The organism is Thioalkalivibrio sp. AKL8, assembly GCF_000380525.1.
In the GTDB taxonomy this organism is placed as follows: Bacteria; Pseudomonadota; Gammaproteobacteria; order Ectothiorhodospirales; family Ectothiorhodospiraceae; genus Thioalkalivibrio; species Thioalkalivibrio versutus.
In genome coordinates this window covers 1-56,445 of sequence record NZ_AQYF01000006.1, presented here as the reverse complement: position 1 = coordinate 56,445, position 56,445 = coordinate 1, and the positions used below count along the sequence as shown (strand labels likewise).

The window sequence follows — 56,445 nt, the reverse complement described above, 5'->3', positions numbered from 1 at the left end:
CGACATGGACACCAGCGAATTCATCGACGGCGTGGAATACGCCGGGGCCGCCGCGTTCTTCGAGTTCGCCGGCGAGTCCGATATCTGCCTGTTCATCTGAGCCGGCAGCGCGCCTGGCGCGCCCCTCAAGGCCCCGCGGCATTGCGCTGCGGGGCCTTTTTCGTTTTTGGGTGCCTTCGTGCGCTTCGTGGCGACCGACAGAAAAAGATCAGTCGTGGCCGGCGTACATGGCCTCGATGGCTTTGGCGTAGTGCTTGGTAATGACCGGGCGCTTGAGCTTCATGGTCGGGGTCAGCATGCCGTTGTCCACTGACCAGGGTTCGTGCACCACGTGGACGTGGCGGATCCTGGCGTAGCCGGGAAAGTCGCGTAGCTGGTACTGCATGCGCTGGAGCAGGGCGCGCTCGGTAGCACGCGACAGGCGTCCGGCGGCAATGGGGTCGAGGTCGTGGTCCTCGGCGAAGGTCGCCCAGGCCTCGGGTTCGGGGACCACCAGGGCGCTCAGGAAGGAGTGGCCGTCGCCGACCACCATGACCTGATCGAACAGGGCATCCAGGGCGATGGCCATCTCCATGTCCGCCGGTGGGACCTTCTCGCCATTGGTCAGTACGAGGATGTCCTTCAGGCGTCCGGTGATGAAGATGCGGCCATCGTCGTCGATTCGTGCCTGATCCCCGCTGTGCAGCCAGTGATCCTGGTCGATCGTGGAGGCGGTGGCCTCTTCGTTCTTCCAGTAGCCAAGCATGACGCTGCTGGAACGGGTAAGCAGCTCGTCCATTTCGCCGATCTTTACTTCGACCCCCGGAAGGGGCTTGCCGATGGAGGCGGGCAGGTTGTCGTCCGGGGTGTTGACGCTGACCACCGGGCTGGATTCGGTCATGCCGTAGCCATGCAGTACCGGGAGGCCGAGGCCGATGAAGAAGCGGGCAATCGGTGGCGGCAGCGGCGCGCCGCCGCATACGGCGAAGCGCAGCTTGCCGCCCAGGCGATTCAGCACCTTTTGTGCCACGATTCGCTCCAGCAGGGGCCACAGCAACAAGCCCGGGGACCAGGATGCACGGCCCTGCCGGTATTCGAAGCGGCGCCAGCCAATGGCCACCGTGGCCTTGAACAGGCCACGGCCGATCGCGGATTTCTCCTTCAGGCCGGCCTGGATGCGGCCATGCACACGTTCGTAGATGCGCGGGACCGAGATCAGCACAGTGGGCTGCACGGACATCAGATCCTCGCCCAGACCCTGGATAGAGCGCGCGAAGGCGACCTCGGCGCCGATCAGCATGGGCATGTAATAGCCGCCGGTGCGTTCCAGCATGTGGGACAAGGGCAGGAAGGAGAGGAAGCGGTCGGTATCCGACAGCGGTCCGGCGGTGGAAGAGGCCTGGGCGTTGTCGAGAATATTGCGATGCGACAGCATCACGCCTTTGGGTCGCCCCGTGGTGCCGGAGGTGAACACGATGGTCGCCAGGCCCAGGGGGTCCAGGTCCGGGCGATGCACGTGGTCGGGGTCGCCGCGCTCCAGCCAGCGGTCGAGGTCCATCACCCGCGAGTCATCGGGCTCGCCTTCGGTGTGGCCCAGGCAGACGATGCGCTTGAGCGAGGGCATGTTTTCGAAGTGTTCGGACAGGCGGCGGTTGTGCATGCTCTCGCCCAGCAAGAGCAGGCGGGCCTGAGTCTGGCCAATGATGTAGGCGACGTTGTCGGGGCGGTCGTCGGTGTACAGCGGCACGGTAATCAGCCCCAGTTCGCTGGCGGCCTGGTCGAGGGCGACCCACTCGCGCGAGTTGCCGAGCATCAGCGCAACGCGTTCCCCGGGCTTGAAACCTTCGCGCGCCAGCGCAGCCTGCCAGCGATCCACCATCGCGGCCATTTCGCCCCAGGTGGTCTGCTTCCAGGTCTGGTCGTCGGCGCTGAAGTGGCGATAGGCCGGGGCATCCCGACTCATGGAGACCCGAGTGCGGAATAGCGCCGGCAGGGTGGGGGCCTGTTCCGGGGTGATGGTGGTCGACGACATGAGGGCCTCGCGCGCTAGGGTCCGATGACCCGGACGTTAGAGGAGGTGTCCATCCGGGGCAAGCGGGGCCCCGTGGACAACCTGTCGAGGGATTAAACCTAGCGAATCCCCAGCGGGTGGGCAACGGGCTGGTAGGCGATGGCGCCGAGGACCAGGCTGAGACCGATCAGGGCGATTACGCCGCCTCCGGCCAGGCCCAGGGACGGCCCAATGTAGGTGAGCCGGCCCATGCGCGTCGGGCCCAGCCAGCGACGGGTCCAGTCACGCGCGGAGACGGCGAGGGTCGCCAGCACCGAGACCGTCGCCGCCGTGCCCAGTGACATCGCCAGCACGGCGGCCACGCCAGCCCAGGCCAGGCCCAGGGCGGTGGAGACCGCCATGATCAGCACCGCGCCGGAACAGGGTCGAATGCCGACGGCCAGCACCGTGCCCCACCAGGTACCACGCTGGTTGGGATCCACGTGGTGCGGGGTGCCGCAGCCGCAGTGCGCGTCGTGTTCGTGCGCATGATCGTGATCGTGGGCTTGAGCGCGGTGGGCGCGATGCAGCCGCCAGGCATGGCGCAGGGCACGAACCATCAGCCACAGCCCGAGCAGCGCGACCAGGGCGAAGCTGGCGATCTCCAGGGTGCGTACCTGACCCAGGGTGTCGCGCGCCAGCCAGCCGAACAGGCCGATCAACACACCGACCAGGGCGATGGCGGTGACGCCCTGCGCCAGCGCGGAGGCGGTGGATAGCAGGATCCCGCGCCGCAGGTTCTGCGGCTGGGTCAGCAGGTAGGCGCTGATCACCGCCTTGCCGTGGCCGGGGCCGGCGGCGTGGAAGATCCCGTAGAGCAGGCTGACCAGGATGAGCGCCCCGGCGGTTTGTGCGGTAGGACCGTCGCGCAGGGCGTGCAGGCCCTCGGTCAGGCTGCGGTGCAACTGCCGCTGGGTCTGCAGCATCCAGCCGGTCAGGCGTTCCAGGTGGCCCGGGGGCTCAACCAGTGGGGTTGGCGCCTGATTGCCGCTGGCGGGCGCCCCGGTGGGGGCGCCCAGCGGGTGGCCGGTCTCGGCCTGCACGAGTCCGGAGCCGCCAAACAGCAGGGCCAGCAACAGAAGTAGCAGGTTGAGGGAAGGGCGGCGGAACAGGTCTTGGTCGGTGCGCATGGCGTTACTGTATAACACTCAGTCTGCGGTGTGGTGTGCGTGGCGTCCGATCGCGCGGCAGCACCGGGCTCAGTCGCATTCCAGCGTGGCGGTTTCCGCGAAGTGACGGCCCAGGTCGTTGACCGGGCTGCGGTCCGAACGTTCCAGGGTGGCGGCGTAGCGGATCAGCTGCGGGTCCGGTCGGGGCTCGGTGACGGCGACCTCGCAACCGGGCCGATTCTCCACGAAGACGATGTCGTCCGGGTCGTGCCGGATCTCGATCCAGTATTCCGGATCGAAGACGCGGTAGGTGAAGGCGTCACCGGCGGTGATGTCGTGTTCGTCCAGCGGCAGCTCGAAACGCAGGTGCAGGCGCCGGTCCTCCAGGGTCAGACGCGCGTTGCGAGCCTGCGGCACGTCCAGGCGCTCGTCGCCCAGGTTCAGTTCGGTGAAGTAGTCATAGGCAGCCAGGTTTCCGAGCATGCGTTCGGCGGCGTGTTCCAGCGCCGCATCGATGCCGGTGGCACCGTCGAGGTCCCGGGTCAGGTCTTCCAGCAGCATGTGGCTGTAGGTCGGGTCGATGCGCCAGGATTGCTCCATGCTCGCCAGGTTGCCGGCATCGTCGAAGACCAGCCCCATGCGCAGGTCGATCCACGCATGCGGGTGGGCGAGCGCGCCGGCCGGCAGGAGCAGGCCCAGAACCAGCGTCAATCGCATGAGCCAGGGGCGCAGATGCATCGGCTTCAGGTGGCTCGCTGCCAGCGCGTGCCATCCGGCGTGTCTTCCAGCTCGATGCCGCGCGCCACGAGTTCGTCGCGGATGGCATCCGCCTTGGCGAAGTCGCGGTCCTGGCGCGCGGCCTTGCGTGCGGCGATGCGCTCCTCCACCCAGGCGGCCAGGTCATCGTCCCCGGCGTCGCCCTGAAACCACGCGGCTGGGTCCTGTTGCAGCAGACCCAGCAGGGCGGCGCCCGCCAGCAGTTCACCCTTGCGGCGGGCCCGTTCGGCATCGTCGGATGCTGTTGCCAGGGCGTCGGTCATGCGGTGCAGCGCGGTGATCGCGGCGGGGGTGTTCAGGTCGTCCAGCAACGCCGTGAACACTGCCGTGTCGGAGGCAGCAATGTCGTCGGCCTTGATATCGGCCACGTCGCGCAGTACGCGGTACAGGCCATTCAGGCTGTTGCGCGACTGGGTCAGGGTCTCTTCCGAGAAGTTCAGCGGGGCGCGGTAGTGGCGTGACAGCAGCGCCAGGCGCAGGACCTCGCCGGGGTAGTGCTGCAGCAGGTCGTGCAGCAGCTGAAAATTGCCCAGCGACTTGGACATCTTCTCGCCGTCGATGGTCAGGTGCCCGTTGTGTACCCAGTAACGGGCGTAGTGGGTACCGTGCTCGTGGCAGCCTTCGGCCGCGCAGCCCTGGGCGATCTCGTTTTCGTGGTGCGGGAAGACCAGGTCGTGGCCGCCGCCGTGGATGTCGATCATCGGGCCCAGGTGGCTGCGGATCATCGCTGTGCACTCCAGGTGCCAGCCGGGGCGGCCCGTGCCCCAGGGGCTCTCCCAGCCGGGCTCGCCCGCCGCGGCCGGCTTCCACAGCACGAAGTCGCCGGGGTGGCGCTTGTAGTCGGCGACCTCGACCCGGGCGCCGGCCTGCATGTCCGCCAGCGAGCGCCCGGACAGGGCGCCGTAGTCCGGGTAGGAGGTCACGTCGAACAGCACGTGGTCGTCGGCCACGTAGGCATGGCCGCGTTCGATCAGGCGTTCGATCAGCTCGATCATCGGCTGGATGTGTTCGGTCGCGCGCGGCTCGAGGGTCGGCTTGAGCGTGCCGAGTTCGGCGATGTCCTCGTGGAAGGCCCGGGTGAAGCGTTCGGTCAGCGCGGCGATGGGCTCGCCGTTGTCGGCGGCGGCCTTGTTGATCTTGTCGTCGACGTCGGTGATGTTGCGGGCGTAGACCACGTGATCCGGGCCGTAGAGCTCGCGCAACACGCGGAACAGCACGTCGAACACGACCACCGGCCGGCCGTTGCCGATGTGCACGCGGTTGTACACGGTGGGGCCGCAGACGTAGAGCGTCACCCGCTCCGGGTCCTGGGGCACGAACGGCTCGTCGCGCCCGCCCAGGGTGTTGTGCAGTCTGAGGGTCCGGGCCGCGCTCATTGCCCGGTGTCCTTGCCGTACAGCGTCTCGGGGGCGATCTCGGGATCGCTGGTCACCACGACGGTGTCCTGTCCGACCTGCAGGTAGAAGCAGCTGCGCCGCCCCGTGTGGCAGGCGGGGCCGGTCTGGTCGACCTTCAGCAGCAGGGTGTCGCCGTCGCAGTCCAGGTGCAGCGAATGCAGCTGCTGCACCTGCCCGGACTGCTCGCCCTTGCGCCACAACGCCTGGCGCGAGCGCGAGTAGTAGCAGACGCGTCCCGTCGCCAGGGTCTCGTCCAGGGCCTCGCGGTTCATCCACGCCAGCATCAGGACCTCGCCGGTGTCGTGCTGCTGGGCAATGGCGGGGATCAGCCCGCCGGCATTGAGCTTCAGGCGATCCAGGACCGCTGGGGTCGGGTGGCGCTCGCCACGGGGCTCGCCTTCGAGTTGCTTGAACATCGCTGCGTCCGCTTGCGGGAGCGGCGAAGAATACCATTTTCGAACCGCGCTCCGAAGCCCGCAATCCGGCCCCGCCAGACCTGGGTTGCGCTTGGGCCACGGGTGGTCGATGCTCGAGACAGGACAGCTGGCGGGCAGGGAATGCCGGCCGCGTCTCCATGGCGGTCGGAGGAATGGCATGGCGGGAGACAACAAGGGAAGCTGGAGACCCAGCGCGGGGCGCACCGCGTTACTCGTCGCCGTGCTGTATCTGGTTGTCGGGCTGCTCTGGATCGCCCTGTCCGACCGGGCCCTGCTGCTGATGGTCGACGATCTGGAGCTGCTGGGGCAGTTGCAGACCCTCAAGGGCTGGGGCTACGTGGTGGTTACGGCCATCCTCCTGTTCCTGCTGGTGTATTTTCCCCTCAAGGCCCGTGACCGCGCCTCGCGCGAGGCGCGCCGGCTTACCGGGATTGTTGAACGTTCCCCGGTGGTTGCCATCGAGTGGGCTACCACCCCCGGCTGGCCGGTCACCTTTGTCTCCCCGAATATCGAGCGCTGGGGCATCGCCCGCGATGCCCTGCTGCGCGGCGAGGTGCACTATGCCGACCTGATCCACCCCGATGATATCGACCGCATCGTGACCGAGGTCGCCGCGCACATCGAGCGCGGCCCGGACCGTTACACCCAGTTGTATCGCCTGCGGGACGGACCGGGCGGCTGGGTCTGGCTGGAAGACCGGACCTGGCTGACCCGTGACGAGTCCGGACAGGTGATCCGTATCAATGGCCTGCTGGTGGACGTGACCGAACGCCGGCGCGCCGAGCAGGACCTGCGTGATTCCGAGACCCGCTTCCGTGCGATCTTCGACAACGTGCAGGAGGCGATCCTGCTGCAAGACCTGGATACCGAGGCCCTGATCGGGATCAACGCTGCGGCCGAGAAGATGTACGGCTACAGCCGTGCCGAGTTGCTGGCCTGCAACGTGGCCGATCTTAGCGCGGACGAGACCGGATTCGACGTTCAGCGCCAGAAGGCCCTGATGGAGCGCGCCCGGCGTGGCGAACAGCTGGTGTTCGAATGGCGCGCCCGGCACCGTGACGGCCACGGGTTCTGGGTGGAGGCCAACCTGCAGGTCACCGAGATCGCCGGAGAGAAGCTGCTGCTGGTGACGCTGCGCAATATCGAGGCGCGCAAGCAGGCGGAGGCCGCCCTGGCACGCCAGGTGGATCGCCTGAGCCAGGCCGAGCGCCACGCCGGCCTGGGCAGCTGGGAGTACCTGCTGGATAACCGCGAGTTGTGGTGGTCCGATCGGTTGTATGCGCTGCTGGGCTGTGATTCCCACTACGGCAAGCCGACGCTGGAGTCGTTTGCCCGCAATTTCTTCGACCTCGAGTCCGCGGACGGGGCGAGCTTCTCCGCGGCGATGGAGACCCTGATCGCCGGCGGCCGGCCCGGGCCCCAGCGGTTGCTCCTGAAGGCCCGGCCCGAGGCGCGCGAGGAGGCCTGGTTCAGTCTCACCATGGAGGCGCCGATCGAGCGCGCCGACGGCCTGCATTACGTACAGGGCACGGTGCTGGAGGTGACCGAGCTCAAGCGCAACGAACTGGAACTGCGCAATCTGAATGCCACGCTCGAACAGCGGGTGGCGGAACGCACGGCGGCCCTGCAGGCGCTTAACCAGGAACTGGAATCGTTTTCCTATGCCGTCTCCCACGACCTGAAGGCACCCCTGCGCGGAATCGAGGGCTACAGCCAGTTGCTGGAGGCGGACTACGGCGAGCAGCTGGAGGGTGAGGGTCGCGTCTTCCTCAGCAATATCCGCAATGGCGTGGCGCAGATGAACGAACTGATTTCGGATCTTCTGGCCTACTCGCGCATGGAGCGTCGGCCGCTGGAGGAGCGCACCGTCCGCGTGCGCGCGCTGGTGGAGGAGGTGCTGGAGTCGGTGGATCCGGGACTGCGTGAGCGCGCCGAGGTGAGTATCGAGATCGACCCCGATCTCTGCTTTGTCAGCGACCCGGATGGCGTCGCCCTGATCCTGCGCAACCTGCTGGAGAACGCGTTCAAGTTCAGTGCCGAGCGCGAGGCCCCGCAGGTAACGGTGCAGGCCGAATCCCGCAGCGCTACACTCGGGATCACGGTGCGGGATAACGGGATCGGTTTTGACATGGCGTTTCGGGATCGTATCTTCGATATCTTCCAGCGCCTGAACCGTGCCGAGGCCTATCCGGGGACCGGCGTCGGCCTGGCCCTGGTGCGCCGTGCAGTCCACCGGCTGCGCGGCGAGATCCGCGCCGACGGCACGCCGGGCGAGGGGGCCGCCTTCCACGTGGAGTTCCCGCGATGAGCCACGCCGGACGTCAGCCCTCCATCCTGGTGGTGGAGGACAACCCGGTGGATATCGATCTGATGCAGCGCGCCTTCAAGCGGAGAAACCTCTCCAACCCGCTGGAGACCGCGCGCGATGGGGTGGAGGCGCTGGAGTTTCTCGATCGCTGGGAGCGCGGCGAACTCGCGCCGCCGGCGGTGATCCTGCTGGATATCAAGCTGCCCAAGGTGGACGGACTGGAGGTGCTTCGGCGTATCCGTGCGCACGAACGCTTCCGGCGCATTCCGGTGGTGATGCTGACCTCCTCCAGCGAGGACCGTGACATCGCCACTGCCTATGACTGCGGCGCCAACTCCTACATTGTCAAACCGGTGGATTTCGCCCAGTTCGTGCAGGTCGCCGAGCAGGTCGAGCTCTACTGGTGCCTGCTTAACCACCCGCCGGTCTGAAGCCGCGGCCCCCTTGCAACCCGAGACCCCATGCGAATCCTGCTCGTAGAAGATCACTCGGCAGATGCCGATCTGCAGCGCCGCGTCCTGGAACGCCAGGTTCCGGGCGCGGCCGTGTCCCCGGCGGGGTCTCTGGCCGAGGCGCGCGCGGCGCTGACCGGGGCGGATGGCTTCGACTGTGTGGTAGTGGATCTGCGCCTGCCGGATGGCAGCGGTCTCGACTTGATCAGCGAGCTGCACGCCGCGGGACGCGGCGAGGCCGTGCTGGTGCTCACCGGGCACGGCGAACAGGAAACCGTGGTGGCGGCGTTTCGCGCGGGTGCCGATGACTATCTGACCAAGGCCGATGGCTACCTGGAGCGCCTTCCGGGGCGGGTGGTGGATGCTTGCGCCCGGCGCGAGCTGCGGGTGATCGAGGCGCGTGAGCCGCTGCGGGTGCTGTATGTCGAGCACAGCGAATTCGATGTCGGCCTGACCTGTCGCGAACTGGCGCGCACGGCCCCACATGTGCAGCTGGCGACGGTGCACACCGCCGAGGGGGCCCTGGCGGCGCTACCGGAAAGTGCCGCCGGGGAGCTGGACTTTGACTTGTTGTTGGTGGACTACCGGTTGCCCGGAATCGACGGCCTCGAACTGGCGCGCCTGGTGCGCGAGGACCGCGGACTGGACCTGCCGACCATCCTGGTGACCGGGCAAGGCACCGAGGACCTCGCCGCGCGTGCCCTGCGTATGGGCGTGGAGGATTACACGGTCAAGCACGAGGGCTATCTGAAGACCCTGCCGATGCTGCTGGACCAGGTGTATGCCCGCGTGCGGCTGCGCCGGGAACGTGCGGCGCTGGCGGCGTCCGAAAGGCGCTACCGCGAGGTGATCGAACGCGCCGGCGATATCGTCTTCGAGACCGATGCCGCCGGTTGCTGGCGTTTCCTCAATCCGGCCTGGACGGCCATCACCGGCCATTCGGTGGAATTGTCGATCGGCGAGGAGATGCTGTCGTTCATGCCGCTGGAGGATCGCGGTGTGGCGGCGCGACTGCTGACGCGCGCCGCGGAGGCCGACGACGGCCGGCTGGGGGCCGAGATTCGTCTGCGCGCGGCCGATGGCTCGCTGTGCTGGCTGGAGCTGCGCGGCCAGGTCAATCTGGATGCCGCGGGCCGGGCCACGGGCCTGTCCGGCAGTCTGGTGGACGTGACCCGGCGGGTGCTGGACCAGCGCGTTCAGGAGGTGCGCGGGAACGTACTGGCACGCCTGGCCACGGGGGAGCGCGATCCACGCCTGCTGGAGGATGTGGTCAAGGGCCTGGAATCGCTGGCGCCTGACCTGCACGGCTGCATCATGCTGCTGGATGCCGACAGTCAGGAACTCTACGGCGTGGCGGCTCCGCGGCTGCCGGACCCGCTGCGCAGTGCCACCCGCCGGATCCGCGCTGCCCAGGGGATGGCCTCCTGCGGCGAGGCCGCCTGGAGTGGCGAGCCGATGATCATCGAGGACTGCGGGACGCACCCGAACTGGGCCGGGTTCTGCGATCTCGTGCGTGGGGCGGGCTTTGGCGCCTGCTGGTCGTTCCCCTTCCGGGATGCCGACGGTGGCGTGCTGGGCACCCTGGGTATTTATCTCGGCGCGTCACGCGGACCCTACCCTGGCGAACGGGTGCTGATCGACGAGTTCACCCAGATCGCGGGGCTGGCGGCGCAGAAGCTGCGCGTCTCGCAGGCACTCGGCGAGCGCGAGCGCGCGCTGCGGACCGCCGCCGAGCTGACCGTGGAACTGTTGCGCGAGGACAACCCCGCCAGCGTGATCCACCGGCTGCTGGCCGAACTGGGGCAGGAGGCTGGCGCCGACCGTGCTTATGTGCTGGTGGCCGAGCTGGACCACGCGGTGCGCGAGGCCCTGGATATCCACCGCTACTACTGGGTGCGTTCGGATACCGAGGAGATGATTCGCCCGCCGCCGCTGCGCAACCTGAGCCTGGAATCGGTCCTGCCGCGCTGGCACGAGATCCTGCAGGGCGGCGGTGCGGTCGATGTGCTGACCCGCGAGCTGCCGGATGAGGAACGCGCGATCCTGGAGGCCTCGCAAAGCCAGGCTGTGCTGCTGGTACCCCTGTACGTGGAGGGCGAGTACCGCGGGTTCCTCGCGCTCGACCGGGTGCGGCGCGCGCAGCGCTGGACCGAGGCGGACCAGAGCCTGGCGCGCATCGTCGCCTCCAGTCTGGGGGCGGCGCTGGAACGGCGCCAGGCCTTGCTGGGCCTGCGGCGCATGGCGGCGGTATTCGAGAGTACCCGGGACGGCATCATCATCACCGACCTGACCCCGCGGATCGTCGCGGTGAATCCGGCCTTCGTCGACATCACCGGTTTTTCCGAGGCCGAGGCGATGGGTCGCAACCCGAGTTTCCTGCAGTCCGGGCGACACGATGCCGATTTCTTCAAGCGCATGTGGGGCGGGCTCCAGCGAGAGGGACACTGGCAGGGCGAGATCTGGAACCGGCGGCGCAATGGCGAGGTGGCCCCGCAGTGGCTCAGCCTCAATACCGTCTATGACGAGCAGGGCCAGGCCCTGCATTACGCCGGCGTACTGACCGACATGTCGGAGCTGCGCCGGTCGGAGGATGAACTGCAGTACCTGGCGCAACACGATGCCCTGACCGATCTGCCCAATCGCAGTCAGCTGCAGGTGATGCTGGGGCAGGCGCTGGAGCGTGCCCGCATGCATGGGTACCGGATTGCGGTGCTGAATCTCGATCTGGACCGGTTCAAGAACGTGAACGATTCCATGGGGCACCCGGCGGGCGATCAGGTGCTGGTGGAGGTCGCGCGGCGTCTGCGCGGGGTGCTGGGGCCAACCCATGTGCTGGGTCGGCTGGGCGGCGATGAATTCCTGATTGTGGCGGAGAACCCGGACAGCGACGACGAGATCGCGCGCTGCGCCCGCAGTTTGCTGGCAAGCTTCGAGCGCCCCTTTACGCTGGAGGACGGGCGTTCGGTCTATCTGAATGGCAGCATCGGCATCAGTCTCTACCCGGATCATGGCGACACCGTGACCGCGCTGATCCAGCACGCGGATGCGGCGATGTACCAGGCCAAGGCATCCGGGCGCCAGACCTGGAGTGTCTATACCCAGGCCCTGACACGCGCGGCCGACGAGCGCCTGGAGCTGGAGAACCGACTGCGCCAGGCCCTGCAGGACGACAACGGCGAGTTGCGGCTGCATTTCCAGCCACAGGTGCGGCTGGAGGACGGGCAACCCTTCGGCATGGAGGCGCTGCTGCGCTGGCAGCCGGCACAGGGGGAGATGATCCCGCCGGATCGCTTTATCCCGATCGCCGAGGACACCGGGTTGATCGTTGCGCTGGGCGAGTGGGTATTGCGCGAGGCCTGCGACGCCGGGCGCCGATTGCTGGACCGCGGCGCCGGAGATTTCGGTCTGGCGGTCAATCTGTCCCCGGTGCAGCTGCAGCGCAGCGACTTCGTCAATCGCGTGGCGGAGATCCTGGCGCTGACCGGCTTCCCGGCCGCCCAGCTGGAGCTGGAGATCACCGAGACCGCGATCATGCAGCAGGGCGATCAGGCGATTGCACGGTTGGTGGCGCTGAAGGCGCTGGGGGTGAAGCTGGCCATCGACGACTTCGGGACCGGGTATTCCTCGCTGGCGGCCTTGAGGACCTATCCGCTGGATGTCCTGAAGATCGACCGCAGTTTCGTGGATGGTGTTGCCAGCGAGAGCGCCGACCGCGAGATCGCCGCCACCATCATCGCGATGGGCCGCAACCTGAATATGCAGGTGATCGCCGAAGGCGTGGAGACGGCGGAGCAGGCGGCCTTCCTGCAGGAGCGCGGCTGTGCCCTGGGTCAGGGGTATCTCTACAGCCGGCCGCTGGAGATCGAGGCGCTGGATGCCTGGATGACGAAGCATGCCGGCCTGCCGACACCCTGAGGGGCCCCGCTGGGTCAGTGTCGTCAGGCATGCCCACATGGCATCCCCTGGGCCGCTCCGGTAGCCTTTAGGCCCGTCTCTTGCCCGGAGCTGCCCCGATGTCCGATCCGTCCCGTCCCACTGCCTTGCGTTCGATCACCTTTCACGGCCTGGAGCCGGGGCCGCGTCTGATCGTGCTGGGGGCGGTGCACGGCAACGAGACCTGTGGCACCCAGGCCACCGAACGCCTGCACGCGGAGCTGGAGTCGGGGCAGCGGCGTTTGCTGCGCGGACAACTGACGCTGGTGCCGCGCACCAACCCGCTGGCCTATCAGCTGGAAAGCCGCATGGGCGAGCGCAACCTGAACCGCAATCTGCGCGTGACCGACGAGCCGCAGGACTTCGAGGACCGCATCGCCAACGTGCTGTGCCCGCTGCTGGCGGCGCATGATGTGCTGCTGGATCTGCACTCGTTCCACACCGGTGGGCAGCCGTTCATCATGCTCGGCCCGCGCGACAACGACGGCGAGCTGGAAGGCTTCACGCACGCGGCCGAGGAACAGGCGCTGGCGGCCTGCCTGGGGCCGCAGCGCATGGTCGAGGGCTGGCTGGATACCTACGCCCGCGGGGTCGCGCGCCGGATGAAGAACCCGAACGCCAGCCAGCGCGCGCAGATGCTCAGTACCGACCCGAGCTACGGCATCGGCACCACCGAGTACATGCGCTCGCAGGGCGGCTACGGCGTGACCCTGGAATGCGGCCAGCATGACGACCCGCAGGCGCCGGAGGTGGCGTACAACGCGATCCGCAACACCCTCGCGCATCTGGACATGCTGGAGGCCCCGGCCACCGCGGGCCAGGCCAGTCCGGAGGTGCTGCGTCTGGTCGAGGTGATCGACCGCGACCACCCGGATGACCGCTTTGCGCGGGAGTGGAAGAGCTTCGATCCGCTGGCGGCCGGCGAGCTGATCGGTACGCGTGCCGACGGCACCGAGGTGCGTGCCCCGGAGCCGGGCTTCATCGTGTTTCCCAACCCCAATTCCTTGCCGGGCAACGAGTGGTTCTATCGCGCCGAGTTCAGTGACCGCAAGGTCGTCTGAGCCGGGATACCGCGCGGCATGGACTTTGCGCCCTCCGGCGTTGCGTTGCTGCTCCTCGCCGCCGGGTTCTTCGCCGGCCTGCTGAATGCGGTGGCCGGTGGCGGCAGTTTCCTGACCCTGCCGGCGCTGATGAGCGTTGGCGTGCCGCCGGTGGCCGCGAATGCCACGGGGACCGCGGCCCTGCTGCCCGGTTATCTGGCCAGCGTGCTGGCGGATCGGCGGCAGTTACGCGGGGCGTGGCAGGAGCTGGGCCGAGGGCTGGTCTGGGGCCTGCTGCTGGCGGGGGTGCTGGGCGGGGCCCTGGGGGCCTCCGTGCTGCTGCTGACCGGGGATGCCCGGTTCCGCGCGCTGATCCCCTGGCTGTTGCTGCTGGCCACGGTGCTGTTTGCCCTCGGCCCTTGGTTACAGCATCAGGCCGCGCGGACGCATTCGGGGCCGCTGCGGGTATTGGGGGCCGGGCTGGGCTGCGCTTACGGCGGCTATTTCAACGGTGGCGTCGGCATCCTGCTGCTGGCCATCCTGCGTGGCCAGGGGATCACGGATCTCGCGCGGGCCAATGCGGTGAAGAACCTGCTCTCCTCGGTGCTGACCCTGATGGCGGTGGGGGTCTACATCGCGGGCGGGCAGGTGGTGGCGACCGGGCTGCTGGCTGTCGGGGCCGGTGCGATCCTGGGCGCGCGGCTCGGTATCGCCCTGGTGCGCCGCGTGCCGGAGGCCGGCTATCGGCATGCCGTCACCCTGATCGGGGCGGTGATTACCCTCTTGTTTTTCCTCGATCCCGCCTGGCTCGCGTCGCCTGACATCTAGGCTGCGTCGAGCGAAGCGAAGCGAAACACATCGGTCGGCGTGGCGTCTTTCCCTGTAGCGTGCGTCCTGATGCGTTTCGCGGGGCTCAACGCATCCTACGAGGCGTCGATTGGCGCCGGGTGCTGGGTCAGGTGTTCGGGGTGTGTGCGGCTTCGAATGCCTTGGCGAGGGCGTCCAGGGCGGTGGTATCGGATTGCGACAGGATGGCCTCGATGCGGGGGCGCCGTGGCGTGTCAGGGGCGTCCATCGGCTCGAGCCCGTCGTGGCCGCCCACGGTTGATGCGGCGTCAGCCCTGGTCGGTCTTGTAGGATGTGTTGAGCGAAGCGAAACGCATCGTTCGGGGTGGCGTCTTTTGCTGTAGCGTGCGTTCTGATGCGTTTCGCTTCGCTCAACGCATCCTACGAGGCGTCGATTGGCACCGGGTGGTGGGTTAGGTGTTCGGGGTGTGTGCGGCTTCGAATGCCTTGGCGAGGGCGTCCAGGGCGGCGGTATCGGATTCCGGCAGGATGGCCTCGATGCGGGGGCGCAGCGGCGTGTTGGGGGCGGCCATTGGCTCCAGCCCACCGTGGCCGTCCACGCGGTTGATGCGGTGCCAGCCTTGGTCAGTTGCCACCAGTCCTTTCAAGCGGTCGCCGGTAAAGCCGTCGACCAGGCCTGCGAGCGTTGCGTGGTCGACGACCTGCCCCTCGGGCATCAGCCAGCTGCGACCGATGTAGCCGTCGCCGCGGGTGTCGATGGTGACCCATTCGTCCGTCGCGGGAGCAGGGTGATCGTGGTCATGTCCATGAGCGTGGGCGTGGGCATGATCATGCCCGGGGTCCGCGGATTCAGTCGCGGCGTCGAGGAAGGCGCGGGCCTCGGGGAACAGGGCACCGCCGCGCTCCAGCCGGGGCCGGTCCAGCCATTCGCGCTCGATGCGGGCCTGAGTCGTCTCGACAACCAGGGGGCGCGGCGAGGGCATCGCGGCGACGTAGGCATGCAGCGTCTCGCGGTCATCCTCGCTGTAGAGGTCGGCCTTGTTGGCCAGGAGTACATCGGCCAGGGCGATCTGGTCCTGCCAGGTCGGGTGCTCGCGATGGCGGGGCGAGGCCAGGTGGCGTGCGTCCATCAGCGTCACGGTGGCGCGCAGATCGAGGACGCCGGCATAGGGCGGTTCGGTCAGGGTGCGGATGATCTGCGCCGGGTGCCCGAGACCGGTCGGCTCGATCAGGATGCGGTCGGGTTTCTGGCTGCGGATCAGCCGGTTCAGGCCGACGGTGAACATCTGCGCCGAGACGCAGCACAGGCAGCCGCCGGGGATCTCCTCCAGGGCCACGCCGGTATCCGCCAGCAGCCCGCCATCCACGCCGATCTCGCCGAACTCGTTGACCAGCACAGCCCAGTGCTCGCCTTCCGGGCGCTGCGCGAGCAGGTGACGGATGGCGGTGGTCTTGCCGACGCCAAGAAAACCGGTGATCAGGTTCAGCGGGATGTCACGGTGCTGGGTCATTTCCGTTGGGCTCGTTCGGTTGTGTGGCGGGCGTGTCGGTGTCGTCGTCTGCCGGCCCCAGGCTGTCGGCCGGGACGCCCTCGCTTTCGAGGCTTTCGCGCATCGCTTCCTCAGCCTCCTTGTTAAGGACGATGATCGAGATGCGACGGTTGATCGCGTCCTCCGGATTTTCGCGGTTGAACGGTACGCTGGCGGCCAGCCCGACGACCCGTGCGATCTGGTCGGGATAGGTGCCGCCGGCGACCAGCGCCCGGCGGGCCGCGTTCGCGCGATCAGCCGAGAGTTCCCAGTTGGTGTAATCCGGGCGCAGCAGCGGGCGCGCGTCAGTGTGTCCGGTGATCGAGACGCGGTTGGGGACCTTGTTAATCAGGCTGGCCAGTTCACGCAGGATCGCGTCGGCGTGCTCGAGGGGCCGTGCGCTGGCGCTGTCGAACATCGGGCGGTTCTCGCGATCGATGATCTGGATACGCAGACCGTCGGGGGTGATGTCCAGCAGCAACTGGTCCTTGAAGGGCTCCAGCGCCTGGCTTTGTTCGACCGCTTCCTCCAGGGCCCTTTGCAGTGTCTCGAGGGCCTCACGGTCGCGCGCCTCGGCCAGGTCGTCCAGGGTTTCATCGTCGATGCCACTGGGGGGAGCGACGGATTCCGGGTCTTCCATCAGTTCTGGCAGGCCCTCGAAATCGATAATCGACGGGTCCACTCCTGTGCCGTCCCCGGGCGCCTGTCCGGGGACGGGTGCAAGGCCTTCGAAGGCTGACGGGTTCTGAAAGTACTCGGATAAACCGGCAAGATCTTCGGCCTCCATCGCGGCGAGCAGCCACAGGAGCAGGAAGAAGGCCATCATCGCGGTGGCGAAATCGGCAAAGGCCACCTTCCACGAACCGCCGTGGTGAGCGGCCTTGACCACCTTCTTCTTGACGATGATCGGCTGGGTCTTGTCCTCGACGCCCATGGATGCGGTCCGGACGGCCTCAGGCCGCCTTCACGTGCTCCTCGAGTTCGGAGAAGCCGGGCCGCAGCTCGCTTTCCATGGTCTTGCGGCCGAATTCAACCGCCACTTGCGGGCTGTACCCCTGAACATTGGCGAGGATGCAGGCCTTGATGCACTGCAGAAACTTCGCCTCTTCCTGGGATCGCGCCTCCAGTGCGGCCGCGGTCGGACCGACGAAGCCGTAGGCCAGCAGGATGCCGAGGAAGGACCCGACCAGGGCCGCCGCTACGTTCATGCCTATCTGTTCGATCGAGCCGCCGAGCGCACCCATGGTGTTCACGATCCCCAGCACCGCCGCCACAATGCCGAAGCCGGGCAGGGCATCCGCCACGCGGTTGACTGCGTGGCTGGGGCGCTCGGATTCCTCGTGATGGGTCTCCAGGTCCACGTCCATCAGGGCGTCCAGCTCGTGCGGGTTCATCGAGCCGGAGATGATCAGGCGCATGTAGTCGGTGATGAACTCGACCGCGTGATGGTCCTTGAGTACCCGGGGATGCGCCTGGAACAGGGCGCTTTCCTCGGGCTCCTCGACGTCGCCTTCGATGCCCATCAGGCCTTCCTTGCGGGCCTTGGTGAACAACTTGTACATCAGCGCGAGCAGGTCGAGGTAGTCTTCGCGCGAGTACTTGGCGCCGCCTTTCAGCAGCTGGGGAAGGGACTTGAGGACCGTGATCACGACCCGGAAGGGGTTGGCGATCAGGAAGGCCCCCAGGGCCGCGCCGCCGATGATCATGTATTCGTATGGCTGCCAGATCACCAGCATGTTGCCGCCGTGCAGCACGAAGCCGCCGAACACGCCGCCGAGCACGATGATGAAACCGAGAATGAGCTTCACTGATGGGATCCCGTGATGTGGGCTCGAATAGGGGTTCTGCGGACCGGTTCACAGTGCCGCAGTTGCTATAGTGACGGGCATAACCATAACGACTCCCCTGCGCGAGGTACAGCATGTCCCTGGACAAGGACGCGCCCTACATGGACGAAGCCGCCCGCCTGGCGGCCGTGGAATGGCCGATCCTCGAGGCGAGCGATGCGGTGTTTGCCGACCCCGACGCCCTGGTTGAGCGCTCGCTGCGCGAACTGGCGCGTTACGCCGAACGCGACCCCGGTCTGAGCCTGCGTTTGGTCCTGCGTGCAAACCGTTCGCGCCGCGGCCTGCGCCAGGAAGTGCACGCGGTGGGGGACGCCATCGCCATGCTGGGGTTGCAGAACGTCCATCAGGAGGCGGCTGCGGCGCCGCGCGTCGAGGACGTGGTTACCCAGCCGCAGGCTTATCGCGAGATGGCGGCGCAATCGCGGCTGGCGGCAATGATTGCGACCGAAATCGCAGGCGAGCGCCACGATACTGAGCCGGGCGAGCTGGCCCTGGCCGCCCTGCTGAATCAGCTCGGCCTGCTCGCCCTGCTGGTGGAGGGCGAGCCGCGCCTGGCCCGGCTGATGGAGATCCTCGAGCTGAATGCGCTTCCGGACGAGGCCAGTTACACCGCACTGGGGTACGCAACGGACGATCTCTCGCGTGCGATGGCGGAACAAATGGAGCTGCCGGAACTGGTGCAGGGGACGCTGCGGGCCGTAAATGCGGCACATCACCGGGCCTTTGAGGTGATGGTCGCGAGTGCCGTGGCCTGGCAGGTCTTTCGCGGTATGGATACCGCGCGTGGTGACCGCGACCTCGCGCTGCTGGCCGGGTTGATGGGTTTGACTGACAAGGAGGCCGCGGACCGGATCAGTGCGGTGATCGAGCGTTTCAACGCGGATGTCGCGGTCTACCATCGTGAACCGCTGGATCCGCAGATACCCGGGCGGGTCTGGCTGCGCGAGCCCCATCGGCCGCGCCTGGCCCTGATGCCGCGGGGCGACCTGCTGGAAGAGGGGATTGGCGCGCTCGAGAAAGAGCCGAACCGCGAGCTGCGCGTACGGCGGATGCTGCGGGTGATGCAGTTCGGTGTAGGCCTGAACCGGGTGGTTTTTGCCCGTCTGTCCCGGGATGGCGAGACGCTGCGTGCCGAGCACCTGGTCGGCACGCTGCACGAGCCGGAGTTTAGTCACTTTGTGATCAACCGTGCGGCGCTCGGCCCGTTGGCGCTGGTCCTGGATAAGGACACGCCGCAGTGGTGGGACCGCAAGCGCATCCATGAGCAGATGCCCTCGGCGGTGCGCAAGCTGACCGGCGGGGTCGACTGTCTCGTCGCGCGCCTGTGCGATGGCGAGCGCGTGCTGGGCCTGGTCTACGCCGACCGGCGTTCGCGTGACCTGGAGCTGACCCCGTTTGCCTTCGAGGGCTTTCGGCGTGTGCTGGCCGCGGCAGCGCGGCCCGTCGAGCCCCGGTAGGCCGCCGCCGGGCTGCGATTCAAGTTCGGGGCATCCGGGTCGATACATCCGTAAGAGCGAATATATTCGCCGGGGATCATCCTCGAGGGCGTGGGTCGCAGCGAACGGCCCGCGCGAATTTTGATTGCCGGACACGTCCTGTTCGGCACACAAGAATAAGGAAGTACGGCATGCGCAAGAATCTTCCCGTCACCCAGACGGACTATTCGCTCGATCGGCATGGGGATCTGATCTCGGCCACGGACGAAAAAGGCCGCATTCGCTATGCGAACGACGACTTCGTCGAGGTCAGCGGCTTCGACTGCGCGGAGTTGGAGGGGGTTGCACACAATATCGTGCGCCACCCGGACATGCCGGAGGCCGCCTACGCGAACATGTGGGCGACCCTGAAGGCCGATGGGGCCTGGATGGGCATCGTCAAGAATCGGCGCAAGAACGGCGATCATTACTGGGTGGACGCGTTTGTCACCCCCGCCTACGAGCACGGCCGCAAGACCGGCTACGAGTCGGTGCGGGCGATCCCGGAGCGCGAACATGTGGCACGCGCCGAGAAGGTGTATGCCGCGATCAACCGGGGGCGGAGCTTCGCACGGCGCTGGTATCACGGCCTGACCTGTCGTCTGGCGGGCACCTGGATCGTGGGCGTCCTGCTGGCACTCGCCGTCGTGTTCTCGGCGTCTTCGCCTGTGGTGCAGGCGGCCCTGCTGGTGCTGATCTTCGCCGTCGGCGGCGTGGCGTCGCTGGTGTTTACCTCCGGGGTGCGCCAGGCGGTCAAGCGCGCCCAGGCCCAGTTCGACAACCCGGTCATGGAGGCCATCTACACCGGACGGCGCGATGACAGCGCCTCGCTGGAACTGGTACAGCGCTTCGGCGAGGCCAAACTGCGCACCGTGCTGGGCCGCATCGAGGACAAGGCCGAGGCGGTGAGTGACGATGCCCACTCGATGGCCAGCAGCGTGGACCAGACGGCCGCCGGCGTGGAGCGCCAGCAAAACGAGATCGACCAGGTCGCCACGGCGATGAACGAGATGACCTCGACCATCCAGGAGATGGCGAGCAACTCCGCGCGCGCCGCCGAGGCCGCCAACAACGCCGAGAAGGAAACCGGGGCCGGTCAGGATGTCGTGAACGATACGGTTTCCGTGATCAACCGCATGGCAGCGGAGGTCGAGTCCACGGCCGAGAAGCTCGGCAAGCTGGAGGCGAGCACCGTGGAGATCGACAAGATCCTGAGCGTCATTCGCGAGATCGCCGAGCAGACCAACCTGCTGGCGCTGAATGCCGCGATCGAGGCCGCCCGCGCCGGGGAACACGGCCGCGGGTTCGCCGTGGTGGCCGACGAGGTGCGCAGCCTGTCGCAGCGCACCGACGAATCCACGGTGACCATTCGCAATATGATCGAGAGCCTGCAGTCCGGGGCGCGCGAGGCCATGTCCGCGATGCGTGCCAGTCAGGAGCGGGCCGCCGACGGGGTGGAGAAGGCCCAGGCGGCGGGCGATTCACTGACCAGCATCCGCGAGGCCGTTGGCCAGATCACCGAGATGAACACCCAGATCGCCACCGCGGTCGAAGAGCAAAGTGCGGTCTCCGAGGAGATCAACCGCAACGTGACGTCCATTCGCGATGTGGCCACCGAGACCGGCTCCGTCTCTGCCCATGCCCGCGATGCCAGTGCGCGGATGCAGGCCGAGGCCGCCGAACTGAAGGCGCTGATCCACCGCTTCGAACAGAAGTAAGCCGAGCCTCGATCGGGCCGTTATCGACTCGGTAGGGGTTGGAGCGGTGGTGTCGAGCCTGCGTGGCGATGGCGGGCGGAACCGCGTTGGCACGCAGTGGGCAGGATGCGTTGAGCGCAGCGAAACGCATCCTGCAAGTTCATGTGTCGCCAGAGGCCCTGATGTTCTCTGTGCCTCGTGGTTAACAGGAACGTCAGGCGGTCTGGCGGTAGCGGCGTTCGATGTAGGCCTCGACGCGCGCCTGGAATTCTTCGGCGATGTGGTCGCCCTTGAGGGTAACGGTCTTCTCGCCGTCCTCGTAGACCGGGGCGACCGGTTGTTCGCCGGTGCCGGGCAGGGAGATGCCGATGTTGGCGTGCTTGCTCTCGCCGGGGCCGTTGACCACGCAGCCCATCACCGCGACGGTCATCTCCTCCACGCCCGGATAGCGTTCCTTCCAGGTGGGCATCTGGTGGCGGATGTAGGTCTGGATGTCCTGCGCCAGGTGCTGGAAGTATTCGCTGGACGTGCGTCCGCAGCCGGGGCAGGCAACCACCGACGGCAGGAAGCTACGCAGCCCCATACTCTGCAGGATCTCCTGGGCGACCAGGACCTCGCGGGTGCGGTCGCCGCCGGGCTCCGGTGTCAGCGAGATACGGATGGTGTCGCCGATGCCCTGTTGCAGCAACACCGACAGCGCGGCGGTCGAGGCGACGATGCCCTTGGCCCCCATGCCGGCCTCGGTAAGCCCCAGATGCAGCGGGTAGTCGCAGCGTGCGGCCAGGTCCTGGTAGACCGAGATCAGCGGCTGCACGCCGCTGACCTTGGCCGACAGGATGATGCGGTCATGCGGCAGGCCGATACGTTCGGCCTCGGCCGCGCTCTCCAGCGCCGAGGTGATCAGGGCCTCCTGCATCACCGCTTCCGGTGACAGGGGTTCGGCGCGCTCGTTGTTCGCGTCCATCATCCGCGCGAGCAGGGCCTGGTCGAGGCTGCCCCAGTTCACGCCGATGCGCACCGGCTTGTCGTACTCGCAGGCGGTCTCGATCATGGCCGCGTACTGGCTGTCGCGCTTCGAGCCGCGCCCGACGTTGCCCGGGTTGATGCGCAGCTTGGCCAGCGCCTGCGCGCACTCCGGGTATTGAGTCAGCAGCTTGTGGCCGTTGAAGTGGAAGTCCCCGACCAGCGGCACGTCCAGTCCCATCGCATCCAGGCGTTCGCGGATCTCCGGTACGGCCTTCGCCGCAGCCTCGGAGTTCACCGTGATGCGCACGACCTCGGAGCCGGCGCGCGCGAGTTCCGCCACCTGCACGGCGGTGCGCAGGGCGTCCGCGGTGTCGGTATTGGTCATCGATTGCACCAACACTGGGTGGTCGCCGCCGACGGTGACGTTGCCGACGCGGACGGGGACGGTCTTGTGGCGCTTGGGAATCGTATTCATCAGTAGGCGCGGGCGCGAGGTAACGGTGTGCGGAGTGTAACGCAGCACTGCTCGACTGCCGAGAAACTGCAGGCCCCAAGTCGTAATGTCCCTGTCATGGCGAGGCCCCGCAGGGACCGTGGCCATCTCCTGACGCAGCCCCGACGCTTCGCCTCGGCCCGACGCCGGGGTCACCCCCGGAGATCGCCACGTCGCTGCGCTCCTCGCGATGACGGTGCTCGTTTTCCCGTCATGGCGAGGCCCCCGAGGGGCCGTGGCCATCTCCGGACGCAGCCCCCGACGTTGGTCCTGGTCGGCGCCAGGGCTGGAAGGTGTTCTCGACCGCGGCGCGACTGGCCGTGTGCCGGGCCTCGACGCGCGCGTCGATGGCCTGCTGCCAGGCCAGGCGGGTCTCGGCGTGCAGGGCGTCCAGGGCCTCGTGCAGGGCCTGCTCCAGGTCTTCGCGGTGGCGGGTCTCGTCGAGCCGCAGAAGCAGCCAATCCACGCCGATGATCGTGGCCCCGGCAGCGGTGATGCCACAGCCCAGCGAGAACGGACCGCTCCAGGCGCAGACCCCGGCACCAAGGGCGCCCGCGCGGCCGGCGCGACCGAGGCTGCGCGCCAGCCCCGCCTGCGTGGCGCGGGCGGCCAGCCGGGCCTGCACGGCGCGCGCGATCAACGGGGTCGCGAGCCCGGTGCCGGCGGCGGCCGTGGCCGCCAGGCCGGTGCGCTGGTCGAAGCGCTCCAGGTCGATATCCAGCGCCGCGTGCAGGGCGTGGCCGCGTTCGATCTCGGCCGCTGAGCCCCCGCCGGCGCGCGGCGGTGGGCTCGGGATGCGCGCGTCCGCGAGGCGGTCGGCCAGCTCCAGACGCCAGGCGTCGCGGACCTGGCGTTGTTGCTCGTCCAGACCCCATTCGACGCGGGTGGCCAGGTCCTGCAGGGCGCGCTCCCACAGCGCCTCGGGCAGCAGGCGTTCGCGCAGCATCCGCGCGGGGGCATTCGGTTCGGCGTCACCCAGCCACTGGGTCCCGCGCACCCACAGGCGCATGTATTCGGCGCCCAGCGAGTAGTACCAGTCCGCGACCTCGGGGACGCGGTCGTGCAGTTCCGCGAAACGGGCATCGAGTTTGGTATCCACGCGGCCTTGCCAGTGGTCCCGGGCCTCGGCGTCCCCCGCCTCCAGCCATTCGAGCGTGAAGCGTTCGAGGCGGGTGAGGCGTTCTTGATCGACCTGGTAGCGCTGCTCGCCGAGTTGCAGGGTCAGCGGCGCGGCCTCTTCCCAGCTGCGGGGTTCGTGCTGGCTGGCCAGCCACAAAAGGCTGGTGCTGGCCAGCAGGGTCAGGACCAGCCAGGTCCAGGCCGTATGCCACCCCGCCGTCATCGCCATGGCCGGGTGCCGGTTGGGGCTTGCGGGATGCACGACGGCATGGCGGGGTCCGCGCTACTCGATGACGGGGGCGTTGCGCGGGTCGCCCAGGGTGTCGTTCGTCGGGCGCAGCGGCAGCAGGCCGTTGGCCAGGAGCAGGAAGCCGAGGGCCAGGAAGGCCTGTTCCGCGAGCACCAGCAGCCAGCCGAGCAGGGCCGGCAGGGATTCCACACCCTGCGGGAACCATTGCTGGCCCAGCCACAGGCGCAGGGCGTCCTGGGCGGCGGCGAGTTGCAACCCGGCCTCCAGCAGATGGCTGCGCGCGGCCTCCTGGTGGACCAGGAACCAGACCGCCTGTTTCAGCGAGGCGCCGGTCAGGTCGGGGTACCGGGCCAGCAGGGCCAGCGCCAGCAGGGCGACGATCAGCAGCAGGCCCGTGAGCCGCAGGGCCCCGCGGCGGACCAGTTCCGGTGCGAACTGCGGATGGGCATGGCCGCGCAGCAGGCGGGCGAACAGGGCCTCGCTGATCACCAGCACGAAGCCGGCGACCAGCAGGGCGGCCCAGACCTCCTGGGTCGGGATGCGCGCGAGGGTGATCAGCAGCAGTCCGCCCAGCAGCGCGCCGATGATCAGGTGCCGCAGGGCCATCAGCGGCCCGCCCCGCAGGCGCCGAGGCCATTGGCTGGTCGGCTCCAGGTAGCCGCGCAGGAAGGCCGCGCGCCGTACCCGGTGGCGCCGGAAGCCGCCATGGGCGATCAGCAGGGTGACACCGATCCACAGCGCCATCACCCCGGCCTCGGGCAGGACCCGCAGGTTCATGTGCATCAGCCACAGCCCGATTACCAGCAATGTCACGGTAAAGGCATGGCGCAGGGCGATATGCCGGGTCGGGGGTGGGCTGGACGCGGTGGACGAGGATGAACGGGACACGGGGACTCCAGGAGGATATGCACGCCCTGATGGTAGCAGGCGCGGGGGTTGTCGCCTGGCGTTCCGGTTTCGTTCAGCCGGAGGGGCTATAACAGCGGCATGACTTGGACTCGTCTCGCTCGATACTGTTCGCCGGCCGTGTTCGGTCTGGCGGTGTGGCTAATGCTGTGGTGGCCGGCCTCTGTGGCCGCGGAGGAACTGCGCTTGCATGCGGTGTTCGGGGATCGCGCGGTGCTGTCCGTGGGGGACGAGCGCGCCGTGGTCTCCACCGGCGAGTCCGGCCCGGGCGGGGTGCGGGTCCTGCGCACGCGCCCGGGCGCGGCCCTGGTGGAGTACGGCGGCCGACAGCATGAGCTGCGGGTGCAGCAACGGGCGGCCCCGGCGCGGCCGGTCGGGCCGGCGGAGGGAGGTGTCGAGGTGCGGGTGCATCGGGATTCGCGCGGCGAGCATGCGCTGACCGCCGGGGTGAACGGTACGGCCGTTACCGTCGTCGTCGATGCGCAGGCTGACTCGGTGTTGCTGCGTGAGACCGATGCCGAGCAGGCCGGGATTGACGCCGATCAGGGGCGCTCGGTGCGCATCCGCGACGTCCGGGGCACGCAGCATGGGCAGCGCGTCCGGATCGAGCAGTTGCAGGTGGGCGCGCTACGCCGTTCGGGGGTCAGTGCGATCGTGTTGCCCGACGATGCACTGCCGCGCTCGCGTCTGGGCCGCAGTTTCCTCGAGCACTTCGCGGTCGAAACGGACGGCGATGCCGTCGTGATCCGCGAGCGCTGAGGAGGTGGGTTAGCATGTGGCCCGTCATGACCCCCGAGATTCCTGCATGCCGCTGATTCGGCGCCACCCCGAGAACGCGCCCGCCCCCCGGCGCGAGATCTTCGGCTGGGCGATGTTCGACTTCGCCAATCAGGCCTACACCTTGTTGATCATCACGGTGATCTTCGGCGACCTGTTTACGCGGGTGATTGTCGGCGATGCCCCGGATTATCGTCTCGGTAACCTGTTGTGGAGCGTGGCCCTGGCGGTCAGCTACGCGATGGTGATCGTGGCCGCACCGTTTGCCGGGGCGATCATGGATGCCACCGCCTCGCGCAAGCGTTTCCTCGCCGCCTCGTGGGTGCTGACGATCATCACCACCGCGTTGTTGTACTTCGTCGAACCGGGGCTGGTGTTCTTCGGCATGGCGCTGATCATCGCCTCGAACTTCGGCTATGCCATCGGCGAGTCCTTCATCGCCAGCTTCCTGCCCGACCTGGGGCCACCGGAGAAGCTCGGCTGGATCTCGGGGCTGGGCTGGGGTCTCGGGTATATCGGCGGGTTGGTGGCGACCGCCTTTGCCCTGGGGCTTCTGGGCGAGGTGAGCGCGGAGAACTTCGAGCGCATTCGCTGGGTCGGGCCGTTCGCGGCCGCGTTCTTCCTGGTCTCGGCGCTGCCGACCTTCCTGTTCCTGAAGGAGCGCGGTACCCGTCGGCGCATGGCGCGCAACGTCCAGCTGGGGCTCGGCTGGAAGCGGGTGAAGGCCTCGCTGGTCACGCTGGGCGAGCGCCGCGACCTGCGCGCGCTGTTCGTGTCCATCTTTTTCGTGATGGCCGGGATCTACATCATCATCGCCTTCACCTTCATCTATGGCGCGCAGGTGATCCAGTGGGACGAGCCGACGCGCGTGATGATGTTCGTGGTGACCCAGATCACCGCGGTGATCGGTGCCGTGGGCTTCGGGTTCCTGCAGGACCGCGCGGGGCCGGTGCGCATCTATCGCATCACGCTGGTGCTTTGGGCATTGGCGGTGCTGGCGATCTTCGCCACGCCGACCATCGCCCAGTGGCTGAGCGTGCTGCTGGGACGACCGGTGGAGGCGCAGATGGTGTTCCTCGGCGTCGGCATCCTGGCCGGGCTTTGCCTCGGTTCGGCGCAGTCCGCCGGGCGTGCGCTGGTGGCGCTGATGGTTCCGGCGCGCGAGGCCGGGCGCTGGTTCGGGTTCTGGGGGCTGGCGTCCAAGGCCGCGGCGATCTTCGGCCTGCTCGGCATCGGGCTGCTCCAGGTCTGGCTGGGCCTCGAGAACGCCATCCTGTTCTGCCTGTTCCTGTTCCTCGCCGGGCTGCTGGCGTCCATTCCCATCCGCCTCGCCGACCGCCGCCAGGCCGCGGCGGTTTGATTCGCCACGAAACACACGAAGGCCCTTCTTCGTATCTTCGTGCGCTTCGTGGTGGAAATTCGAGCTACTCGTCTGGATCGCTCAGGCGTGTGGCGAGATGACCCGGGGCCTGGCGGCAATCGAGGATGGCGTAGACGCGGATGATTTCGTCATCGACCCGATAGTAGATCGCGAAGGGGAAGCGGCGGGAAAGCAGACGATGGAAACCATGATGCTGCTCGTGCACGCCGGCGTACAGGAGCAGGGAGTCGATGTCGGAAAAGAGGGCATCGAGGAAATACTCGCCCAGCCCCGGTGACCGGGAGGTGTAGAACGCAGCACCTCGGGCCAGGTCCTCTTCCGCCGCGTCGAGGAGTTCGATCAAGCGCAAGGCAGGCCGTTACCCGTTGCGCAGGCGTCGCTTGGCGTCGTCCCAGGGGCGAAATCGGGCCTCACCGCTGGCGGCGGTCGCCTGGCGCTGTTCCAGCACGTCGCGATGCCAATTGGGGACCGGGACATCCGCCGGATTACGCGCCAAGTCTTCCCACAGCTCCTCCATGGCGCGGAGCTTTTCGGTCGTGGTCATTTGGTCGAGAGCGAGGGATGCAGTCACGTGTAACTCCCTTCAAACATACGAATCCAGTATAGCCCGTCGGCTGAGTACACGCCGTCGGGCCGGTCTCGTTTGATCAACCACGAAGCGCACGAAGCGCACGAAGGGCACGCGAAGGGCGATTGCACCACAGAGGACACGGCATACACAGAGGACACGGCATACACAGAGAAAAGCGAAGACAGTTTCGAACCGGGCAGGATGCCGATGCCGTGGAGCCAAAGGAAGCGCATCAATGCCCGCCACTGGTCTGACTGGACCACTCACCGTTCTTCTCGCCCCAGCTTTTCGGCCCCCTGGCCCGCCATCCGATTTCTCCGTGCCTTCCGTGCCCTCTGTGGTGCAACCCGCCCTTGACCTTGACCTTGACCTGGCCCTTCTTCGTGCGCTTCGTGGCGGGAGTACAAAGCCACGGGTGGGCGCGGAGGGCTATTCGGTGGCGTGGTGGGTGGTGGTGGCGCCGCGATCGAAGCGGCCTTCGTAGAGGCGCAGCAGCGCGGGGATCACGAACAGCACCAGCACGGTGGCGATGGCCAGGCCGAAGACGATGGAGATCGCCATCGGGATCAGGAACTGGGCCTGGACCGAGCGTTCGAACAGCAGCGGGGTGAGGCCGGCGATGGTGGTGACCGAGGTCAGGATCACCGCGCGCAGGCGCTGGCAGGCGGCCTCGACGATCGCCTCCTGCAGGGCCAGCCCGGCCTCGCGCAGGCCCTGGTAGAAGCTCACCAGGATGATCGAGTTGTTGACCACGATCCCGGTCAGGCCGAACAGGCCGAACAGCGACAGGATGGTCAGCTCCACGTTCAGGATCCAGTGTCCGAGCAGGGCGCCGAGGATGCCGAACGGGATGATCGCCATCACGATCAGTGGCCAGCCCCAGGAGCCGAACACCCAGGCCAGGGTGATGTACATCAGCCCCAGCGCCAGGATCAGGCCCGTGCGCATGTCGGCGAACGTCTCGGCCTGGTCGGCTGCACGCCCCTCGAAGGAATACTCGATGCCGTAGCGTGCCGCGAGGTCGTCCAGCGGGCCGTCCTCCAGCGCAGCACGGATGCGCGCGGCGTTGTTCACGCTGCGGTCGACCTCGGTGGAGACCTGGATGGCCAGGCGGGTATCGGCATGGCGCAGGGTCTCGAAGCCCTGGCGCGAGCGCAGATCGACCACGCTGCCCAGCGGGGCGAATTCGCCGCTCGGCAGGCGCAGGTTCAGCCGCTCCAGGCTCTCGCTGGAATGGCGTTCGTGATCCGGCAGGCGCACGCGCACCTCGACCTCCTCCAGTCCGTCCTGGTAGAGCTGGGCGAGGTGGCCGTCGAAGGCGTCGCGCAGCTGGGCACCGACCGATTCGGTGGTCAGGCCCAGGGCGCGGCCCTCCGGCTTGACCTGGAACACCAGCTGTTCGCGGCCGAACGGGGTGTCGTCGTTGGTGGCGAAGGTGCCGGCGAAGTCGTCGAAGATATCCGCCAGTTCCAGTGCCGCATTTTTCAGCACATGCGGGTCGTCGCCGGTCAGGCGGACCTCCAGATCGCGTCCTGGCGGGCCGGTCTGGCGCTCGTCGATGCTGAAATTCTCGATGCCCGGGGCCTGGCGCACGCGCTCCTCCCAGGCCTGGATGAATTGGCGGTTGCGCACCTCGCGCTGTTCCGGCGATGCCAGTTCGACCTGGATGTTGCCGAACTGGTCGCCGCGTGGGGCGTTGCCGTCGCCGGGGTCGATCCCGCGCCCAAGCCGAGTCACCGAGGCGCGCACCAGGTCGCCGCCGAGCTCCTGTTCGGTCTCCGCCAGGGCCTCCTCGACGTGGATCAGGAAGGCCTCCACCCGCTCCGGCGGGGTGCCGGCGACGAAGTTGACGCCAGCGTTGACGATGGTGCCCTCCGGCGACGGGAAGAAGGTGAAGCCGATGCGCCCGCTGGCGGCCAGGCCGATGGCCAGGATCAGAGCGCCGACGGCCAAGGCAAGAGTGGTGCCGGAATGATTGACCGAGACCGTGACCGCGCGGCGGAAGGCGCCGTTGCGGAAGCCCTCGAAGCCGTTGTCGAACCGCTCGCGCAGGCTGCCCGGGCGCGGCGGCTTGAGCCGGTGCATCACGCCCTTGAGGTGTGCAGGCAGGATCAGGAAGGCGATCAGCAAGGTGGCGACAATGACGCAGATCACCACCAGCGGGATGTCGAACAGGATGTTGCCGATGATCCCCCCGATCAGCATCAGCGGCAGGAAGGCGGCGACCGTGGTGAGCGAGGCGGCGATCACCGGGCCGACCATGCGCCGGGCCCCGTCGCGCGCGGCACGGCTGGCCGACATTCCGCGCTGGTGCAGGCTGTAGGCGTGCTCCGAGACCACGATGGCGTTGTCGACGATGATCCCCAGCGACATGATGAAGCCGAACAGCGAGATCATGTTGATCGAGCCGCCGACCACCCACAGCACCACGAAGGCGGCGGTGAACGCGATCGGGATGCCCAGTGCCACGCGCAGGGCGATGTGGCGGTTGAGGAACAGGAACAGGATTGCCAGGACGAGCAACAGGCCACCCAGACCGTTTTTCAGCAGCAGCGTGATGCGCTCGGACAGGAGCTCCCAGAAGGCATCGGTGACCTGTAGATCAACCTCGGGCGGCAGGGCGGGGCGGGTTTCGGCCAGCCAGTCCTCCAGCACCTGCGCGGCGGCGAGGGAGTCGCCGGTCTCCGAGCGCAGCAATTGCATCTCGATCGCCCGCTGGCCGTTGGCGCGGACGCGTACCTGCCCGTCGCGATGGCGCAGGTCCAGGGTCGCGATATCGCCCAGGGTCAGGCGCCCCAGCTCGCCATCGCCGCGCAGTACCAGGCGCTCGAAGCTGACGATGTCGCGCGCTTGCTCCAGGCTGCGGATCTGGCGTGCGGTGTCGTCGCGACCCACCGAGCCGGCCGGCAGGTCCTGCGCCATGGCGCGGATCTGCTCGCCGATATCCGCGAGCGTCATGTCCAGGCGGTAGAGCGTTGCGGATGGCACCTGGATGGCCATCTCGTCCTCGGTCAGGCCGGTGAACTCGATGCGCGCGATGCCGGCATCCAGCAGTTCGCGTTCGAACTGACGCGCGAGGATGCGCAGTTGCTGCGGGTCCTCGGGGCCGGTCAGCAGCAACCGCGCCACCGGCTCGTAGCGGATGATGCGGGTGACCACCGGGGTCTCGGCGGCCTCTGGCAGGTTGCGCTGCTGGTTCACACGGTCGTTGACCTGCTCCAGCGCCAGGGTCATGTCGGTCCCGGCCTCGAACTCCATGGTGACCACGCCGATGCCCAGTGCCGAGGTGGAGGTCATGTTGCGCAGGCCGTCGACGGTGCGCAGGTCCTGCTCCAGCGGGTCGACGATGGCGCGTTCGACATCCTCCGCGCTGGCCCCCGTCCAGGGCACTTCGACGGTCACGAAGTCGAGTTCGAAGTTGGGGAAGAACTGGGTGTTCAGTTTGGTCAGGGCGAAGGCCCCGGCCAGCAGCATCAGTGCAATCAGCAGGTTGGCGGCGAGGCGATGCTCCAGAAACAGCTGGATCGGGCCGCGTGGAGGCCCGTCGTGTTCCTGCGCGCCGCCACCAGGCATGGGCTGCCCGGATTCCGGCGCGCTGCCGGTCTCCGATTCGCTCATCGGCCGGAATCCTGTTCTTCAACCTCGACCCGCAGGCCATCCACGGCATTCGGCAGGCGGGTGGCGATCAGGGTGTCGCCAGCGGCGATCGCGTCGCTGCGGATCAGGGCGAGGGTGTTGCCGTCCGCGTCGATGAAGTCACCCAGACGGTCCACCTGCAGCGACTCCAGGCGGCCGTCGACCACGCGGAACACGCGGTCGCGCCCGAACAGGGACTCGAACGGAACGGCCAGGCTGTCGGGCTCCTCGGGCAGCTGCAGGCGCAGCTCGACGAATCGATTCAGCGGTAGGCGCTGGCCGCCCGAGCGAACCTCGAACACCCCGCGCATCCCGGAGTCGCCGCTGCGGGTCTCGCCCTCCAGGCGCGCGAGCTCGGTCTCGATCTCGTGGCCGCCGACCGTCGCGTGCGCGGGGAGGGATGTGCCCTCCTGCAGCAGGGCCTCGACCCGGGCGACCAGGTGCTCAGGGAGGCTGGCACGAATCTCCAGATCGTCCACGGCGTACAGCCTCAACAGCGGGTCCCCCGGCCGGGCGCGTTCGCCAGTGGCAACCTCGACGTCCACGATGCGGGCGTCGAAGGGGGCGCGGATGGTGGTGCGTTCCAGGTCGATCGCGGCCTGCGCCTCGGCGGCGCGGGCGCGCGCCAGGCGGGCCTCGGCCTGGGCCCGGCGCATCGGGGCATCGGCCACGGCCTGCTCGCGGCTGTCCACGGTGATGCTGGCCTGTTGCAGGCGTTCGCGCGCGGCATCGACGTCGGATTCGGAACCGAGATTGCGTCCGCGCAGGTCGCGGGCCCGTTCCAGGCCGCGCTCGGCGATCGCCAGCAGTTCGCGTTCGCGGCGCAGGGCCTCGCGGTCGAAGCGCGCGCGCAGTTCCTCGCTCTCGACCGCGCCTTCCAGTTCCTGGCGTTCGGCCTCGCGCTGGTCCAGCAGGAGCTGGGCCTCGCGCGGGTCGATGCGGACGAGGGCATCGCCCGACGCCACCCGCTGTCCTGCGCGCGCCGGCACGTCTTCGATCTCGCCCTCGACCGCGGCACGCAGCAGCGCATCGCGGGCGGACTGGCTGCGTCCGTTCAGCATGATGCCCGGGCGGTGGGTGCCGGGCTCGGCGGTCAGACCCTGCACCGGCCAGGTGCGTTCGCTGGCCTCCGGCGGCGGGGCCGAGGGCCCGGTCGCGCGCAGAATCATGAATCCCACCACCGCGACGGCGAGGATCAGGACAGGGAGGATGGCTCGGCGGAGGGCGCGCGGCATGGGTATCTCGGTTGTGTTCGCGGTACTGGCAAGCCGGGTGTGGCTCGTCGCTTGGAGAAGCCCGCGGGCCGGAGGTTCCCGCAGCGGGCCACATCATACCATCGCGGTTTGTGGGGGAACCCCCGCGGTTGCGGTCGGTCCCTATTGTGCCAATATTACGGTTTGCTTAAATGAGGATAAAGGCGATGAAGGGATCCAAGCTGTTTCTTGGCGGCCTTTTGGCGGCGGGTTTGCTGGCGGGCGGCGTTGTGGCTCCGGTCCTGGCCGAGGCGCCGCAGATCTGCGAGTGCCGCGATGGCCTGGAGATGGAGGGGACGCCGTGGATTCGTCTGATGCCGGGCGACATGACGGGGGGGTACTTCGTGCTCCGCAATAGCGGCGATCAGGATTATCGGATCGTTGCGGCGGAGGCGCCCATCGCGAAGGTGGTGGAGCTACACGAGCATGCCCATGTGGATGGCGTGATGCGCATGCGCCAGGTCGACGGCCTGGAACTCCCGGCTGGGGAGACCCTGGTGCTGGAGCCGGGCGGACTGCATCTGATGTTCATCGGCCTGCACGAGCCGCTGACGGCGGGGGACTGGATCCCGGTTCTCCTGGAGTTTGCCGACGGCGAAACCATGGCGATTCATGCCCGGGTGCAGCGGAGCGAGGGTGCCGGTGAGGGGCACCCCCGCGGGCACAATATGGACGGAGACGCTCGCGACATGGGCCACGGGGCCGGGCACGACGGGCACTGAAACGGACGCGGCGTACCCGTTGGGTACACAGCGTTCCGGCCTTACTGGTTGGCGGGCCGGGTCGGGATCTCGACGTCGGCATCCTCGCGCAGCGCCTCCAGATACTCCTGGATGGCACGGCTTTCGAGGATCTCGATCAGCTCCGCGCGCACGTCTTCCAGTTCCGGGACCGGGGTATCGCGGGTTTCCTCCAGGCGGATGATGTGCCAGCCGAAGCGGCTCTCGACCGGTTCCGCGGTGGTCTCGCCCGGTTCCAGCGCCATGGCCGCCTCGCTGAATGCGGGGACCATTTGTTCCGGGGCGAACCAGCCAAGTTCGCCACCACGGGCCGCCGAGCCCGGATCGGTGGAATGGGCCTCGGCCAGTTCGGCAAAGTCCGCGTCGGCCTCCAGCTCTTCGAGCAGTTCGCGGGCGCGTTCCACGTCTTCCACCAGGATGTGCCGCGCGCGATATTCGGTACCGCGGATTTGCTCGATCTGGCGGTTGTACTCCGCTTCGAGGTCCGCCTGGGTGATGTCGAGCTCTGCGGTGATGCGCTCCATCAGCAGCGAAGCCAGCAGGTTGGTCTCGACCATGCGCAGGATGCGCCGGGTCTCGGCATCGGTATCCAGCCCGCGGGCGACCGCCTCCTGACGCAGTAGCTCAAGGCTGATGACTTCCTCCAGCGTGCCGTCGCTCGCGGCCGGGCCGGGATCCTCGTCCATGCCGGCGTAGGCGAACAGGTCGGCGCGGGTGATCGCTTCACCGTTGACGATGGCGACGGTATCGGCGTCCCCGGTATCCGTGGTGACGTCGTCACCGGTGAACTCCGGCGTGGCTTGGTCCTGCGTGTCGCAGGCGGCGAGCAGCCCGGCGAGCGCCAGGGCGCTCAGGGCTATAGTCAGGATGCGCCGCTTCATCAAAACACCTGCTTGAACGGGCGTACGTCGACCGTGGTGTACACGCCGGCCGCCACGTAGGGGTCGGCGTCGGCCCATTCGCGCGCGGCCTCCAGCGAGGGGAACTCCGCGACGATCAGGCTGCCGGTGAAGCCGGCCGGGCCCGGGTCGTTGCTGTCGATGGCGGGGCAGGGGCCGGCCAGGATCAGCCGGCCGTCGTCGCGCAGGGCCTGCAGCCGGGCGACGTGTTCCGGGCGCGCGGCCAGGCGCGCATCCAGCGAATCGGGGGCATCCTCGCCCTGGATCATGTACAGCATCGGCATTCTCCTCGGTAAGGGCACCAGTCTAACGATGTCGGCGGGCGGATGCCGTTAAGGAGACGCTGATTGAATCGCGCGCTCGCGTTGGTGCCCCCTGTTTTCCGAGACAAGGCGCGTCGAGCAGCGGGTAGTGGTTCTACCCGCAAGCGGCGCAACGCAGGATCGGGGAACAGGGGGCACCAACCCCACAAACCATTCAAAGCAGGGGCTCGGCCGCTTTTGCGCGCGCACGGCGTTGCGGCTCCCTTGTGCAGAGTGACTGCACGGCAGTCACCGCGCCTTGTTCGCACGCAAAAGCGACTCGAGCGCGAGGGCGCGATTCAATCAGCGTCTCCTTAAGGGCTCGTTCTTATGGGCGCGCCGGTGGATGCGCTACACTGCGCGGCCGATCACCGCACCGACTTGTCCCATGATCTCGATCCACCCCGATAATCCCCAGCCCCGGCTGATACGGCAGGTCCTGGACCAGCTGCAGGAGGGGGCCGTCATCGCCCTGCCGACGGATGCCTGCTATGCGCTGGCCTGCCTGCCGGGCGACAAGACCGGGGCGGATCGCATTCGCCGCATCCGTCAGGTGGACGAGACCCATCACCTGACGCTGTTGTGCCGCGATCTCTCGGAACTGGGCGTCTACGCGAAGGTGGACAACACCGCCTTTCGCCTGATGAAGGCCCTGACCCCGGGGGCTTACACGTTCATTCTGCCCGCCACCCGCGAGGTCCCGCGGCGGCTGCAGCACCCGAAGCGCCGTACGATCGGCATGCGCGTGCCGGCGAGCCCGATTGTCTCGGCGCTGCTGGAAGAGCTGGGGTCGCCGCTGATGTCCGCGACCCTGCAACTCCCTGGGGATGAAGTCCCGTTGAGCGAGCCCTGGGAGATCGAGGAGCGCCTGGGCAAGGTGGTGGATCTGGTGATTGACGGCGGCGCCGGGACCCTGGAGGCCACCAGCGTGGTGGATCTAACCGGCGACGCGCCCGAGGTGATGCGGCATGGCCTGGGCGACGTGGGATTTCTGGATGAATAGCCCCGGCCGACGGCGGGGATCACGGCGCGGCACGGCCGCAGGGAGGCGCAATGCGTAAGTGGGTGGTTCTTGCGGTGGTGGTGCTGGCAGTGGCGGCCATCTGGCCGGTGGTGGTCGGCACACAGGTCGAGGGTACCGTCGCCGAGACACACGAGGCTCAGCTTGGCGAGGTGTATCTGCGTCACGAGATGCTCGAATACGAGCGCGGCTACCTGGCCGCCAGCGGTCGCAGTCGGCTGATCCTGGAGGATGCCGACGGGCGCTTCGAGATCCCCCTGGTACACGCTGTGCGCCATGGCCTGCTGGGGGCGCGCGGCGATTCCTTCGTGGATCTGGATACCCTGGCCGCCGCGGACGACTCGCTGCTCGCCCACCTGTTGCGCTCGCTGGATCTGCAGGTGCATTCGCGCTCGGGGATCGGCGGTGGCGTGACCACCCGCATTGCGTTCGACGATCTGCGCATGGACCTGATGAGCGTGCCCGAGGTGGCCGAACACGCCGCTACGGTGGGCGGTCCGCTGTGGCTGGATCTTGCGGCGGGCCAGGGGCGCTTCGCCTGGTCGTCCGAGCAGATCCTGGTGAGCCTGGACCTGCCGGAAACGAGATTGTCCGATGACAGCTTCTCGTGGGAGGCGCGCGAGGCGCGTTATGCCACGGTTTTCGAGGCCGATGCCGACGGGGTCTTCGGGCGGCTGCCGGACTACGAAGGCGGCCTGGCGGCGGCCGTGATCGAATTGCGTGAGGGCGAGGCGACCCGCCTTCACCTGGAGCGCCCCCGCCTCGACGCCTTCCAGCATACGAACAACGACCGCATGGATTCGCGCCTGCGGCTGCAGGTCGATCACGCCCGGGTGGATGACGGCGCGGGGGATGCCCTGACGCTGACGGCCCTGGACCTGCAGGCGGGGATCCTGCGCTGGGACCGTCCCAGCATGCTGCAGTTTCTGGCCGAGCTGGAAGCGGTCGACGCGCGTGGCATCGAGGGCGAGCAGCGCAATGCCCTGATCGGCTCGGCCATGATCGATGCCCTGGGCGGCATGATTGAGCACCAGCCGGCGATCCAGTTGCGGGCGTCGCTGAACGACGAGCCGCCCCGGCAGGTCGCGCTGGACGCCGAGCTCGGCCTGCATGGTACGCAGCAAAGTCTGACGACCCGCCCGCTGGAGACCCTGCGGCTGGACAGCGATCTGCGACTCGGGCTGGAATGGGTAGCCGAATTCGACGCCGCGTATCCCGATATCGATCTGGACGCGCAGTTGCATGCCCTGGCTGCGGATGGCTGGGTTCGTCGCGATGCCGAGGCCGGCTACTGGCACGGCACGCTGGCAATGGCGGACGGCCGCGTGCGCATCAACGATGTGGATCGCACGGCGATGCTGCTGGCCATGCTGTTCGCCTTGTCCGGCGGCATGTTCTGAGACGACTGACCGGGCGTGGACGCGCCCGTTTTATTCTGAGAGGAAGGGATAGATTCCGTGAGCAGTAACCAGGGTACCAACCAGCGCGTGATCTCCGGCATGCGCCCCACCGGGCGCCTGCATCTGGGCCACTACCACGGTGTGCTGAAGAACTGGATCGAGTTGCAGCACAACTACGAGTGCTTCTTCTTCGTCGCCGACTGGCATGCGCTGACCACCCATTACGAGGATCCGGGTGACCTGCAGCAGCACGTGACCGAGATGGTCATCGACTGGCTGGCGGCCGGAGTGAGCCCGGGTTCCGCTACGCTGTTCGTGCAGTCGCGCGTGCCGGAGCACGCCGAGTTGCATCTGTTGTTGTCGATGATTACCCCGCTCGGCTGGCTGGAGCGGGTGCCGACCTACAAGGATCAGCAGGAGCAGCTGCGCGAGAAGGACCTGGCGACCTACGGATTCCTCGGCTATCCGGTGCTGCAGAGCGCCGACGTGCTGGCCTACCGCGCCGGCATGGTCCCGGTGGGCGAGGACCAGGTATCGCACCTGGAGGTCACGCGCGAGATCGCACGGCGCTTCAATCACCTCTACGGCCGCGAGCCCGGCTTTGCCGAGAAGGCCGAGGCGGCCGCCGACAAGATGGGCAAGAAGGCCGCCAAGCGCTACCGCGACCTGCGCAAGCGGTTCCAGGAGCAGGGCGAAGAAGAGTCCCTGGAGGTTGCCCGGGCCATGCTCGATTCGCAGCAGAACATCTCGTTGGGGGATCGCGAGCGCCTGTTCGGCTACCTCGAGGGTGGCGGCAAGATCATCCTGCCGGAGCCGCAGCCGCGCCTGACCCCGGCCTCGAAGATGCCGGGCCTGGACGGACGCAAGATGTCCAAGAGCTACGGCAACACCATCAGCCTGCGCACCGAGCCGGCCGAGGTGGAGAGCCTGATCCGTACCATGCCGACGGACCCCGCGCGGGTGCGGCGCACCGATCCGGGGGATCCGGAAAAGTGCCCGGTATGGGATCTGCACAAGGTCTACACCGACGCGAGCCAGCGCGAGGAGCTGCACGCCGGCTGCACCACGGCGGGCATCGGCTGCCTCGACTGCAAGCGCCCGCTGATCGAGGCGGTGCAGGCCGAGCTGGAACCCATCCAGCAACGCGCGAAGGAATACGCCGAGGATCCGGCGCTGGTGCGCTCCATCATCGTCGAGGGCTCCGAGGCCGCCCGCGAAGAGGCCCGCGAGACCCTGGAAGAGGTGCGCCGGGCCATGGGCCTGGACTACCTGCGATGAGCCAGAGTCTGAGGCATGGACCCGTACGCTGACTCGAGCGACGACCTCGAGCGCCCCGCGACCGTCGAGACCGGCGCGCACGGGGAGGTGCTTTATCGTGTGCATGGCGAGCCGGTGGCGGAACTGCCGGCCGATCTCTATATCCCGCCCGACGCCCTGGAGGTCTTTCTCGACTCCTTCGAGGGGCCGCTGGATCTGTTGCTGTACCTGATCCGTCGCCAGAACCTCGACATCCTGTCGATCCCCATCGCCGAGATCACTCGGCAGTACATGGGCTATATCGAGGTAATGCAGGCCCTGCGCCTGGAGTTGGCGGGGGAGTATCTGGTGATGGCCGCCCTGCTGGCCGAGATCAAGTCGCGCATGCTCCTGCCGCGGCCGAAGGAGGCCGAGGCAGACGAGGATGCGGACCCGCGCATGGCGCTGATCCGGCAGCTGCAGGAATACGAACAATTCAAGATCGCCGCCGAACGAGTGGATGCCCTCCCGCGCATGGATCGCGATGTGTTCGCCGCCGGCGCCAGCGTCGAGGCGCTCGAGGGCCCGCCGCCGCCCGGGCCGACGCTGGACGAGCTCATGGAGGCGCTGGCGGCGGTGATGCACCGCGCCAGTCTGATGGCGCACCATCATGTCTCCACCGAGCAGCTGTCGGTGCGCGAACGCATGTCGAACATCCTCGACAGCCTGCATCCCGAACGCTTCACCGATTTCGTGGCTCTGCTTCTGGCTACCGAGGGGCGCCAGGGCGTCGTGGTGTCGTTCCTGGCGGTGCTGGAGCTGACCAAGGCGGGCCTGATCGAGTGGGGCCAGAGCGAACCCTACAGCCCTATCCGGTTGCGCCGGCGTGGGGCGCCCGTGGGAGACGAAGGGGGAGAGCCGGCGTGAGCGAAACCACTGTATCGGACGTGCAGGTGTCTGCCGCCGCCGTTGATGACGAGCAGTTGCGGGCCGTCGAGCTGGCGGTGGAGGCCGTGCTGTTTGCGGCCGCGGAACCGGTGGGGTCGCGCGACCTGAAGGCTGCCTGCGAGGACCTCGGCGAGATCGATCAGGCCTTGCTGGAACGGGCGCTTGGTCGTCTGCAGGAACGCTATAACGATCGCGCGATCGAGCTGGTGCGCTCCGCTGGCGGGTATCGCTTCCGCGTGCGTTCGCGCTTCTCCGCGACCGTGCAGGCCGCCCAGCCCGAGCGCCCGGCGCGGCTGTCACGGGCCCTGCTGGAGACGCTGGCGATCATCGCCTATCGCCAGCCGGTCACCCGCGCCGAGATCGAGGCTGTGCGCGGGGTAGCGGTCAGTACCGGGATCATGCGCACGCTGCAGGAACGCGAGTGGGTACGGGTGGTAGGGCACAAGGAGGTGCCGGGCCGCCCCGCGCTGTACGCGACCACCCGTAGCTTCCTCGACGACCTGGGTCTGCAGCGCCTCGAAGAGCTGCCGCCGCTCGATCAGATCCGCGACCTGGCGGATGTGGCCTCCGACGCGGGCCTTAGCCTGTCGCCACCGGACGCGAAAGAAGACGCTGGTCCGGGCACGAACCAGCGTCTCGATTTCGATGACGGGGATGCCGATCCGGATCCGGAGCCGGCACCCCCGACGCACTCACTCTGAGATCAGCACTGGGCCGTTTCGGCGGTCTTGGGGCAGTCGTGCTGTACCAGGCGATCGTCGTCCAGCCATTCCATGATCCCGTCGGTCACGTTGTAGACGTTCTCGTAGCCAAGGCCGTCGGCCAAAGCGCGGGCGAGGGCGCCGGTGCGGTTGCCCACGCGGCAGATCAGCACGACTTCCTCGTCCGGCTTGACCAGGTTGGTGAACTGCTCGCCAAAGGTCGGGTTGAGCTCGCCATTCTCGTCGAAGGCGGTAATGCGGTAGCTGCCCTCGATCACGCCGGTCTCCGCCCATTCGTCCGGGCGGCGGATGTCGACGATGGTTGCGCCCTCGCGGATCTTCTCGGCCAGGCCTTCGTTGTCCAGCCCGCTAAACGGTGCGCGTTCGACGTCGAGGATCTCGACCTCGAAGCGCAGGGTCGCGTTGGACGGGATGATGTTGCCGGCCCCGCGTTCGCCATAGCCGAGTTCCGGCGGGATGACGATCTCGCGCTTGCCGCCTTCGCGCATGCCCATCACGCCCTGTTCGAAGCCCGGGATCACCTGACCCGCGCCCAGCGTGAGCGCAAATGGCGCGCCGGACTCGCGGCTGGAATCGAACACGCTCCCGTCTTCTTCCAGCGTCCCGGTGTAATGCAGGATGGCCGTGTCATGCCGCACGATCCCGGGCCCTTCGCCGGCTTCGATTTCGTGGATCTCGATGGATGCCGCGGGCTCCGCACTGGCAATGCCGCCTGCGAGCAACGAGCCGATCAGCGCCACTGTAAATATAATAAAACCGGAATATGCGGAATGACAAAAAGTGATCTTCATTGTGTAGCTTCCGTTTATATTAAAAAAGGTTAATAAAAGCTTGTGATCAGCAAGTTGCGAGATCCAATGGGGCCCTATTCTACACCGCATATCGATGATCGAATACAGGCGTTATGTAGAAGTTTCTGGATCTTGTAAAAAATCCCCATTTTTTATTGCAGGCTTTGAAGGCGTTTGCTACAACTCCAAGTGGCTGTCCCAGGGAGAGAGGGGCAGTACATGAGATTTTGTTCCGAGAACAAGCCGGAGGCAGGCAAATGACTGACCACAAGAACGATGGTTCCGAGATGGACCGCAAGTCCGAAGAAGAAACCCGGGAGACCGAACAGCTGACCGAGACGGGCGCCGCCCGTCGCGGTTTCCTGGGTCGCCTGGGCAAGGGCGGTGCCGCCCTGGCCGTGATGGGTCTGGGCGCGGAAACCGCCATGCAGACCATGTTCAACCGCAGCACCCTGTCCAGCGCCGTGGCCGCCGGTATCGATGGATTCAGCGTCGAGGGCAAGGTGGATGGCTTCATCTACTTGAACGATCGCCCGATCAACGGCGAGCTGCCGCCGCACCTGCTGCACGACGAAGTCACCCCGTTCCCCAACATGTTTATTCGCAACAACGGCGTCCCGCCGGCGAAGGACGGCATTGATCCCTCGGAGTGGACCCTGACCGTGAGCGGCGAGGCGGCCAATCGCGAGGTGACCTACTCGATCGACGAGCTGAAGAACAAGTTCGAAAACGTCGAAATGCAGATCTGGATCGAGTGCGGTGGCAACGGCCGTGCCGCCTTCGAACCGTCCCCGCGCGGGAACCAGTGGGATCTGGGTGCCATCGGCTGCCCGACCTGGACGGGCGTGCGCCTGCGTGACGTGCTGGAAGATGTCGGCTACGACGAGGACAAGGCCGTCTACATCGGTTACCAGGCGGGTGATGCCCACCTGAGCGGCCGCGACGACCTCGATGCAATCTCCCGTGGCTGCCCCATGCGCAAGGCGGTGGAAGACGAGACCCTGATCGTCTGGGCGATGAACGGCGAGGACATCCCCGAGCAGCACGGCTATCCGCTGCGCCTGATCACGCCGGGATTCCCGGGCTCCGCGAGCGGCAAGTGGCTGCAGGGCATCCTGATTCGCGACCGCGAGCACGATGGGGCCAAGATGACGGGGCAGAGCTACCGCGTGCCTGCCTACCCGGTCGAGGCCGGAGCCGAGGTCCCGGAAGAAGACATGGTGATCCTCGAGGAGATGCCGGTGAAATCCCTCATCACCTCTCCGGAGACCGGCGTTCGTGTTTCTCAGGGCGACGGCCTGAAGGTCCAGGGCAAGGCCTGGGACGGCTGGGGTGATGTCGAGGAATTGCATGTGTCCATCGACCATGGGCAGACGTGGCAGGAGGCCGATCTCAAGCGGCCGGTCAACAAGTTTGCCTGGCAGCTGTGGGAGGCCGACATCGAGTTCCCGACCACCGGTTTCTACCAGGTCTGGGCCGTGGCGACCAACAGCAAGGGCGAGCGCCAGCCGATGGTGCTTCCTGGCTGGAACCCGCGGGGTTACGGCAACAACAAGGCCCACCACATCGATGTCCACGTAGAAGCCTGAGGAGCTGAAATGAAGTCGAAGAGGGTCCTGCTGCTGCCGGCCATCCTCGGCCTCCTCTGGGTGGTGCCCGCGACTGCGGGCGACCACGTCGAGGCCGCCGAGGAATACGAGACCGATTCGGAAACCGGACTGATCAAGGCGCCGGGGTTCGATACCGTCAAGAACAACTGCACGGTTTGTCACTCGGCCCGGTTGTTCACGAGTCGTGGATACACCCGCAAGATCTGGCTGGAACAGATCCGCTGGATGCAGGACACGCAGGGGCTCTGGGAGTTTTCCCCCGAAGTGGAGGAAGAGATCCTGGACTACCTGGAAACCTTCTACCCACCGAATTGATCGTGACACGGTGAAGACAAAACGCCCCGGGTTTTCCCGGGGCGTTTTTGTGTGTGTGCCCTGTGCAGGGCTGGGCGACGTTGCCCTCGGCGCCCCGCCTCTTTATTCGCGGCCTGCGTGCGTGATGGCCCAGCAGCGATGGGGCGGGGGCGGGCGGCGGTAGTCTTCGTCCAGCGTCTCGCGGGTGATGTCGCGGGCCTCGAGTCCGGTCAGGGCCTCGTGGTCCAGTTCGAAGCGGCGGCGGTTGGTGGAGAAGTAGAGCACCCCATCCGGGGTGAGCAGGCGCGCGGCCAGGAGGATCAGGTGGGCATGGTCGCGCTGCACCTCGAAGTCGTCCTCGGTGCGCTTGGAGTTGGAGAAGGTGGGCGGGTCCAGGAAGATCCGCTCGAACACCATGCCAGGCGTGTCGCTGGCCCCTTCCAGCCAGTGGATCACGTCCTCGCGCAGGAGGGCGTGGGTGCCGGGCTGGCGACGGCTGCGGCCATCGCGGATCTCGGCCTCCAGGCCGTTGGCGCGGAAGTTGTCCTCGGCCCACTCCAGGTAGGTGTTGGACAGATCGACTGATACGGTCTGGCGTGCGCCGCCCACCGCGGCATGCACGCTGACCGCGGCGGTGTAGCAGAACAGGTTCAGCAGGCGCAGGCCGCGGCATTCCTGTTGCAGGCGCAGTCGCATCGGCCGGTGGTCCAGGAACAGCCCGCTGTCGAGGTAGGCATCCAGGTCGACCCACAGGCGGCAGCCGTGCTCGTGCACCGGAAACGGAGCGGGCTGGGCGGTCTCCGCGCGCTGGTACTGCGAGCGTCCCTTCTGTGCCCGGCGCTGCTTGTAATGCAGGTGGGCGGGCTCGACGCCGGTAACCTCCAGCATCGCGGCCAGTGCGCCGCGCAGACGCGCCTCGGCGCGTGCGGGATCGACGCTGGCGGGCGCGGCAAACTCCTGCACATGCAGGTGAACCGTGCCGTCCTCGGCCTCGTAGCGGTCGATCTGCAGGGGGTATTCGGCCAGATCCGTGTCGTAGATGCGATAGCAGGTGATCTCCTGGCGCCGCGCCCAGCGAGCCAGGTGACGCAGGTTCTTCTGCAGGCGGTTGGCGAAATCCGGCGCCGGGGCCGCGGCCGGCTCGTCGCGCCGATGGATCTCGAACTGCAGCAGGTGGCAGGCAAGGGTGCCGTTATAGAAGCGGTGCTTGTGGCTGGCGCGCAGGCCCAGGCGTTGCGAGTCCGTTGTGTCCGCCACCAGCAGGGCGACATGCCAGCCGCCGAAGGCGCTGCGCAGGCGCTCGCCCAGCAGGCTGTAGAGCTTGATCAGTTCCGGGGTGTTGCCGATGCGCTCGCCGTAGGGCGGGTTGCTGACCAGCATGCCGTGGTCGGCCGGGGGCTCCAGGGCCAGGGCATCGGCCTGTTCGAAGCGCGTGCAGTCGCGCACGCCGGCGGCCTGGGCCGCCTTGCGGGCGGCGGCCACCGCCCCCCGGTCGCGGTCGCTGCCCAGTAGCGGCGGGCCCTGCCAGGGGCGCACCGCGTCACGCGCCTCGGCCACGCAGCTGGCCCAGAGCCCGGCGTCGTGGCCGGACCAGCCGTGGGGGCGGAAATCCTCGCGCAGCAGGCCGGGGGCGGTATGGGTGGCCATCAGGGCGGCCTCGATCACGAGGGTGCCGCTGCCGCAGAAGGGGTCGAGGAACTGCGCGTCGGGATGGGTCTCCAGGTGTTCCGGCCAGCCGGCACGCATCAGCAGCGCGGCGGCGAGGTTCTCGCGCAGCGGGGCGTCGCCGCCGCTGCCGCGATAGCCGCGACGGTGCAGGCCACCGTTGCCGAGGTCCAGGCTGATCTGGGCCTGTCGGCCCTGCAGTTGCAGCAGCACGCGCACGTCCGGATCGGCGGCGTCCACGTCGGGGCGTTCGCCGGTGGCGTCGCGGAAGGCGTCGGCGATGCCATCCTTCACGCGCACCCCGGCGAAATGGGTATGCCCGATGTGCGAACTCTTGCCGGTTACGTCCACCGCAAAGGTGGTGTCGAGTCCGAACAGGGCGGGCCAGTCCAGGGCCCGGCTGGCGACGTAGCAGGCATCGCCGTCGGGTTCGTCGAAGCGTACCAGCGGCAGCAGGATGCGGCTGGCCACGCGGCTGCCGAGCAGGCAGCGGTACAGCGTGGCGAGATCCGCGTGAAAGTGGATGCCGGCGCGGTCTTCGCGCAGGTCCAGGGCCCCGAAACCCTCCAGCTCGCGCGCGACCAGCGGGGCGAGTCCGCCGGCGGCCGTGGCCAGGTATTCGCGGTGGTCGGCCGTCGGGTCGAAGGGGGCAATCGGTTCGCCGGAGGGAGACTCGGTCATCGTGGGCTCGGGCTGGCTGGGAAGCCCGACATTCTGGCACAACCGGGTGCCGTGCCGGAGCGGGACTGGGGACTCGCGGCGTTCAGCGCAGCAGGCGCCGGCGGATCAGGTAGGTGGCCAGGATGATGGCGCTCCCGCCGTAGGCGGTGATCACGGCCAGGTGCGGCAGCCAGGCCGCGGGCCAGGTGCCGGTCATCAGCGGACGCACGATCTCCAGTACATGCGCCAGTGGTAGTGCCAGGGCCAGGCCCTGCACCCAGCCGGGCAGTTCGGTCAGCGGAAAGAACACCCCGGACAGCAGCAACATCGGCGTGACGGCCAGGGTGAAGTAGTAGAGGAAGAAGTCGTAGCTGCGCGCCAGGGCGGTAATCACCAGGGCCAGCGCGCCGAAGGTGAACGCGGCGAGGAAGATCACCGGCAGCGCGAGCAGGGCGCGGGCATCGGCGACCAGCCCCAGCACGCTGGCGACGATCAGGATGGTAATGGCGCTGATCAGGCCCTTGGTCGCGGCCCAGACGGCCTCGGCGAAGACGATGTCGTCCAGCGTGAGCGGGGTGGCAAGCATGCCCAGCCAGGTGTTCTGTTCCGCCATGCGGGTGTAGGCGGAATACATGCCCTCGAAGCTCGCGGTGAACATCGCGGACGAGCAGATGATGCCGGAGGCAATGAAGACCATGTAGCGCATGCCGTCGAGATCGCCCACCAGGCTGCCGAAGCCGTAGCCAAAGGCCAGCAGATACAGGATCGGCTCGCCGAAATTGCCCAGCATCGACGGCACGATCAGCTTGCGCCAGACCAGCAGGTTGCGCCGCCAGACGGCGACGAAGCGCAGGCTGGGGCGGGGCAGGATGGGGTGGCCGCCGGACATGGGCTCAGTCCCTCAGCTCGTGGCCGGTGAGCTTGAGGAAGACGTCTTCCAGGTCCGCCTCGCGCAGGGTGGGCTCGTGGCCGAGCGCGCGGAGGCGCTCGCGCAGCCGGTCCGGCTCCGCGGTATAGACCAGCCAGGTGTCGGCGACCTGGTGGGCCCGGTCCTTCGGGCCCAGCTCGCGCTGCAGGACCTCCCCGGCGTCCGTGCCGCCGACCGTCAGGACCCAGGGCTCGATATGCTCGGCGATCAGACGGCTCGGGGCCTCACAGGCGATGATGCGGCCGTGGTCGATGATCGCGATGCGGTCGCACAGTTCCTCGGCTTCTTCCATGTAGTGAGTGGTCAGCACGAGGGTGACGCCCGAGGCGCGCAGCGCCCGAAGCTGGCGCCACAGATGATGCCGGGCCTGCGGGTCGAGACCGGTGGTGGGCTCGTCCAGCACTACCACCTCGGGTTCGTTGATCAGCGCACGGGCCAGGGTCAGGCGCCGCTTCATTCCGCCGGACAGGGCATTGATGCGCGCGCCGCGCTTGTCGTTCAGGTTGACCTGCGCCAGCAGCCGGTCGATGCGCGCCTCCACCTCCGGCCCGGACAGGCCGAAGTAGGCGGCGTAGGTGCGCATGTTCTCGATCACCGTGAAGTCGGGGTCGAGGGTGTCGAACTGCGGCACGATGCCCAGGCGTTCGCGGACCGCGCGCTCGCCCTCGGGCATCGGCAGGCCGAGGACCTCGACCTGCCCGCCGTCGATCGGCGTCATGCCCAGCAGCATGCGCAGGGTAGTGGTCTTGCCGGCGCCGTTGGGCCCCAGCAGGCCGAAGAACTCGCCGGGGGCAATCTCCAGATCCACGCCGTCCACGACCGCAACGCCGTCGTACGCCTTGTACAGCTGCTGAATGGAGATGGCGGACACGGCGGGACTCGTGGCGGATGGAGAATGCATACCATACCGATTCGCGGCGGCACCCCCAATGTCCCCCTGTGATGCCATGAAAAAGGCCCGGATCTCGCGATCCGGGCCGATCTTTCGGCACATTTTCGGAATCTGTTAGGGCCGGCTGTAGGTAAAGCCCTGGTGCTGCAGCCAGGAGATGTGGGCCACGCCGCTCGGGATTACGTCATCCTCGGAGGCGTCGAAGAGTTCTTCGAGGGCGATATTGCGTCCGCGCAGGGTGTTCGCACAGACCTGGAACTCCACGTTCTGCATCTTCAGGTTCTCGATGCGGCCGCGCAGGTTTTCGTTGGTGTTGGCGGTTTGCAGCAGCCCGAGGCCGTCCCCGTGCATCACCACCTTGATCTCCATGTTGTCGGCGCCCACGGCGTTGATATGGTTCTGGATGTTGCCCATCGCGGCCATGTAGCGCCGCTCGTCATCGTAGTTCACGTGGTAGATCACTTTGTGCGTGCCATAGTCGAAGTCGCTCGCGGCCGCCAGGCCGGGGATGCCGAGCACCATGGCGAGCAGGGCGGGAAAGAGCAGTTTCATTGCGTTCATTGCACAGGTTCCTTCTGAAACAACAACGAACCCGGGCGGGTTGCGGTACGCCACGGGGCCTTGCGCCGGGGTTGGCGCGCTGTGACCGGGGGCTTCGCAGGGAAGGCGGTCAACAGGTATGAATAAGACGCCCTGCGCACGCGCCTATTCCCGTCTGCAGCGCCACAAAAAGGTCATGTGCCGTGTGGGGCGGGTTTACGAGTGGAGTCTACTTGCACAAAGAAAAGGGCCCGGGAGACCCGGGCCCGAAGCGACGACCGGGAGATGGCGGTCGCCGGGTGCTTGCTGCAGGGGTATTACGGACGCACGTAGGTGTAGCCCTGCTGCTGCAGGTGCGACAGGTGGGCCACGCCGCTCGGGATGATGTCGTCCTCGGAGGCGTCGTAGAGGTCGTTAGCAATGTCGATGTTCCGGCCAACGACGGTGTTGTTGCACACCTGGAAGTCCACGTCCTGCATCTTCAGCTGATCGACGAAGGCCTTCAGGTCCTCGTTCGATTTGGCGTGCTGCAGCAGGCTGAGCCCGTTGCCGTGCATCACGACCTTGATGCTCATGCGGTCGGCGCCCACGGCGTTGATGTGGTTCTGGATGTTGCGCATCGCGCCGATCTGCCGCTGTTCGTTGTCGTGGTTCACGTGATAGACGACTTTCTGCTCGGAATAGTAGCTATCCGCGAGGGCGGTACCCGGCAGGGCGAATACGGCGGCGGCCATGGCCAGCGGAAGGATGAAGCGTTTGTTCATGATCGGGCTCCTGCGTTTGTTCCCGTGTTTTGTTTTCGATACGCCCGGGGCGTATGCCGCGTTGCAATCAGAGACCGGATCCAGGCGGCGTCCATGCCTCTGGTGTCCGGTTATGGGTAAGACGGGAACCGTTGGCGATTATTCCGATCAAATACAAGATAAGCATTTGATATAAAGTCGAAAATTAGAATATTAGGGTGAGCTTTTTTGGTGCATGCCCCAGGTTGCATGCACGGCCAGGGTGAGCAGGACCAAGCCGCCGGCCAGTAGCGTGAGGGTGCCGGGGGCCTCGGCCAGGAACAGCCAGACCCAGAGGGTGCCGAACACCGCCTCCAGCACCAGGAACAGGGCCACCTCGCCGGCCGGCAGAAAGCGGGTCGACAGGGCGATCAGGGTCAGCGCCAGGGGGAGCTGGAGGAGGCCCATGATCGCCAGGACCGCGAGGCTGTCGAGCCCGACCGCGAGTGGCGTCGCCAGCGGCCATGCGATCAGCGCGGCCAGCATCCCGCCCGCCGCGATCACGGCCAGCCGGTCCACTCGGGGCGAGCGGCGCAGCAGGGTCAGGTTGATGCCGACCACCAAGGCCGCCAGCAGCGCCAGGGCGTCGCCCAGCCAGCCCCCGGCCTCCAGCGAGCCGGCCAACACCCCGACGATCCCGCCGATACAGATCAGCATGGCGATCCAGGTCCGCAGCGGCACCCATTCGCGCAGCAGCAGTCCGGAGAACACGGCCGCGAACAGCGGCGAGGCCGCCAGGATGACCACCACGTTGGCGACCGTGGTGTGCAGGATGCCGAGCACGAACAGGATGGTGGTCGCCGCGAACCCGGCCGCGACCCAGCCGGCATCGCGCCCGCCCAGTCGCAGGTGGGTCCAGGCCCAGCGCCCGTCGAGGATACGCAGCAGCAGGGTCAGGGCGAGGGCCATCAGCAACCCGCGCCAGAAGACGATATCCATGCCCTGGGTGTCGGCCAGGCGCACCAGCAGTCCGTCGAAGCTGAGTGCCATCACGCCGGTGAAGGCGAGCAGGGAGCCGTGCAGGTGTTCGCGTTGCATGATCCGGTTCACCCTCCATGTGCCGCTTTTCCAGCGGGGTTGTTACAGTGCGTGGGTACCGTTTTCGGAGTGCCGTATGTCCGCATCCCAGATCCCGCGCGAACTCCAGCCGATCGGGGCCATTGGCCTCGGCATCATGGGGGCGCCCATGAATCGCAACCTCCTCGCCGCCGGGGCTGACGTCCAGGTCTGGGCGCGCCGGCCGGAGACGGCGGAAGCACTCGCGCAGGATGGGGCGCAGCCATGCACGAGCCTCCCGGAGCTGGTTCGCGGCGTGCGGGTGCTGGTGCTGAATGTCTCCGATACGCCGGATGTCGAGGCGCTGATGCTGGGGCCGGACGGGGTCCTGGAGCATGCCCGTCCCGGACTGGTCGTGATCGATCACAGCACCATCGACCCGATGCGTACCCGCGCCATCGCCCGCGCGGCCGCCGAACGCGAGGTGACCTTCGTGGATGCCCCGGTTTCGGGCGGGGAGCCGGGCGCGCGGGCCGGGACGCTGAGCCTGATGGTGGGCGGGCCGGTCGATGTTGTCGAGAGGCTGCGGCCGATCTTCGAGGTGGTGGGCTCCACCCTGACCCACGTGGGCGACAGCGGCGCGGGACAGATCGCCAAGGCCTGCAACCAGCTGGTGGTGGGCGAGACCCTGGTCGCGGTGGGCGAGGCCTTTGCCCTGGCGGAGCAGTCCGGTGTCGACCCGGCGCGGGTGCGCGAGGCGCTGATGGGCGGGTTTGCCTCTTCGCGCATCCTCGAGGTGCACGGGCAGCGCCTGCTGGACGGCGACTTCGAGCCCGGGTTCCAAGTCGGCCTGTACCACAAGGATCTGGGGATTATCGCCGACCTTAGCCGCGATCTCGGGCTGGCGACGGAGGGGCTCACGCCGGTGCGCGAGGCCGTGGATGCGGCGCTCGAGGCCGGACAGGCGCGGCACGACGTGGCCATCCTGGCGCGATTCTGTGTGCGCGCCAGCGAAGCGGCTTCCTGACGGCTTGCGGCGCTTCAGAGCCCGAAGCGCCAGACCAGCCAGGCCAGCGAGAACCCGCCGAGGAAGACGAGGCCGGCCCAGGCCAGGCCACGCAGGCCGGGACCCGGTTTCGCGGCGGCCGGCACGTCCGGTGACATCACCGCGCGGAAGGTGAGCCAGGCGAGGATCGGAGCGGACAGGAACGACAGGGTGGTGGCGATGTCGACGAAGCGCGTGAACTGCTCGCCGGCCAGCCAGATCAGGGCCAGCGCGCCGGCCGCGACGATCAGCAGGGCGATGCGATAGCCCCACCAGTCCAGCCCGCGCTCGCCCCGGGGGGCGGGTTCCATGTCCTGCGCCTGGTGGCCGTTCTCTCGCAGGGTGCGGATGATCGCCATGATGACCCGCGGATAGGCGTCGGTGACCGCCAGGGTGGTGGAGAACATGGTGGTGAGTGCCGCGATGGCGATCAGCGAGCGGCTCCACTCGCCCAGGCTCTGGGCATAGAGATCCACCAGCTGCGCCGAGAACGCGGCCGCCCCCGGGGCGAAGCCGATGCCGGTGCCGTACATCAGCAATGCCCCCAGCAACATGAATGCAAGCGCCAGCAGGGTGGCGCCGATGAAGCCGAGGCGGAAGTCGAACACGGCCTCGCGCACGCTGGGATGGTGCCCGGTCATGCGGGCGCGTTCCTGGGTCCAGACCGAGTGCCAGGCGGCGACATCCAGCGGGATCGGCATCCAGCCGAGCAGGGCCAGCACGAAGGCGAAGCCGGCGAGGGTCCACAGGCTCGACCATTCCGGTGCGCCGGAGAGGGTCTGCCAGTCCGGGGCCTCCTGGAAGGCCAGGGCGACCGCGACCACCGTCGAAACGCTCAGCGCCGCCATGATGATCTTCATGCCCAGGTCCAGGCCCTTGTAGGCCTCGACCATCAGGAACCCGATGCAGGCCGCCAGGATCAGCGCGGACAGCGCGACCATCGACAGGTCCAGCCCGAACACCAGTGCGAACAGCCCCGCAGTGGTCAGGGTGACCACGGCCTGGATGATGAACAGCGTCCCCAGGGTGACGGCGATGTAGAGTCCTAGGGCCCAGTTGCCAAGGCGGTGGTAGCCGGTGAGCAGGTTATGTCCGGTGGCCGCGGCGTAGCGCGGGCCGAATTCCAGGAAGGGGTACTTGAACAGGCAGGCCAGCAGCACGATCGGGATCAGCAGTAGACCGTATTCGGCCCCGCCCCGGGTGGCCTGGACCAGATGCGAGACGCCCACCGCCGCTCCGGCCATCAGCAGGCCCGGTCCGATGGCGGCGCGCAGGGAGGCGCGGGTGGTAGCGGTCATGGGCCTGGGTCCGGGGGTAAGGGTGTGGGGGTACGGATTCTAGGGAAACACTGATCAATGTACACGTGCGTTTGGGTGTCCCATGTTCCCGATCCTGCCTTGGGTCTGATGGATGGGCAGCGGATCGCAGGACGCCAAGGCCCGCACAGCGCGCCTTGTCTCGAAAAACTTGGGGGATCAACGCGACTCATCAGCGTCGCCCAGGGAAGACGAGGGCGTGCGCTGACCGCGCCCGCCACGCTTCAGAGCGATAGCGGGACGCGACGGTAGACTTTCGGTGCGTTGGGGATATGGTCGCTGCTTGCGGGGAAGCGCTGGATCAACTTGTCGTAATAGCTGCGAATGTTCTGCACGTAGAGCACGGGCTCCCAGCCGCGGGCGTAGCCATAGCGGGTTTGCTCGTGCCATTCGCGTTCCGCCAGGCGTGGCAGCCACTGCATTACGTCCAGCCAGCGATTCGGATCGTCGCCGTTGGTATCGGCCAGGCGCCGGGCGTCATGCAGGTGTCCCAGCCCGACGTTGTAGGCCGCCAGCGTCATCCAGGTGCGATCCGGTTCCGGGATGCGTTCCGGTAGACGCTCACGCAGGTCCAGCAGATAGCGGGTGCCGCCGTCGACGCTGGATGCCGGGTCGGTGCGGTCCTCGACGCCGAGGCCGGACGCGGTGTTCTGGGTCAGCATCATCAGCCCGCGCACCCCGGTGGGGGAGATGGCCTCCGCGTTCCAGTGTGACTCCTGGTAGGCCACGGCGGCGATGAAGCGCCAGTCCAGGCCGTATTCGGCGCCGGCGCGTTCGAACAGGTCGCGAAAGCGATCCAGCTGGTTATCCACGCGCCGGGCGAAGGTCAGGGCGTCCACCAGGTCGTGGGTCTCCAGATGGCCCAGGTAGCGGTCGATCATCAGTTCCAGGTCACGGTTCCCTCGCAGGCGGTCAATGTAGGCCTCCGCCGCGTCGATCAGGCTGCGGTCGAAGCCGGCCGGGAACAGCCAGGTGACGGCCACCCCGCGCTCGAATTCATAGGCGGTACGCAGGTCGGGATGCAAGCGTTGCAGCCGGCCGAACTCCAGGGAGCTCATCAGGGCATAGTCGATTTGGCCCGCGGCCAATGCCTGGCGTTGCGCTTCGGCGGTCCCGATGGGTACCAGCTCGACCGGCGGGTCTCGCGGCTCGTACCCGAGGGTCTCGAACAGGCCCGGATTCGGGGTCTCGGACTCCGGATCCCCTGCCCGGACCGATACCTGTTGCCTCGCCGCGTCGGCGTGGGCCAGATGGGCCCGCAGGCGTTCCGGCAGCGGCGACTGTGCGGTGAGTCCCAGTCGGGTTCCGGCGGGCAGGCTGGCGAGGGCGGGCAGTGCAGCGGTGGATTCGTTGCCGCGCCAGAAGGCGAGAACCTGCTGGATGGCGAGGATCTCCGGACCGCGTTCGATCGTCGGTTCATCGGGGTCCACCAGCAGCCCGGCGGCCAGGTCCGCCCGGTGTTCGCGCAGGCGGCGGTGGGCCTCGGCGGCGGTCTCCACGCGGGTTACGCGAATGCGCGTGCCCAGTTCCTTCGCGAAGCCATGCAGCAGGGCCAGTTCCAGTTGGTCGTGGCCCTCAGTGGCCGCCAGCTCCGAACGCCCCAAAGGCGCTTCGACCAGCACTACCTGCAGTTCCTCGCGGAAGGTCAATTGCTGCAGGGCCGAGGGCGGCTGGAACCAGACCCGCAGGCCGATCATCACCAGCAATACGATGAACACGCCGAGCTCGATCTGGCGCCAGGTCGAGCTCGGGGGGCGAAGGTGGAGGTGCGGGAACATGAACCGATGATACCCAATCGGCCGTGCAGGCAGTGCTAGCCGACGACCGGCGAAGGGCGAGATGGTGACCCTATCGCCAGTTCAGGACCAGGCCCTGGGCGCGGAGGATCTGCAGTGCGGGGTCGACACAGGTATCGATGAAGGCGGCCCGGCGTGGGTTGTCGCGCGCCAGACGGCGGTAGTGTGGGCCCGCGGGCAGGCCCGCGAGCTGGTAGATATCCGCCGTGGGGTAGTAGAAGGCGTGCACGAACTGGCGGAACACCCGCCGCATCAGCGGGCGATAGGCCGCCTTCTGCCAGGTCGGCAGGGTATCCAGGTAGCTTTCCAGCGTGTCGCGGGCATGTGCCATGTGGCGCGCTTCGTCGATCATGTGGGTGGAGACGACGTCATGCACCGTGGGGCTGATCTGGTCACGGCGCTGGTGGATCAGACGGTTCATCCGATCCGGGACCTCCTCGCCGATCATCACTGCGATCCAGAAGATCGAGGACTCGAAGGGGGCAAAGCGGCCGACCAGGGTGGCGAGCCTTGGTTTCGGGAAGCGCCGTTCCGGCAGCTCCAGCCCGCTGCGACGCATGAACTCGATGAACATCAGGCTGTGACCGGCCTCTTCACGCAGCTCGTGCAGGCGGTAGTTCAGCCGGTCCAGGCGGCCGGTCGAGTGCATGGAGATGCGCGAGATGCGTTCCATGAACAGGCCTTCCAGCCACAGCGCGCCACTGATGAAATAGAGAAATTCGTACTGCGAGAGGCGCCGCTTCTGCTCGCCCGACAGCGCGGAATATTCGGGCGTGCCGAACAGCGAGATGGCCTCTTCCGGGATCCAGTAGTCCTCCGAAGACAGCGCATCCCAGCGAACCCGCATGAGCGGATCCTGGTACGGCGAGCTGTTGCGGCTCAAATGATCGAGCAGCTCCTGGGAGGAATTCATCGTTGGCGTGCCGGGACCCATGCGGATAACGCCCGGAATCATACCGACTCTGGCGCTCCGGACCAACGCCAACCCGTTGCAATCTGCGGTTGCTCCCCCATGATGGAGCCCATGGACAAGAATCTGCGGTACCGAATCAATTTTCTGAACAACGGAAAAACGTACGAGCTGTACGCCCGTGACGTTTACCAGGACGAGCTTTACGGTTTCGTCACCATCGAGGGCCTGCTGTTCGGCGAGCGCACACAGGTGGTGGTGGATCCCTCGGAGGAGCGCTTGCGTACCGAGTTCGAGGGTGTGGAGCGCTTCCATGTGCCGATGCATGCGTTGATTCGGATCGACGAGGTCACGGCAGTGGGTACCCCGCGCATTCACGATGCGGGAACTGCCGGGGGCAATGTGCACGCTTTTCCCGGTCTGCCGGGCAAGGGCGGTTCCTGATCCCGCAAGCTGCTGTTTTTCGTCCCCTCCATTGCGCCGCTGCCGCGCCTGGTTTAGGATTCCGCGCTTCGTGACCGTCCAGCGGTTGCGGAAAACGGAGAGGTGGCCGAGCGGTCGAAGGCGCACGCCTGGAAAGTGTGTATACGGTAACCCCGTATCGAGGGTTCGAATCCCTCCCTCTCCGCCAGATTCAAGCAAAGGGGCCAGGTTGGCCCCTTTTGCATTTCCAGCCCCTGGCGTATCGGGATTCGAACCCTCGATCGATCAAGATGATGGTTCGACCGGTGGCGCGAAGCGACACCGGAACGCCGAAGCAGAGCGGAGGCGGCCCGGAGGGCGGCGACCACGTCGCCGTAATCCCTCCCTCTCCGCCAGATTCAAGCAAAGGGGCCAGGTTGGCCCCTTTTGCATGTTTGGCTTTGACGTCTTGTCGTTGCCTTGTCCCGGTTCGTACTCCAGTGTTTACGTGCCTTCGGTCCGCCGCCTGCCAGGCGCTGAACTCGCTGCGCCTTCGGCTCCGCTCAGACATCCAGCGTCTTCTCCCGGCCCGAGGACCCTTCCGCAAGGGGCTCCATACGGGAGGAGAAGGTCAAAACAGACGGTATCTCGTAGGGTGCGGTTGAGCGCAGCGAAACGCACCATCTCCAACGCCTAGCGAACCCCTGATGCGATTCGCTGCGCTCATCCGCATCCTACGTCCCCGGCACCCGCTTCGCGGGTGCGGCACGCAACGGCCACAGGCCGAGCGTGCCGAAGATGTCCGAAGACCTAGCCATCATCCACTGGCAAGAACGCTGGGATAGCCGTTGTTTGGACCTTCACCCCCGTTGTCGTCGCGCCGAGTGGAGAGGCTTTTCGCGGGATTCAAGGCGCTGGATGTTTGAGCGGAGCCGAAGGCGTAGCGAGTTCAGCGCCACCCGCGAAAAGCCTCGGAGCGAGGGAAACCCCGGCCCGCACAGCGGGCCGGGGTCGCGGCAGTCGGGCGTGTTTCTTGGGTACTTGTCAGGTCTCAGGTGGTTACCTACCGTCGGAGAAGGAGCCGCTGTTTCGAGCTCGGGAGTGGCTAGCTACCCTGTTGGCAGAGCCCCACCGGAGGTGATTCGATGTCCAGTGCGATTCACGTGAACGCCCGTACCACCCCGCGGACCCGGCGCGAGATCCAGCAAGCACCGCCGTCGGTCCGTCACCGGGACCTGGCACGCCGCCTGGGCATCAGTCGCCATACGGTGATGAAGTGGCGCCACCGGGAAGACACCCAGGACCGGTCTCACCGCCCGCACCAGATGAAGACGGCCCTGACGCCCGGAGAGGAAGCCATCCTCATCGCGGTACGCGAGTGGCTGTGGCTGTCGCTGGATGATCTGCTGGTCGTGGCCCGCGAGTTCGTGCAGCCGGACCTGAGCCGCGCCGCCCTGGACCGCTGCCTGCGCCGCCACGGCGTGGCCAGCCTGAAGGCGCTGCGGCAGCAGGCCGAGGGGGAGCCGGCGCCACCCCGCAAGGCCTTCAGGGCGTACGTCCCGGGCTTTGTGCATGTGGATGTGAAGTACCTGCCGAAGCTGGCTGAAGAGTCCTCGCGTCGCTATCTGTTCGTGGCGATCGATCGGGCGACTCGCTGGGTCTATCTCGAAGTTCGTTCATCCAAGTCCGGGGCGGCAGCGCGAGACTTTCTGAAACGGCTGCTCGAACGGGCACCGTTCTACGTCACGCATGTACTGACCGACAACGGCAAGGAGTTCACCGACCGTTTTGTGGTCACCGGAGAGCGCCAGCCGACCGGCCGTCACCCATTCGACCGGCTGTGCGCCGAACACGGCATCCAACACCGCCTGACCCAGCCCAGAAAGCCCCAGACGAACGGGATGGTCGAGCGCTTCAACGGGCGCATTGCCGATCTCCTGCGCACGTACCACATCGACTCCAGCGAGCAGATGCAGGATGCCCTGTACCATTACCTGTACTTGTACAACCACGCCATCCAGCAAAAGGCCCTGGGTCACCGAACGCCCGTAGCGGCCCTCAAGGCGTGGCAGCAAACCCACCCCGACTGCTTTCGAAAACGCGTTTATAACCAGCCGAGACCTGACAGGTACTTCTTTGCACGAGCAAAGAAGTACCTCGCGGCGCGCTGGCGAGTCAGCGCATGGCAGGTGGCGGACCGAAAGTACGGAAACACAGAGGACGAACCGGGGCCAGCCTGACCCGGCAGGCGGCCGGACGGAGGCACGTAAAGACTGGCGACGGACCAGGGCCAGCCACCGCAGGCGCAGGCGAAAGAGATCGGGGCTCGAAAAATGATGTCCAGTGTCCGCGGGGCCTAGC

The 56,445-nt window shown here is 67.4% G+C and carries 48 protein-coding genes, 1 tRNA gene and 1 pseudogene (1 of these 50 only partly in view); 22 read left to right on the top strand and 28 right to left on the bottom strand.

Annotation, left to right across the window (positions count from 1 at the left end; genetic code table 11):
• Positions 1–100, top strand: the 3' end of a protein-coding gene (dsrE2, locus tag G335_RS0104430; protein WP_018144415.1) for a sulfur carrier protein DsrE2. The gene continues 371 nt to the left of window position 1, outside the view; the window shows 100 of its 471 coding nt (coding positions 372–471); the start codon falls outside the window, past its left edge; its stop codon occupies positions 98–100.
• 108 nt (positions 101–208) lie between these two features.
• Here dsrE2 and G335_RS0104425 read toward each other — a convergent pair whose 3' ends face one another.
• The 5 genes from G335_RS0104425 to hisI form a co-directional block, all read right to left on the bottom strand.
• A complete protein-coding gene (locus tag G335_RS0104425) occupies positions 209–2,011 on the bottom strand; it encodes a long-chain fatty acid--CoA ligase (protein WP_018176015.1) in 1,803 nt (600 codons plus the stop codon).
• Positions 2,012–2,109: 98 nt separating this feature from the next.
• A complete protein-coding gene (locus G335_RS0104420) occupies positions 2,110–3,159 on the bottom strand; it encodes a nickel/cobalt transporter (protein WP_018176014.1) in 1,050 nt (349 codons plus the stop codon).
• A 69-nt stretch (positions 3,160–3,228) separates the two neighbouring features.
• The gene (locus G335_RS0104415; protein WP_018176013.1) at positions 3,229–3,876 is read right to left on the bottom strand and encodes a DUF1007 family protein; all 648 of its coding nucleotides are present in this window, start codon (positions 3,874–3,876) and stop codon (positions 3,229–3,231) included.
• 5 nt (positions 3,877–3,881) lie between these two features.
• Positions 3,882–5,291: a cysteine--tRNA ligase gene (gene cysS, locus G335_RS0104410; RefSeq protein WP_018176012.1), complete on the bottom strand. Its 1,410-nt coding sequence runs from the start codon at positions 5,289–5,291 to the stop codon at positions 3,882–3,884.
• Entirely contained in the window at positions 5,288–5,728 is a 441-nt protein-coding gene (hisI, locus tag G335_RS0104405; RefSeq protein ID WP_018176011.1) for a phosphoribosyl-AMP cyclohydrolase, read from the bottom strand. The genes cysS and hisI overlap by 4 nt, the downstream gene beginning before the upstream one ends.
• 241 nt (positions 5,729–5,969) lie before the next feature.
• On the opposite strand from hisI, the gene G335_RS0104400 reads away from it, so the two are divergent.
• The 5 genes from G335_RS0104400 to G335_RS0104380 all read left to right on the top strand — a co-directional run bounded on the left by G335_RS0104400 (position 5,970) and on the right by G335_RS0104380 (position 14,310).
• On the top strand, positions 5,970–8,057 hold the full coding sequence (locus tag G335_RS0104400) for a PAS domain S-box protein (protein ID WP_018176010.1): 2,088 nt from the start codon (positions 5,970–5,972) through the stop codon (positions 8,055–8,057).
• Positions 8,054–8,488: a response regulator gene (locus G335_RS0104395; RefSeq protein WP_018176009.1), complete on the top strand. Its 435-nt coding sequence runs from the start codon at positions 8,054–8,056 to the stop codon at positions 8,486–8,488. The genes G335_RS0104400 and G335_RS0104395 overlap by 4 nt, the downstream gene beginning before the upstream one ends.
• A gap of 30 nt (positions 8,489–8,518) precedes the next feature.
• A complete protein-coding gene (locus G335_RS0104390) occupies positions 8,519–12,424 on the top strand; it encodes an EAL domain-containing protein (protein WP_018176008.1) in 3,906 nt (1,301 codons plus the stop codon).
• Positions 12,425–12,522: 98 nt separating this feature from the next.
• Positions 12,523–13,503, top strand: coding sequence for a M14 family metallopeptidase (locus tag G335_RS0104385; protein ID WP_018176007.1), 981 nt, complete (start codon positions 12,523–12,525; stop codon positions 13,501–13,503).
• Between the two features lie 18 nt (positions 13,504–13,521).
• A complete protein-coding gene (locus G335_RS0104380; RefSeq protein ID WP_018176006.1) occupies positions 13,522–14,310 on the top strand; it encodes a sulfite exporter TauE/SafE family protein in 789 nt (262 codons plus the stop codon).
• Positions 14,311–14,741: 431 nt separating this feature from the next.
• Here G335_RS0104380 and G335_RS0104370 read toward each other — a convergent pair whose 3' ends face one another.
• From G335_RS0104370 to motA, 3 genes are read right to left on the bottom strand one after another with little or no spacing between them, the layout of a single operon-like run.
• A complete protein-coding gene (locus G335_RS0104370; RefSeq protein WP_018176004.1) occupies positions 14,742–15,800 on the bottom strand; it encodes a GTP-binding protein in 1,059 nt (352 codons plus the stop codon).
• A complete protein-coding gene (gene motB, locus G335_RS0104365; protein ID WP_018176003.1) occupies positions 15,784–16,752 on the bottom strand; it encodes a flagellar motor protein MotB in 969 nt (322 codons plus the stop codon). Before motB ends, G335_RS0104370 begins: the two co-directional genes overlap by 17 nt.
• 19 nt (positions 16,753–16,771) lie before the next feature.
• Complete coding sequence (gene motA, locus G335_RS0104360; protein ID WP_018176002.1) at positions 16,772–17,626, bottom strand: flagellar motor stator protein MotA; 855 nt, start codon at positions 17,624–17,626, stop codon at positions 16,772–16,774.
• A gap of 113 nt (positions 17,627–17,739) precedes the next feature.
• Between motA and G335_RS0104355 the strand changes: the two genes are divergently transcribed.
• On the top strand, positions 17,740–19,122 hold the full coding sequence (locus G335_RS0104355; protein WP_018176001.1) for an HDOD domain-containing protein: 1,383 nt from the start codon (positions 17,740–17,742) through the stop codon (positions 19,120–19,122).
• Between the two features lie 170 nt (positions 19,123–19,292).
• Positions 19,293–20,858, top strand: coding sequence for a PAS domain-containing methyl-accepting chemotaxis protein (locus G335_RS0104350; RefSeq protein ID WP_018176000.1), 1,566 nt, complete (start codon positions 19,293–19,295; stop codon positions 20,856–20,858).
• A 193-nt stretch (positions 20,859–21,051) separates the two neighbouring features.
• Here G335_RS0104350 and ispG read toward each other — a convergent pair whose 3' ends face one another.
• The 3 genes from ispG to G335_RS0104335 form a co-directional block, all read right to left on the bottom strand.
• Positions 21,052–22,278: a flavodoxin-dependent (E)-4-hydroxy-3-methylbut-2-enyl-diphosphate synthase gene (gene ispG / locus G335_RS0104345; RefSeq protein WP_018175999.1), complete on the bottom strand. Its 1,227-nt coding sequence runs from the start codon at positions 22,276–22,278 to the stop codon at positions 21,052–21,054.
• A 229-nt stretch (positions 22,279–22,507) separates the two neighbouring features.
• Entirely contained in the window at positions 22,508–23,644 is a 1,137-nt protein-coding gene (locus G335_RS0104340) for a hypothetical protein (protein ID WP_018175998.1), read from the bottom strand.
• A 54-nt stretch (positions 23,645–23,698) separates the two neighbouring features.
• Complete coding sequence (locus tag G335_RS0104335) at positions 23,699–24,553, bottom strand: hypothetical protein (protein WP_018175997.1); 855 nt, start codon at positions 24,551–24,553, stop codon at positions 23,699–23,701.
• Positions 24,554–24,715: 162 nt separating this feature from the next.
• Between G335_RS0104335 and G335_RS0104330 the strand changes: the two genes are divergently transcribed.
• Positions 24,716–25,330 (top strand): TIGR02281 family clan AA aspartic protease, encoded by a 615-nt coding sequence (locus G335_RS0104330; protein ID WP_018175996.1) that lies wholly within the window; start codon positions 24,716–24,718, stop codon positions 25,328–25,330.
• A 46-nt stretch (positions 25,331–25,376) separates the two neighbouring features.
• Positions 25,377–26,708 (top strand): MFS transporter, encoded by a 1,332-nt coding sequence (locus G335_RS0104325; RefSeq protein ID WP_018175995.1) that lies wholly within the window; start codon positions 25,377–25,379, stop codon positions 26,706–26,708.
• Positions 26,709–26,772: 64 nt separating this feature from the next.
• On the opposite strand, the gene G335_RS0104320 is transcribed toward G335_RS0104325, so the two are convergent.
• The 4 genes from G335_RS0104320 to G335_RS0104305 form a co-directional block, all read right to left on the bottom strand.
• Positions 26,773–27,078 carry a type II toxin-antitoxin system RelE/ParE family toxin gene (locus tag G335_RS0104320; RefSeq protein ID WP_018175994.1) on the bottom strand — a complete coding sequence of 102 codons (306 nt, stop codon included), beginning with the start codon at positions 27,076–27,078 and terminating at the stop codon, positions 26,773–26,775.
• A 9-nt stretch (positions 27,079–27,087) separates the two neighbouring features.
• On the bottom strand, positions 27,088–27,273 hold the full coding sequence (locus G335_RS0104315; protein WP_018175993.1) for an addiction module protein: 186 nt from the start codon (positions 27,271–27,273) through the stop codon (positions 27,088–27,090).
• A 456-nt stretch (positions 27,274–27,729) separates the two neighbouring features.
• Entirely contained in the window at positions 27,730–30,918 is a 3,189-nt protein-coding gene (locus G335_RS0104310) for an efflux RND transporter permease subunit (protein WP_018175992.1), read from the bottom strand.
• Positions 30,915–32,171, bottom strand: coding sequence for an efflux RND transporter periplasmic adaptor subunit (locus G335_RS0104305; RefSeq protein WP_018175991.1), 1,257 nt, complete (start codon positions 32,169–32,171; stop codon positions 30,915–30,917). The genes G335_RS0104310 and G335_RS0104305 overlap by 4 nt, the downstream gene beginning before the upstream one ends.
• Positions 32,172–32,356: 185 nt before the next feature.
• On the opposite strand from G335_RS0104305, the gene G335_RS0104300 reads away from it, so the two are divergent.
• Positions 32,357–32,911: a copper chaperone PCu(A)C gene (locus tag G335_RS0104300; RefSeq protein ID WP_018175990.1), complete on the top strand. Its 555-nt coding sequence runs from the start codon at positions 32,357–32,359 to the stop codon at positions 32,909–32,911.
• 41 nt (positions 32,912–32,952) lie between these two features.
• Here the strand turns inward: G335_RS0104300 and G335_RS0104295 are convergent, their stop codons facing one another.
• Entirely contained in the window at positions 32,953–33,810 is an 858-nt protein-coding gene (locus tag G335_RS0104295; protein ID WP_018175989.1) for a peptidylprolyl isomerase, read from the bottom strand.
• Positions 33,810–34,106, bottom strand: a complete 297-nt coding sequence (locus G335_RS0104290) for a YciI family protein (protein ID WP_018144390.1) — start codon at positions 34,104–34,106, stop codon at positions 33,810–33,812. Before G335_RS0104290 ends, G335_RS0104295 begins: the two co-directional genes overlap by 1 nt.
• Positions 34,107–34,518: 412 nt before the next feature.
• Between G335_RS0104290 and G335_RS0104285 the strand changes: the two genes are divergently transcribed.
• Genes G335_RS0104285 through scpB form a run of 5 tightly spaced genes read left to right on the top strand, consistent with a single transcriptional unit; the run spans position 34,519 to position 39,436 of the window.
• Positions 34,519–35,133 carry an L-threonylcarbamoyladenylate synthase gene (locus G335_RS0104285; protein WP_018144389.1) on the top strand — a complete coding sequence of 205 codons (615 nt, stop codon included), beginning with the start codon at positions 34,519–34,521 and terminating at the stop codon, positions 35,131–35,133.
• Between the two features lie 50 nt (positions 35,134–35,183).
• On the top strand, positions 35,184–36,551 hold the full coding sequence (locus G335_RS0104280) for a DUF945 family protein (protein WP_018144388.1): 1,368 nt from the start codon (positions 35,184–35,186) through the stop codon (positions 36,549–36,551).
• 57 nt (positions 36,552–36,608) lie between these two features.
• The gene (locus G335_RS0104275) at positions 36,609–37,829 is read left to right on the top strand and encodes a tryptophan--tRNA ligase (RefSeq protein WP_018144387.1); all 1,221 of its coding nucleotides are present in this window, start codon (positions 36,609–36,611) and stop codon (positions 37,827–37,829) included.
• A gap of 15 nt (positions 37,830–37,844) precedes the next feature.
• Positions 37,845–38,714 carry a ScpA family protein gene (locus tag G335_RS0104270; RefSeq protein WP_018144386.1) on the top strand — a complete coding sequence of 290 codons (870 nt, stop codon included), beginning with the start codon at positions 37,845–37,847 and terminating at the stop codon, positions 38,712–38,714.
• Positions 38,711–39,436 carry an SMC-Scp complex subunit ScpB gene (scpB, locus tag G335_RS0104265; RefSeq protein WP_018144385.1) on the top strand — a complete coding sequence of 242 codons (726 nt, stop codon included), beginning with the start codon at positions 38,711–38,713 and terminating at the stop codon, positions 39,434–39,436. The genes G335_RS0104270 and scpB overlap by 4 nt, the downstream gene beginning before the upstream one ends.
• A 2-nt stretch (positions 39,437–39,438) precedes the next feature.
• Here scpB and G335_RS0104260 read toward each other — a convergent pair whose 3' ends face one another.
• Complete coding sequence (locus G335_RS0104260; RefSeq protein WP_018144384.1) at positions 39,439–40,248, bottom strand: FKBP-type peptidyl-prolyl cis-trans isomerase; 810 nt, start codon at positions 40,246–40,248, stop codon at positions 39,439–39,441.
• A 257-nt stretch (positions 40,249–40,505) separates the two neighbouring features.
• On the opposite strand from G335_RS0104260, the gene G335_RS0104255 reads away from it, so the two are divergent.
• Positions 40,506–41,837, top strand: coding sequence for a sulfite oxidase (locus G335_RS0104255; protein WP_018144383.1), 1,332 nt, complete (start codon positions 40,506–40,508; stop codon positions 41,835–41,837).
• 9 nt (positions 41,838–41,846) lie between these two features.
• Positions 41,847–42,173 (top strand): hypothetical protein, encoded by a 327-nt coding sequence (locus tag G335_RS0104250; protein ID WP_018144382.1) that lies wholly within the window; start codon positions 41,847–41,849, stop codon positions 42,171–42,173.
• A gap of 102 nt (positions 42,174–42,275) precedes the next feature.
• On the opposite strand, the gene rlmKL is transcribed toward G335_RS0104250, so the two are convergent.
• The 6 genes from rlmKL to G335_RS0104220 all read right to left on the bottom strand — a co-directional run bounded on the left by rlmKL (position 42,276) and on the right by G335_RS0104220 (position 48,657).
• A complete protein-coding gene (gene rlmKL / locus G335_RS0104245; protein ID WP_018175988.1) occupies positions 42,276–44,498 on the bottom strand; it encodes a bifunctional 23S rRNA (guanine(2069)-N(7))-methyltransferase RlmK/23S rRNA (guanine(2445)-N(2))-methyltransferase RlmL in 2,223 nt (740 codons plus the stop codon).
• Positions 44,499–44,580: 82 nt separating this feature from the next.
• The gene (locus tag G335_RS0104240; RefSeq protein ID WP_018144380.1) at positions 44,581–45,366 is read right to left on the bottom strand and encodes an ABC transporter permease; all 786 of its coding nucleotides are present in this window, start codon (positions 45,364–45,366) and stop codon (positions 44,581–44,583) included.
• A 4-nt stretch (positions 45,367–45,370) separates the two neighbouring features.
• Positions 45,371–46,276 carry an ABC transporter ATP-binding protein gene (locus tag G335_RS0104235; protein ID WP_018175987.1) on the bottom strand — a complete coding sequence of 302 codons (906 nt, stop codon included), beginning with the start codon at positions 46,274–46,276 and terminating at the stop codon, positions 45,371–45,373.
• A gap of 135 nt (positions 46,277–46,411) precedes the next feature.
• The gene (locus G335_RS0104230; protein WP_018144378.1) at positions 46,412–46,858 is read right to left on the bottom strand and encodes a DsrE family protein; all 447 of its coding nucleotides are present in this window, start codon (positions 46,856–46,858) and stop codon (positions 46,412–46,414) included.
• A 296-nt stretch (positions 46,859–47,154) separates the two neighbouring features.
• Positions 47,155–47,601 (bottom strand): DsrE family protein, encoded by a 447-nt coding sequence (locus G335_RS0104225; protein WP_018144377.1) that lies wholly within the window; start codon positions 47,599–47,601, stop codon positions 47,155–47,157.
• A 192-nt stretch (positions 47,602–47,793) separates the two neighbouring features.
• Entirely contained in the window at positions 47,794–48,657 is an 864-nt protein-coding gene (locus tag G335_RS0104220) for a DMT family transporter (protein ID WP_018144376.1), read from the bottom strand.
• A 76-nt stretch (positions 48,658–48,733) separates the two neighbouring features.
• Here G335_RS0104220 and G335_RS0104215 point away from each other — a divergent pair, with 76 nt between their 5' ends.
• The gene (locus G335_RS0104215) at positions 48,734–49,642 is read left to right on the top strand and encodes an NAD(P)-dependent oxidoreductase (RefSeq protein WP_018144375.1); all 909 of its coding nucleotides are present in this window, start codon (positions 48,734–48,736) and stop codon (positions 49,640–49,642) included.
• 14 nt (positions 49,643–49,656) lie between these two features.
• On the opposite strand, the gene G335_RS0104210 is transcribed toward G335_RS0104215, so the two are convergent.
• From G335_RS0104210 to G335_RS0104200, 3 genes are all read right to left on the bottom strand, one after another.
• Positions 49,657–50,958, bottom strand: a complete 1,302-nt coding sequence (locus tag G335_RS0104210) for an NRAMP family divalent metal transporter (RefSeq protein ID WP_018144374.1) — start codon at positions 50,956–50,958, stop codon at positions 49,657–49,659.
• Between the two features lie 242 nt (positions 50,959–51,200).
• On the bottom strand, positions 51,201–52,754 hold the full coding sequence (gene mltF, locus G335_RS0104205; protein WP_018175986.1) for a membrane-bound lytic murein transglycosylase MltF: 1,554 nt from the start codon (positions 52,752–52,754) through the stop codon (positions 51,201–51,203).
• A gap of 70 nt (positions 52,755–52,824) precedes the next feature.
• Positions 52,825–53,685, bottom strand: coding sequence for a diiron oxygenase (locus G335_RS0104200; protein ID WP_026182023.1), 861 nt, complete (start codon positions 53,683–53,685; stop codon positions 52,825–52,827).
• A 111-nt stretch (positions 53,686–53,796) separates the two neighbouring features.
• On the opposite strand from G335_RS0104200, the gene G335_RS0104195 reads away from it, so the two are divergent.
• Positions 53,797–54,126 carry a DUF1820 family protein gene (locus tag G335_RS0104195; RefSeq protein ID WP_018144371.1) on the top strand — a complete coding sequence of 110 codons (330 nt, stop codon included), beginning with the start codon at positions 53,797–53,799 and terminating at the stop codon, positions 54,124–54,126.
• A 96-nt stretch (positions 54,127–54,222) separates the two neighbouring features.
• Positions 54,223–54,313: transfer RNA gene (locus G335_RS0104190), tRNA-Ser, on the top strand.
• 334 nt (positions 54,314–54,647) lie between these two features.
• Here the strand turns inward: G335_RS0104190 and G335_RS14455 are convergent.
• Positions 54,648–54,905: pseudogene (locus G335_RS14455) on the bottom strand (hypothetical protein).
• Between the two features lie 324 nt (positions 54,906–55,229).
• On the opposite strand from G335_RS14455, the gene G335_RS0104185 reads away from it, so the two are divergent.
• Positions 55,230–56,324, top strand: coding sequence for an IS481 family transposase (locus G335_RS0104185; protein WP_018175985.1), 1,095 nt, complete (start codon positions 55,230–55,232; stop codon positions 56,322–56,324).
• The last annotated feature ends 121 nt before the right edge of the window (positions 56,325–56,445 follow it).

Bases quoted from the DNA above. Each gene is read 5' to 3' on its own strand.
- G335_RS0104260 (WP_018144384.1), bottom strand. From the start codon at position 40,248: ATGAAGATCACTTTTTGTCATTCCGCATATTCCGGTTTTATTATATTT.
- G335_RS0104220 (WP_018144376.1), bottom strand. From the start codon at position 48,657: ATGCAACGCGAACACCTGCACGGCTCCCTGCTCGCCTTCACCGGCGTG.
- G335_RS0104325 (WP_018175995.1), top strand. From the start codon at position 25,377: ATGCCGCTGATTCGGCGCCACCCCGAGAACGCGCCCGCCCCCCGGCGC.
- G335_RS0104420 (WP_018176014.1), bottom strand. From the start codon at position 3,159: ATGCGCACCGACCAAGACCTGTTCCGCCGCCCTTCCCTCAACCTGCTA.
- G335_RS0104200 (WP_026182023.1), bottom strand. From the start codon at position 53,685: ATGAATTCCTCCCAGGAGCTGCTCGATCATTTGAGCCGCAACAGCTCG.
- G335_RS0104280 (WP_018144388.1), top strand. From the start codon at position 35,184: ATGCGTAAGTGGGTGGTTCTTGCGGTGGTGGTGCTGGCAGTGGCGGCC.
- G335_RS0104350 (WP_018176000.1), top strand. From the start codon at position 19,293: ATGCGCAAGAATCTTCCCGTCACCCAGACGGACTATTCGCTCGATCGG.
- G335_RS0104185 (WP_018175985.1), top strand. From the start codon at position 55,230: ATGTCCAGTGCGATTCACGTGAACGCCCGTACCACCCCGCGGACCCGG.
- hisI (WP_018176011.1), bottom strand. From the start codon at position 5,728: ATGTTCAAGCAACTCGAAGGCGAGCCCCGTGGCGAGCGCCACCCGACC.
- G335_RS0104315 (WP_018175993.1), bottom strand. From the start codon at position 27,273: ATGACCACGACCGAAAAGCTCCGCGCCATGGAGGAGCTGTGGGAAGAC.
- G335_RS0104300 (WP_018175990.1), top strand. From the start codon at position 32,357: ATGAAGGGATCCAAGCTGTTTCTTGGCGGCCTTTTGGCGGCGGGTTTG.
- G335_RS0104215 (WP_018144375.1), top strand. From the start codon at position 48,734: ATGTCCGCATCCCAGATCCCGCGCGAACTCCAGCCGATCGGGGCCATT.
- mltF (WP_018175986.1), bottom strand. From the start codon at position 52,754: ATGTTCCCGCACCTCCACCTTCGCCCCCCGAGCTCGACCTGGCGCCAG.
- G335_RS0104195 (WP_018144371.1), top strand. From the start codon at position 53,797: ATGGACAAGAATCTGCGGTACCGAATCAATTTTCTGAACAACGGAAAA.
- G335_RS0104285 (WP_018144389.1), top strand. From the start codon at position 34,519: ATGATCTCGATCCACCCCGATAATCCCCAGCCCCGGCTGATACGGCAG.
- G335_RS0104305 (WP_018175991.1), bottom strand. From the start codon at position 32,171: ATGCCGCGCGCCCTCCGCCGAGCCATCCTCCCTGTCCTGATCCTCGCC.
- G335_RS0104380 (WP_018176006.1), top strand. From the start codon at position 13,522: ATGGACTTTGCGCCCTCCGGCGTTGCGTTGCTGCTCCTCGCCGCCGGG.
- G335_RS0104230 (WP_018144378.1), bottom strand. From the start codon at position 46,858: ATGAACGCAATGAAACTGCTCTTTCCCGCCCTGCTCGCCATGGTGCTC.
- G335_RS0104395 (WP_018176009.1), top strand. From the start codon at position 8,054: ATGAGCCACGCCGGACGTCAGCCCTCCATCCTGGTGGTGGAGGACAAC.
- G335_RS0104210 (WP_018144374.1), bottom strand. From the start codon at position 50,958: ATGACCGCTACCACCCGCGCCTCCCTGCGCGCCGCCATCGGACCGGGC.
- rlmKL (WP_018175988.1), bottom strand. From the start codon at position 44,498: ATGACCGAGTCTCCCTCCGGCGAACCGATTGCCCCCTTCGACCCGACG.
- G335_RS0104270 (WP_018144386.1), top strand. From the start codon at position 37,845: ATGGACCCGTACGCTGACTCGAGCGACGACCTCGAGCGCCCCGCGACC.
- G335_RS0104355 (WP_018176001.1), top strand. From the start codon at position 17,740: ATGTCCCTGGACAAGGACGCGCCCTACATGGACGAAGCCGCCCGCCTG.
- G335_RS0104370 (WP_018176004.1), bottom strand. From the start codon at position 15,800: ATGACCCAGCACCGTGACATCCCGCTGAACCTGATCACCGGTTTTCTT.
- G335_RS0104385 (WP_018176007.1), top strand. From the start codon at position 12,523: ATGTCCGATCCGTCCCGTCCCACTGCCTTGCGTTCGATCACCTTTCAC.
- G335_RS0104310 (WP_018175992.1), bottom strand. From the start codon at position 30,918: ATGAGCGAATCGGAGACCGGCAGCGCGCCGGAATCCGGGCAGCCCATG.
- G335_RS0104240 (WP_018144380.1), bottom strand. From the start codon at position 45,366: ATGTCCGGCGGCCACCCCATCCTGCCCCGCCCCAGCCTGCGCTTCGTC.
- G335_RS0104340 (WP_018175998.1), bottom strand. From the start codon at position 23,644: ATGGCGATGACGGCGGGGTGGCATACGGCCTGGACCTGGCTGGTCCTG.
- motB (WP_018176003.1), bottom strand. From the start codon at position 16,752: ATGGGCGTCGAGGACAAGACCCAGCCGATCATCGTCAAGAAGAAGGTG.
- G335_RS0104415 (WP_018176013.1), bottom strand. From the start codon at position 3,876: ATGCATCTGCGCCCCTGGCTCATGCGATTGACGCTGGTTCTGGGCCTG.
- G335_RS0104295 (WP_018175989.1), bottom strand. From the start codon at position 33,810: ATGAAGCGGCGCATCCTGACTATAGCCCTGAGCGCCCTGGCGCTCGCC.
- G335_RS0104225 (WP_018144377.1), bottom strand. From the start codon at position 47,601: ATGAACAAACGCTTCATCCTTCCGCTGGCCATGGCCGCCGCCGTATTC.
- G335_RS0104250 (WP_018144382.1), top strand. From the start codon at position 41,847: ATGAAGTCGAAGAGGGTCCTGCTGCTGCCGGCCATCCTCGGCCTCCTC.
- G335_RS0104390 (WP_018176008.1), top strand. From the start codon at position 8,519: ATGCGAATCCTGCTCGTAGAAGATCACTCGGCAGATGCCGATCTGCAG.
- ispG (WP_018175999.1), bottom strand. From the start codon at position 22,278: ATGAATACGATTCCCAAGCGCCACAAGACCGTCCCCGTCCGCGTCGGC.
- G335_RS0104255 (WP_018144383.1), top strand. From the start codon at position 40,506: ATGACTGACCACAAGAACGATGGTTCCGAGATGGACCGCAAGTCCGAA.
- G335_RS0104425 (WP_018176015.1), bottom strand. From the start codon at position 2,011: ATGTCGTCGACCACCATCACCCCGGAACAGGCCCCCACCCTGCCGGCG.
- G335_RS0104290 (WP_018144390.1), bottom strand. From the start codon at position 34,106: ATGCTGTACATGATCCAGGGCGAGGATGCCCCCGATTCGCTGGATGCG.
- cysS (WP_018176012.1), bottom strand. From the start codon at position 5,291: ATGAGCGCGGCCCGGACCCTCAGACTGCACAACACCCTGGGCGGGCGC.
- G335_RS0104330 (WP_018175996.1), top strand. From the start codon at position 24,716: ATGCTGTGGTGGCCGGCCTCTGTGGCCGCGGAGGAACTGCGCTTGCAT.